Below are 57,671 nucleotides of genomic sequence, written 5' to 3' on the forward strand. Positions count from 1 at the left end.
GAAAATTTCTTTAACGTATTCCTTCTGGATATTTGAAGGTTTTAATGTTTTTCCCTTTGAACCGTTGCTTTTTAATACATATCCATAGGGAGTATGATAACTTACCCAGTTTTTGTTTTTAATACTTTGCACAAGACCTGATTTTACTCTTGAAGAAATGAGACTTGATTCAAGTTCAGCTATACTTCCTAAAATCAATTCAAATAGTTTACAGAGTCGTTCGTTTTCAGAAAGTAGATTTTCACCTTGCTTGGTATAGTGTATTTTAACACCACATTTTTCAAAGAAAAATCTTAATGCTACAAAGAGTTCAAAATTCCTGGCGAGCCTATCTCTGCTGAATATTATTAGGTGACTGAATTTCTTTAATTTAGCCATTTTCATGATTTCTTTAAGTTCAGGTCTATCTTTAAGAGAATCATATAAATTGCTTGAATAATCAAATTCTTCGATTTGTGTTTTTGAAGCTGATTTTGTTTCTTCAAAATATTTGATGATTTGGAGATTGTTTTCTTCACAATATTTATTAGCATATTCTCTTTGAACATCTATAGAATTTCCTTTATCTTTTTGTTTTTTAGTTGAAACTCTTAGATAACATACAGCAAGGTTATTTTTCTGTGTATATGGTTTCGATTGAGTAGCCATTTTTATTAGATTTATTGATCACCACCTTATGAACTAGATTTGATAATAGCTCATGTAGTTCTCTCCATCTTTCTATGAAAAATTTAATATCTTCGTCATCGATATTACTCATTTCAAATTTAAAAATATTTAGGTTTTCATATCTGTAAATGAGTTCTCTTAATAATCGACCTAACGTTGATATTTCTTTATTGCATGCAATTTTTTCGTCATTTAATTTTTTTAACTCATCATGTAAACCTTTATTATTAGGGTTATTTATTAGCAAATGAATTTTTTCTCTAATTTTAGCATTTGTATTTGCGATATTTTTCTTTTTATTATTTATTTCTTTTTCTAATCTTTTGATTTCAGCTTTAATTTTATTTTTTATATTTTCGTTATTGCAATCATGTATTAGTTTTGGTATTAACATTTTTAATATCTCATCTTGAGTAAGTTTTGTACAGCCTTTATTGCATGTATAATATTCGTTACCTATGAATTTTTTTAATCTTTTATTACAGATGCCACAATATAGGAGTTTTTTAAAAAGATATTCGGGGGCTTCTCTTTTGCCTTTTATTTCTTTAACTAATGTTTTTACAACTACTTTTTTCCAGAAATCTATATCAATTATTGCTTTATTTATGTTAGTACATTCTATTAAATCTTTTTCATTAAGATCATATTTATTTCTTTTTACATCATAATAAAACATATCCTTTAGTTTAATATTAGAATCTATTGGCAATTTTTTAGCATAAATTGGTCTTTTAATTATTGATTCTATAAATTTTTGAGTGATGTTTCTGTTATCTATTTTTATTTCTTCTTCTATTAATTTAACTAAACTATTTTTTGTAAATGTTTTTCCATTATTATCTTTTTTACCAATTCTATCTATATTTTCATAATAGATTTCAAATATTTTTTTTATGTTTTCTGCTTCAGCTTCGTTAATAATATAGGATTTATTTTCTTTGATGTATTTTAAGCCATAAGGTACATATTTGCCGTGAGAATATTCTCCTCTTTCTCTTTTTTTCTTTTTACCAGCTTTTGTTTTTTCTGATATATTATCAGGTTCAAAAGTACTGACTGACATTATTATATTTCGGATAAATTTTGACATATAGCTTTTATCAAAGATATTAAGCTCACTTTCATTTACATAAATTGTTCGTATATCATGTTTTTTAAATATACTTTGTATTCTTAGAAAATCATCTATCCTTCTTGATAATCTATCCATCCTAATGACTACTACAGTTTTAAACATTCCAGCATAAAGATCATTAAGTAGATTTACAAATTCTTTTCTTTCAAGATAACTTTTATTTCCAGATACTTCTTCCTGATAGACTTTATAGAGTATTAGATTTTCATCTTTAATCTTTTTACTACATACTTCAATTTGATATTCAAGGGAATAATTTGAGTTTTTAATAGATTTTCTTGCATATATAGCAGCATATCTATATGGATCGTATTTTTCATTTTCTTTATCCTTAATAGTAGCATTTTTGCAATTTAAATTTGCATTTGTCACTTATTATGTATCGCCTCCTTTCTTGCTGAATATTTCTTTTTCAAGGAAATATTCTACTAAAAAGTTAATGAATCTTACTTTAGCTTCTTTATCATCTTTATATTTAATTTTTATGTTAGTTATTTTCATTTTATCTTTCATAATTAGCTCCTCCTTAAATATACTAATATACGGTTGTATTTATAATTCATAGGAAATTATATTCCTTGTTAATATTGTAGATATTATGAATATAATTTCCATAATGAATTTCAACAAAATCATCCTTGATTTATTTAAATTGAAGATTTTGTTATATCTTTTTGTGTTAAATGGAAAGTGTTTTAATTTAAAAAATTACAAACAATTTTTTATTATACCGTTATAAGAAATGGTTAGAAGTTTAAAATGGCATTTGAGTCGTTTGGCTAAGATTTTGTATATTCTTACATTAAAAAACAGTATTCAACTTATTTTTACTTTTAAATTCTTCTAGGGAATTTAACACGATTAAATTATGATTTTTAGTGTCTTCACAGATTTTGTAATATTCACAATTAGAGTTGCAGTAGCTATTGGGAGTAGCTTTAAAATTAGTTTCAGTACATATATGGTCGCAAAGTTTGTATATAAACTCAGTAGCTTTTTCAATCAAATCATCAGTAAGGTCTTTCGTAATTTTTTTATTTTCATAAAGGTAGTATAAGCTAACTGACTTAGGGAAGTACCCAAGTTTTTCTTTGGCTAGAATTAAATATACTGGCAGTTGAATTTTATCTATTGGATATATTGTTTTCCCAGTTTTATAATCCAGAACTTCAACAATACCATCTTTTCTAATATATACTTTATCTAGCTTTCCACAGAGGATATAGTGGTCCATTTCCTTATAAATCATTTGTTCTATTATTAAATTCTTGCTGCCTATATCCTTTGGGTTTTTATAGTACTGAGTAAGAAGCTCTAATCCCATTTGACCATATTCTTTTTCCTCTTTAATTGAACTATATCCTTCTCTTATCCAGTTTTTTCTAAGTAGATCATGCAGTATATCTAAAGTTTTATATGACTCATCTGTAATCATGTTGTAGTCAGCAAGAGTCATATGCATACTGTTACCAAAGGATATATACTTATTTGAGATGGTTTTTCCTATATCAATTTTATCTAGGTACTTGTACTTAAATCTTTTTTTGCAAGATAAGTAAGTTTTAATACTTGTAGCACTTAGATATATCTTATTTGTTGCCATTTTGATACCTCCTTGAGATTAGAATGTGCAGAAAAACAGATATTATTCATTTTTATGAAAATAATTTCATTTTTGTAGAAAAGCAAAAAAATAAATAAAGCCTCTAAGTTGAGACTTTATTTTCAATAACATCTAGATCTTTAATAAAATTGAGTTCTTCTAGGATATGATTAGTGATATAATCAATTGCTTTTGTATTATAGTCATACTTTGACATTGTAGCTAAAAACAATATAAAAATTTCATTAAGTTTTTGATTTATGTAATCTATTTTTTCATTTGTTTTATTATTTTTATCTTTTAGTATTTTTTTTAGTTCTTCTTGAATACTTAAATCACGGATATCAATATAGTTTGATTGTAGCAGTTCTCCTAGCGAAACATTTAATTCTTTAGAAATTTTTAATAACAGTTCTAACTTAAAAACATCATGTCTTCCATTTTCAATATTATTAACAAGCCCTGTTGATATATTAAGTCGCTTCGCTAATTCAGGTGTGGATAGTTTTTTCTTTTTTCTATATTTTCTGATTTTTTCACCCAATTCCACATATATATTAGGCATGTCCGATACCCCCTTGGTAAGGAGTATTGACAGAAATGAGGATTATATACGGGTATTTGATTAAACATCTAAATGTTTGGTAAAATTTTCACTTTGTTAGAAGGAAATGTAAAATGCAATGTAGAATTAATCTGTAATTGTAAATTATACCCAAGAGATTTGAAGTTAAGAAGAGATACAGAAAGAATAATAGATGAATTAGTGATAAAAGGTATTTGCATTTTACCATAATGATTAAAGAAAAATTAAAGTTTTAGATAATAAATTGTTAAAAATGCAAACTAAAACATTCATAAAAATATATACAGCTATAGAGGAGTATTGTTTAAATTTACAATTTAGTTATTACAGCAACTTAAGTAGTATTATTAACATAATTATGCTGATAGTAAAATGATATTAATTATGCTTAATAAAAATAGGAGGAGTTTAGAACAACTAAAATGAACATGGGGGGAAATTTTTGTGAAAAAAATTGAGAACAGATTTTTAGTGGCGTTCCCGGATCCTATAATTGATATAGAGATGTTATCAGCTGCCGCTTTATTATATTTTCAGAAACCTATAGCCTTAACAATACCTCCTGTTGTAATTCTAGAAGAATCTTATGAGATACTATCTTTTATAAAAGTCCGTAATCCTAAATGGTCAACAAAATTTAATCAAGTATTTGATTTATGGATATATCAGCAAAAATGTTTTAATAAGGTGATGGAAATTCTTGAGCCTTTAAAAGGCAAATATTTAAAAAATATATGGACAGTATACCCTGCAAATAATGAAGCTATGGAAAAAACAACTGAATTAATAAAGTCAACTAATTTAACAATTGATTCAGTATTTAATATGATAAACCCAATTAATGCTTCTGGAGAACTAATTCGTCATATATTATTAGAAGCTTATTTAGAGCAAGGAAAAGAAATGAATGCTTTATATGAGTATTGTGAAGAACTTTTTACAAAACAGAAATTAGAGTATTTACTTGTAAAAAGTTATTTATTAAGGATGAATATTTTAAAAACTATGAGTGTTTCTACACCTGTTTTACTTACTAATGAAGCTATATGGAATAGTCTTTTTAATCAGGAGTTAAATACTGATACTAATTTAGATAGAGACATAATTTCGTGGGAGTTATTTAGACAATTGATATCGCCTAGATTAGATCCATTAGATAGAAAAAAGGTAAAAGTAATCAAAGAAATTCTTGAAGAAAGACAAGAAGAGATTGATAGGCTTAAGCTAAAATGCTACGCATTAACAGAAAAGATAAAGCCTGTAATAAAATATGAGCAGCTATCTTCAAAAGTTGCAAGTATAATTAGGTCAGAGGTTGAGAAAGAAATATCTGATTTACTTAAGCTTGATAAAACAGCTCTTGAGGATTTATTTTATGATGTATTTTCTGATGAAAAAACTTGGTTAGCTATTATATATTTCATAGATGGAGTAATAAATGGAAATGTCAATATAACTACAAAAGGAGCAATTTTAGCTTTATCTTTTATAGGTGCTAAATCTGTGAAGTCTATAGGAGAAAGAATGAAAAAACTTAGGCAAAGTGCATTTGGGCTTGTTTATACAATTTCCAGAAAAATAAAATAACTTTATTTCTAAGTATAAAAAAACAATCCGTAACATAGATTTTATAAGAGTGTACTGGGATAAGTGTTTAAGTACATGTATACCACATTTCTTCGTTGAGTGTGAAGCATAAGCTTATAATCGTTGTATGCTAAGTACAATAGACTGGACTACACCTTAATGTCCAATGATGTTGAAAGTGCAATACTGTTAGATGGTATTATTGAAATTATATAACAAGGAGGAGCTCAAAATTGATAAAAAAGGAACAGATACTTGAAAGGGAAAAATTATGCCTTGCTGAATATGCAGCTAAAAGTGATTCAGAATTTCTTATACAAAGGTTGACTAAAGAATGTGAAATGAATGAAGTTAGCAAGTGTGAAATAAGATTACCCTTTCAGAGAGATAGGGATAGAATTATACATTCTAGAGCTTTTCGTAGATTAATGCACAAGACACAGATTTTTAATGCAAATATGGGTGACCATTATCGCAATAGATTAACACACACTTTAGAAGTAAGTCAAATTGCAAGGTCAATTGGGAAAGTGTTGCGGTTAAATGATGAGTTGATTGAAGCGATTGCTTTAGGGCATGATTTAGGACATACACCTTTTGGACATATAGGAGAAAGGACACTACACTTAATTATTTCAGGTCAAATGTTTAAAAATGATAAAGAGATTAGCATACAGAATTGTGGTGGTTTTAAACATAATTATCAAAGTTTACAAATTATAGACAATTTAGAAAAAAGAACAGAAAAGCAAAAAGGCATGAACTTAACTTTAGCTGTTAGGGAAGGTATATTAAAACACACTAGTAGAAAAATTAAAATACCTGAAAAAAACTATGAAAAGAGGAGAATAGTACCAATTAAGCAGGAAGTTAAATATACTACTCTAGACTTAAGTAATATTAATATTGAGTTACCATCATTTACTCTTGAGGGTCAAGTTGTAGCTATAGCTGATGAAATAGCCCAATGTACTCATGACTTGGAAGATGGAATAAGAGCTAAAATCATAAAAATAGAAGATATAAGTAATGCTAAACTTGTAGAGAAAATATGTAAAGATGAAAACATTAAATTGAATCAATTAAAAGAAACAGTTGATGTGAGAAACGTTTTAATTAAATCTATGGTAGGTTATTTGATTAATGATGTTTGTAAAGCATCATATAATAGAATTCAAAAAGCGTATATTGATAAGGAATATCCAACTTTTAAAGATAAAAATGATGTGTTTAAAGAAAAATTAATAGTTTTTTCAGATGAAATTGATGAAATGCATTCAGAATTATCAAATATGATTTCTAAACTAGTTATAACTTCACAAAAAGTAAGTCAAGCGGATGCTAAAGGTGAATATATAATTTGTAAACTTTTTAAAGCGTATTATATACATCCACAGCAGTTACCAGATTATATTTTAAATAGATATTTTTCAAAAAAAGGAATGGAAGTTAATAGATTAAAAATTCAGGATATGATTTTTGAATTACAAGATGATTCGGAATTTTTGAGATTGATTTGTGATCATATTGCTAGTATGACAGACCAATACGCTGCACGCGAGTATATTAAGTTATATGAACCTGAATATTATTAAATGTTGTCTAATAGTGTGGCAAAGATACAGAAGTAGATATTTTTTTAGTTAATAATAAAAAAATTTTATACTCGAATGTTTTGATATATTGTTTTAATTTAGGAGGGGGATTATGGGATATATATATGTAATGAGAAATCCTGCGTATAAGGATGATATTTTGAAAATTGGAAAAACAAATGAACATCCAGATAAAAGGGCTTCTGAATTATATGATACAGGGGTACCCGTGCCATTTGAGGTTATTTTTAAAAAGAAAACAGATTATTATAATGAACTAGAAAATTTTTTACATTACAGATTGAAAGATAAAAGAATTAATCCTAGTCGCGAATTTTTTAGGACTTCATTAAAAGAAGTACATGAATTAATAAAAGAGTTTGAAAGTATTAAGAAAAAGCCAGTTATACAAACTAGAAGAAGAAAAAGTCAAAATAATATTCTAGTGAAAATTTTTCCACATAGTCGTAAAGAACAATTTTTTCCAACAAAACAAAGTATATATGATTTTTTCATGGACAAAATGAAGAAGAAAGAAGAAAGATATCTTCTAGGTAATAATAAGTCTATTGGGAATCTACCAAAAGGTACTATTGTATGGATAAAATATGAAAATGAAATAATAGGGGAATTTAAGATTAAAAGAGGAATTAAGGAAGTAAAAAAGGACAATCAAATCTATAAAGAAATATTGATAGATACAGAAACAATTAAACTTTATTCAGTGCCAATATCATATTTTGATTTTCTAGAATTTCAAGGTATAAATCCAAATCATAGAGCATATCATAAAGTCGATTATGAAGTTTACGAAACTTTAACAGAGATATTTAATAAATAAATGTAAATAATAGAATTAGTGCTTTAAGTATTTAATTATAAGTAAGCATATATATAATATTTAATATTATTATTTAATAACATATTGCTAGTTATAAATTTATAATAAGAAGTATAAATGTTAAATTTTTCAATAAAATATAACCAGTATATTACTTTTATGTTGGATTATAATATAGATAAAAGGAAGTATTTGTTATAATATGTAATTAAAATACTATACTTTTTACTGGTTTATTTAGTTAGATTTTCATATATTATTACAGTTTTTTTTAGAAATCTTTAATATTCTATTGATTTGTTGTGATTTTTCTACTTAAAATGTTTAGTAAGATTTAGTTTTTGCTATAAGCTATTATCCTCCACTAGTCCCCTATACTTTTGTATAGGGGTAGTATATTTTATTGTGGGGGATTTTTTAATTAATACTTTAGTCTACTTTTAGATTAACATAAACATTTTTTTAAGGGGATGAATGTTTTAAATAAGAAATGGGGATATTAACCTAAATATAAATTTATTTTATACTAAATGATAACTGAGAAGGTGATAAAAGTGATATACATAGTTATACCAATAGCAGTTATTTTTTTAATGCAAATATTGTTTACAATTATAACTAATTTTAAGTCGGAAGGGGAAATTGGTGAAGATATAGTAAAAACCGATTTAAGTGAGCTAAATGAAGAAGAATACAAAGTTATTAATAATGTTTTATTAAAAAGAAAAAATGGTAGGACATCACAAATTGACCATGTTGTTATCTCTCCGTATGGAATATTTGTTATAGAAACTAAAAATTATAAGGGAACTATAATAGGTACCGATGAAGACAGAGAATGGATACAAAAAATAGGCAAGTATAGGAATAAGTTTTATAATCCTGTGAAGCAGAATATAGGGCATATAAATGCATTAAAGGAATTATTGAAGGAATATGCTAATGTACTTTATGTTTCCATAGTAGTATTTACTACTAGTGCAGATCTTAGCGTATCAAGGTCGAATAATTTAAATAGTCATATTTGTTATTGTTATAAGGTTGTTGATATAATAAAGAAATATTCTAAAAAGATACTATCAGATACAGAAGTACTAGATATTTACAAAACTATAAAGGAGAATAATATTTCAAGTTATAAGCAAAGAAAAATTCATATTCAAAATGTAAAGAATTATGTAAAAGAAGTGGAAGTAAGAAGAAAAGAAAATTATCCTTGGTTTTAAATGAAGCTATATTATTTACCTTGTATATAGAAAAAGCTTTTAATTTAAGTAATAAAAAAATGAAACATAAAAAACATTTTCATAACCTCACAATTAATAGTGAGGTTATAATTATAAAGTAAAATAGATATTAGTTTTTAACTACTAAATATAAAAAATTATAGGTTTTACTATTTTATTTATATAACCGGTTTTCTATTTTTTTTTATAGTTTAATCACTTTTATCAGTTATATTTTTCTGCCTTTATGTAGATATAGCTTCTGCTATGTCATGTGTAACCATTATTGCAGTTTTTTCTTCTTTTTTGAGTATAGTTCCTATTTCATCTGCTATAGCAAGTCTGGTTTGATAATCAAGAGCAGAGAAAGGTTCATCTAAAAGGAGAATATCAGGTTTTACAGCCAATGTTCTAATTAAAGCAGCTCTTTGTCTCATACCTCCTGAAAGCTGACTTGGGTAATAGTGTTTAAAATCTCCTAGTCCATATGTATCAAGGAGCTTTTCTACATATTTTTTTGTTTCTTTGTTTACTTTTTTCTGTATTTCTAATCCAATTAAAGCATTACCTAAAATGGTTCTCCATTCAAACAAATGGTCTCTTTGAAACATATAGCCTATTTTTTTGTTTGTCTTTTCAACTTTTTTACCATTAATAACTACTTTGCCCTTAGAAGGTTTTAAAAGACCAGCTATTATAGATAAAAGAGTTGATTTTCCACACCCACTTGGACCAACTAAAACTACTATTTCTCCATGATATATATCTAAAGATAAATCTTTTATAGCTTCTGTTTCACCATCAAGGGTATGATATATCATATTGATATTTCTAATTTCTACAACTTTTCTTCTATTCATTTATATGCCTCCTTGAGGAGAAAATTAGCATAATTGCATATATTATTTTATTCAATCAATGAAGGGAATGTGAATGAAGATACTTTTGTTTAGTAAATTGACAGGGATAGGTATTATATATAGATGACTTCTGGTATAAGACAATAACATGCAATATTAAGATAAAATTTAAAGAAAATCAAAAGGAAATGGTCAAAAAATATAGAATTGGTAAAATATGATTTGACAGATTAGTGTTATACAGTAATTGATTATGAGAGGGTAGAATTTATTGTATTTACTGTTAACTTGTTAGAAAATTATGAAGGGGGTTAAAATATATGAATAAAATTGAGTATTATAAAATAATTACTATCATTGGCGTAGGTATTACAGTCAGCTCTATGATTAATGTCTTAAAATTCCCACAAATACTTACTTTTGCAATAGGAATAGGTTTAATGGCAGGAGGGCTGATGGCATATAAAGGTAATAGATAAAACTTATTATGGGAACTATTACTTTATTTTTTGTGAAATGATGTATAAAAATAAAAGGTTTTTAAAAGATCTAAATAATTGTATAATTTATATGTGCAAATATATATAGAAGGGAAGAGAGCTTATGCCACATATAAGAGTGAGAGGAATAGAATTAGAGCAGTTAAAAAAGGTGAGCAAGGAGATGATAGATGATTTACAAAGTATTATAGAATGCCCTAGGGATTATTTTACATTGGAATATATACATAGTACATTTATTTTTGATGGAGAAGTTTCAAAAGGATATCCTTTTATTGAAGTATTATGGTTTGATAGAGGACAGGAAATACAGGATAGAGCAGCAAGTGCAATAACTGATAGAGTAAAGAAATTTGGTTATGAAGATGTATGTGTGATATTTACTGATTTGCCGAAGCACAAATACTATGAAAATGGACAACATTTTTAAAAATTAATGAAAACATATGAGACAAAAAGTCGTCAACTTCCAATAATACAAAAAACTTGGGGATTGACGATTTTTTGTTTTTTTAAATCTGAATAGATGTAACATAGTATTTCCAACGGTTTAAAGTATATTTATAATCAAGGAATATATAGAGAAAAAATAAAAATCCAAAACCTGAAACAAAGTACGACAATAATAGAGATTTTTAGACAAAGGAAAATTAAAATTAGTAAAGAAGTGTTAATTATAAAATTTGTAGTTTGATAAAGAAATTTATAACTTCGAAACTTACATATTATTTTACTTTAAGATAGGAGGCTCTTTTAAATGAGTTGATTAATATTCTAAAAGTACTAAAATTCATAGTAATATAAAAATCATATTTTGAACTTGTAGACTTTAAGGGGGATATTATATGCGTGAAAAAAAGAATATTTATTTAATGTATTTAATTATATTCTTACAAGGATTTGTATTTTATGGACCTATTGCTACCATATATAGACGAGCAAGGGGGCTTTCTCTTTATGAAATATTTATACTTAGCTCTATATCCTTAATACTCATGATCGTCTTTGAAATACCATGGGGCTGGTTTGCAGATAGATATGGATATAAACGTACTTTGATATTTTCAAATTTTATGTTTTTTATATCGAAAATAGTATTTTATTTTGCTGATTCTTTTCTGCTATTTTTAGTAGAAACTTTATTAATGGCAATATCAATTTCAGGTATTTCAGGATGTGATATAGCATTGATATATTCTTCTATTAATAAAGAAGATGGAGAAAAAATAATCGGAAGATATAATGCTGCTGGTACTTCTGGATTTTTTATTGCCTCTTTTCTTTCAACAATAGTTATTGCAAAATCTATAGATTATGCAGCATTATTGACAATATTACCATATGGATTAGCAGCATTTTTGACTTTATTTATTGAGGATGTAAACGACTATTCGCAGGAAAAATTAACGCTGAAAAAAAGTTTTAAGAATGTATTAAACAAAAAGTGGATGTTAGTATTTGTTATAGCTATAGCATTTGTTCAAGAAGTACAGCATATGATAACCGTATTTTTGAATCAGCCTCAATATTTAAAAAGTGGCATTAATTTAAAATATTTTGGAATACTAATGGCTATTATGCAGACGATAAGTATGGTTTCAGTAAAAGCATATAAACTTACTCAAAAACTTGGGAGAGAAAAAAGTTTAAAAACGTTATTTTTAATTATTGGTATATGTAGCTTTATGTTGTCATATATTAATAGTCCTATTTTAAGTGTTTTACTTATTGCAACTGTTACTGGTAGTTTTGCTTTAATTCACCCTATAGCTGTAAATATAGAAAATCAATCAATAGTTACAAATGATAGAGCAACTATTTTGTCAATATATGCTATGATAAATAATGTTATAGCAGCTTTTATAAACATAATTGTTGGTAAGGCAACAGACGTTTCTATTGAATTTGCTTTTAAAATTTCTAGTATTATTGTGTTTCTGGGTTTTATAACGTTGATAGTATTTTTTTCAAACTATAATGTGATATCTTCAAGTAATGAAGATGCAAATGAAAAAGTATAAGGGGATTTTTCCCTTTATACTTTTTATTTAGAGAAGCCCATAATATTTCTGATTTAAGGAGGATTTATAATGAAAAAAATAGTTTTTTTCTTATTTTTATTATGATTAGTTCATTAGTCTTAAATATATATTATTACATGCAAATAAAAGAATTACGTTCAATTACTTATAATATGTTTACGAAAAGTCTTGATTTAACAAGTTCTTTTCTTAAGCCTGATAAAGTACCTTCTAAATTATGTTTGATTGTAATATCATATATAGATTTTTTGATGAGTAATGATAATACTTATAGTTTTATTAAAGAGTTACGTCCTGGACCCAACTGGAGATTAGTTGCTGAAAGTATATATGAATTTAATTTAAACCAAAAGAAAATGACAAATGTGGATGTTGACTATTTGAAAAAACAAAGCGAAATATTTGATGAATTACATAAACTTTTCATTAGAAACAATTATAAAACAATTAATAGAACTGAAACTAAGGAATTGTTTGAAAAAAATTGGTAGAAAATGCAAGTAAATATTTCAATAATAAAATGAACAACCATTAATTTCTAATAAACAAAATGATTCTTTTTCTTTATTACTACAATAATGTTAATTTTTCTATTAAAGGAGGTAAAAAAGTGCAACATAAAAGAATTAAGTTACTGTTAGTGTTATTTCTAATATTTATCTTAACTAGTTGCACAGTAAAAAATTTAGAAACGAATATTGGACAAATTAAGTTTAATGATATAAAATTTGTTGAAGATTATAATTATATAAAGAAAAGATTAAAACTAAGTGATAATGCTAAACTACAAAATTTATTTTTGACTCTGAATAATGATTATTATATAACTCTTTTACAGTATGAATTAATTGATTTTGATAATATAAATGACAAATATAAAATCTATCATATAAGTTTAATTAAAAAAGGTAATAAATATGAAATATATACTTCAGAAGGTAATCTTTGTTTGCAGTATGATCAATTAATAGATGCGAAAAAATTTTTTCATATCATTGAAAACATAGATATAACTAAAATAATAAATGACAATAGTTCATTATACTACGATATATATGCCACTGGGAAATATGATATTGATGCAACTCACTCAGATAAAATATATATTATTGAAAAAAATGAAGTGAGAAAAGCAGATTATAAGACTGATATTGAAGGATATTATATTGATGTAACTGATGATAAAAGTGTATATAGACGTAGATATTTCTTCGGCAAAACTTTAGAGGATAAAAAAATTAAATAAGACTCTTTAAATATTGTCCCTAAGACTTAAAAAAACAAGGCAGAAGGTGATGATAATATGAATAAATTAGAAAAGGCTAGAAACTATGTTAAAGAAAATAAGGACAAGATAAATAAAAAATATCGTATGACATATCATGTTATGGCTCCTGTTGGATGGATTAATGATCCAAATGGATTTTCATATTATAAAGGAGAGTACCATTTGTTTTATCAGTACCATCCCTATTCAAGCGAATGGGGACCTATGCATTGGGGGCATGTAAAAAGTAAGGATTTGATAAAATGGGAGGACTTACCGGTGGCTATAGCGCCTGATATGCCTTATGATGCAGATGGCTGTTTTTCTGGTAGTGCAATAGAGCATGATGAGAAATTGTATTTAATATATACAGGACATATAGATAAGACAAAAAAGCCGGAAGATATAAGACAAATACAGAATATAGCTGTTTCTGAGGATGGTATAAACTTTACGAAAATTAAAGAGAACCCAGTAATTGGAACAGATACATTACCGCAAGAAGCAAAATCACAAGATTTTCGTGACCCAAAGGTATGGAAAAAGGGAGATTTATTTTATGTAGTAGTTGGTTCACGTAACGTTGATGGATCAGGACAAATTTTGATGTATAAATCAAAGGATTTAATTAATTGGGAGTTTGTAAATATAATTGCTAAAAGTTCAAACAAAATAGGAAAGATGTGGGAATGTCCTGATTTCTTTGAAATAGATGGAAAAGATGTTTTAATAATATCTCCACAGTATTTGGAATCAAAAGGAGATCGTTTTAATAATATATATTCTTCTATATATATGATAGGTTCATTAAATTATGAAAAAGGTATTTTTGTACATGAAGACTATTATGAAATTGATCACGGTTTTGACTTTTATGCCCCACAAACATTAATTGATGATAAAGGTCGAAGGATTATGATAGCTTGGATGAATGTATGGGACCGAAAATGGCCTACCCATGAATTAAAACATGGATGGAATGGTGCTATGACATTACCACGTGTAATACAGTTAAAAGGTAATAAGATTACATTTAGTCCTGTTGAAGAAATAAAAAAATATCGAAATAACGAATATAGAGCAGTTGAAACAATAACTAATATTTCGAAAAGATTACCTTTTGATGGCTTTGCACTAGAAATAGAAGCATTGATTGATATTACCCATGCAGATAGAGCCGGGTTTAAATTGTGTAAAGGTGACAAAGAAGAAACTATATTATATTTTAATAAAAGAGAAAATAAAGTTACTTTAGATAGGAATAACTCAGGTATTGGTCCAGGTAGAGTAAGAAAAACTACTCCTAATGTTATAGAAAACAAAATTAAATTCCGTATTTTTGTTGATCGTTCAAGTATAGAAGTATTTATTAATGATGGAGAACAAACAATGACAGCATTAATTTATCCATCAGATGAATCAAATTATTATGAAATTTTTGCAGATGGAACAGCTCAATTTCTAATTACAAAGTGGGATATTAAGTTGTAAGAGGTGATTAGGTGTCTAAGTTAATTTCTATTGGAGAAGTATTGATAGATTTTATACCTATGCAAAAGGGAGTTAAGTTAAAAGATGTATTAGCTTTTGAACGTGTAGCAGGTGGTGCACCAGCTAATGTTGCAGCATGTGTTGCCAAACTTGGAAAGGAAAGTCTTATTATTTCCAAACTTGGAGAAGATGCTTTTGGGGATTATTTAATAGAAGTACTAAATAAAGCTGGAGTTGATACAAAAAATATAATACGCACTACAAAGGCAAATACAGCATTAGCTTTTGTATCACTTACAAGCGAAGGAGAACGTGATTTTTCATTCTACCGTAATCCAAGTGCGGATATGTTGTTAAGCCCAGATGAAATAGATGAGGCTTTATTTGAGAGGGGAGATGTGTTACATTTTTGTTCAGTAGATTTAATAGACGCTCCTGTAAAAAAGGCACATCTTAGGGCTATTGAATATGCAGAAAAAAATGGCACTATAATTAGCTTTGACCCAAATGTGCGTTTACCTTTATGGAATAATGCAGAAGAATGTAGAAAGACAATTAGAGAATTTATTCCTATTGCTGATATATTAAAAGTAAGTGATGATGAGTTGAAATTTATTACAGGTATTGAAGATGAAAAAGAAGCAATAGAATCATTATTTATTGGTAAAGTTAAGGTGATTTTATATACAAAAGGGAAACAAGGAGCAGAAGTTTTTACAAGATATAATAAAGTATATGAACCAGCATTTAAAATTGACGTAGTAGATACAACTGGCGCAGGAGATTCATTTATTGGTGCATTCATTTATCAATTATTATATAGAAATGAGCAAATTGAAACATTAGAAAGATTAACAGATAATATAGAAGAGTTAAAATCAATTCTTCGTTTTGCAAATGCAGCAGGTGCAATTGTAGCATCTAGAAAAGGAGCTTTATTATCGATGCCAACAGTAGATGAAGTAAAGGAGTTTATGATGAGACAGAAAAATTATATTGAATTTAAAAAATAGATATATCTTTAAAAGACTGATATTTTAAGATAGTTAAAAACTTTTAATAGCATTATTTACAAGATGATCCTCTTTGCTTCCATATTTGCAAAGAGGATTTTTTCTTCCGTAAGTTCCTATTTTATTTATTTTTTTATCATTATTAAATGCTGGTTTTTAAAAGATCCAGTAAGTTTAATAGGGTTTATCAAAAGATTTCTACATTTTATTTGTTAATTTATTGATTTGTTTTAGGGTGAAACTGGGTAAAATGCTTAGAAAGTTAATGTTATAAAGTTCAGAACTATCATAACAGATTATATTGATTAAAAATCATATTTAGACAAGAAAGAATAAATGATATAGGACTAAAATACTATTTTGGCAATAAATATCAAATAGACTCATAAAATTGAATTTTAGAAAAATATAGTATTAATGTGAAGGTAAATAAGTTTAATATGAAATCGATTTTTAAACGATATACTATCTATGTTTAAAACCTCCTAATAAATGCACTTACTTTATATGAAGGGGGTTGATTCCAATGTACATTAATGAATGACTTAAAGAGTATATTATATATTAAAAAGGAAGGAGTTTGAATGAAAGGTATGATCAGAAATAAAAAGATAGTTTCAATATTATTATTTATTCTTATGCTAATTTCAGTTACTAGTTATGGTTTTGCATTTAATGAAAAAAACAATGTTGAGAAACCAAAAGTAAAATTACAGCAAAAGGATATTGTTAGAATTTATGACTCTAACAAAGATAAATTATTTGAAAATTTATCTGAAAAAATGAATAAAACTGCAGATAACGAAGAAATTCCAGTTATAGTTGTATTCAAAGAAAAATTAAATTTTATGAAAAAAAATGATATAAAGAAACTAATAGGTAATTATATAACAAAACATGAATATAAAAATATACCTGCAATAGCTATGAAATTGAAAAAAAGCCAAATTAACAAATTGTCTAAGTTAGATATAGTTGCTCATATTGAATATGATGAACCTGTTAAAGCTTCTATGGATACAGCAAATTATTGGTTCGGTGCAGAGAAAGCGAGAAATGATTTTTATGTGAATGGAGATAGAGATGGAAATATAAACAACTATACTAAGAATGATGTCGTTGTTGCAGTGATTGATACTGGTATAGACGGAAATCATGTTGATTTAGATGGTGGAAAGATAATAGGATGGAAAGATTTTGTAAATAATCAGCCTTTACCTTATGATGACAATGGTCACGGTACTCATGTAGCTGGAATTATTGCTGGTGAAGGAGATGGAAATCCTAACTATACAGGTGTTGCAAAAGGTACAGCTTTAGTAGGGCTCAAGGTTTTAGACAGTCAAGGTAATGGCTCAATGAGTGATGTAACAGCAGCTATAGATTGGTGTATCACAAATAAAGATGTTTATGGTATAGATGTAATTAATTTAAGTTTGGGAACAAGTGGAAGTTCTGATGGTACAGATTCAACTTCATTAGCTGTAAATAATGCGGTTAATAATGGGATTGTTGTTGTAGTAGCAGCAGGAAATGATGGACCTAATAAATATACAATAGGTTCACCGGGTGCAGCTGAGAAAGCTATAACAGTAGCAGCAATGGCAGACGTTGGAGAAAATGGATTTAGTCTAGCTGATTTTTCAAGTAGAGGACCTACTGCTGATGAGAGGATAAAGCCAGATATTGCATCACCTGGATATAATATAACTGCTCCAAAAGCAAATACAACAAATGGTTATGTAACATATAGTGGAACAAGTATGGCAACACCTTTTACAGCAGGAATAGTAGCTTTGATGCTAGATGCAAATCCTAATTTGACACCTACTCAAATTAAAAATATCTTAACTTCTACAGCTCATGATTGGGGCCCATATGGCAAAGATATAGAATATGGAAATGGTAGACTTGATGGATATGAAGCTATAAAACAAGCAGGTAGTTATAGCGGTAATAACATACCTTTACCAGATTACATGTATGGGACAGAAAGTTTATCAGGATCTGGAGCATCTGATATTTGGGAGTTTACAGTAGATAATACAAACTACCCTATAGCTATAACTTTGATAATACCTAATTGGACATATTGGCTCTGGGGTGGAACACCTGATTTTGATGTTTACTTATATGATTCTAACGGAAACACTGTAGCTTCTTCAACTGGAACAAAAAGACAAGAGAATATTAATTTTGTACCTTCAAGTACAGGCATATATAGAATTGAAGTGTATTCATATTCAGGTAGTGGAAGTTATTTCTTTGATTTAAGTACAGGTGGATATAACTTAGTATTAAAACAAGATCAGTAGAATTAAATTAACTATTTTAATCAAAAAATCCTCTGATTAAAAATCAGAGGATTTTTTGATTAAAATGAAAAAAAGATTGCTTTTTGCACATACTAAGTGTATACTAGTTAAGTTAAGTAAATACGGAGTGAGGTAAAATATGATAAAAATAGGATTTAAAGATTTAATGCTATCAAATGAAATAGTAAAGGCAATTGAAGATATGGGCTTTGAAGAGCCTTCTCCAATTCAAGCCAAAGCTATACCTTTATTAATGGAAGGAAAGGATGTAATTGGGCAGGCTCAAACTGGTACAGGTAAAACAGCAGCTTTTGGAATTCCTGTTTTAGAGAAAATGCAGCCAGAAAATAAGAAATTACAAGCTTTAATTTTATGCCCAACAAGAGAGCTAGCTATTCAAGTTTCAGAAGAATTAAGAAGACTTTCAAAGTATAAAAGCAATATTAAAATATTACCTATTTATGGTGGTCAGCCTATAGAGCGACAAATAAAGGCTCTAAAAAAGGGCATACATATTGTAGTTGGTACTCCTGGTCGTATTATGGACCATATGCGTCGTCGTACTTTGAAAATGGATAATCTTAAGATGGTAATATTAGATGAAGCAGATGAAATGTTAGATATGGGATTTAGAGATGATATAGAAACAATACTAAAAGAAGTGCCTAAAGAAAGACAAACAGTAATGTTTTCGGCTACTATGCCTAAACCTATTCTTGAGCTAACAAGAAAATATCAAAAGAAACCACAATTAGTTAAGGTAGTGCACAAACAACTTACAGTTCCAAATATTGAACAAATATATTTTGAGGTAAAAGAAAAAACGAAATTAGAAGTTTTATCTCGTTTAATTGATATGTATAATCCTAAACTTTCTTTGGTTTTTTGTAATACGAAGAAGCGAGTGGATGAACTTGTTTCGCAGTTACAGGGAAGAGGTTATTTTGCAGATGGCCTTCATGGAGATATGAAACAATCTCAACGAGATAGAGTAATGTCAAAATTTAGAAATGGTACAATAGAGATTTTGGTAGCAACTGATGTAGCAGCTAGAGGTATTGATGTTGATGATGTTGAAGCTGTATTTAATTATGATTTACCAAGAGATGAAGAATATTATGTACACAGAATAGGAAGAACTGGACGTGCGGGTAAATCAGGCCGAGCTTTTAACTTTGTAGTAGGTAAAGAAATTTACAAACTAAAAGAAATACAGAAATATACAAAAACTAAGATTATGCGCCATGATATTCCTAGTATTAATGATGTAGAAGAAATTAGAACTAATTTATTCTTAGAAAAAGTAAAAGCTATTATGGAAGAAGGACATATGACTAGATATATTAAATATATTGAAAGATTACTAGAAGAAGACTATACTTCTATAGATATAGCAGCAGCTTTACTAAAAATGGCTATGGGAGAACAAAGTAAAGAAGAACTTGAACTTAATAATGAATTTGAGAATACAGGTGCAGAGCCAGGAATGGTAAGATTATTTATTAATGTTGGCAGAAAGCATAAAGTAAAGGCTAAGGATATTGTAGGTGCAATTGCTGGTGAAACAGGGCTTTCTGGTAAACTGATAGGAATAATCGATGTTTTCGATAGATACACTTTTGTAGAAGTACCAAAGGAATATGCAAAAGAAGTGCTAATGATTATGAAAAATAATAAAATAAAGGGAAATAAGATTAATATTGAACCTGCTAACTCAAGGTAAATAAATAAAAGAGCCTATATAAAGGCTCTTTTTGTAATAGAGAATTTATATGAATTAGTATTTTTACAGCTTACATGCAATACTAGATTTTAGTATCTGTAATAATTACATAAAATAATTACTAATAATAGGAAGAAGAATAACAATTCTGTACCTTGGCCATCCATTATTTGTGCAAATAAGCTTTTGCCTTCAGCCATTTAAACAACCTCCTTAACTAAAAATATTATGTTGTAAATACTTTCTAATATAAATTATGTTAATCAATTTTTTTTGTGAATAAAATAAATTTTGGACATGACATCTTTTTTATGTTATTATAGCAGTATATTTTAACGAAAAGGAGAGTTTATTAATGGAGCAAAATAAAGTTTTAGCAACTGTAAATGGCAAGCAGATAACAGAAAAGGATGTAGATTTACTTCTTAGAAAATTAGGTCCTCAAAGAGCAATGCAATTCTATTCAGAAGAAGGAAGAAAAAGACTATTAGATGAACTTATTAATCAAGAACTTATTTATTTAGATGCTTTGGAAAATGGGCTAGATAATAATGAAGACTTTTTAACAGAATTAGAATATATGAAACAGAACTTATTGAAACAGTTTGCAGTTAGAAAATTGCTAGATAATATATCTATTGATGAAGAAGAGCTTATTTCTTTCTATAATAGCAATAAGGAGAATTTTAAAAAGTTAGCGTCAGTTAGAGCTAGACATATACTTGTAGATACAGAAAGTGAAGCTAATGAAATAATAGAAGAAATAAAAAATGGATTAGGGTTTGAAGAGGCAGCAAAAAAATATTCTAAGTGTCCGTCAAAGGCTAATGGTGGAGATTTAGGATATTTTACAAGAGGTAAAATGGTTAAAGAATTTGAAAATGCTTCATTTGAATTAGAAAAAGGACAAATGAGTGAGCCAGTAAAAACTAGTTTTGGTTATCATATAATTGAAGTATTAGATAAAAAGGAAGAAGAAATTAGTCCTTTTGAAGAAGTAAAAGAGCAAATTAAAAACCAGTTAATTGCAGCTAAACAAAATGAAGTTTATTTCAAGAAAATTGAAGAGTTAAAAAATATATATGAAGTAAAAGTAAATCTTTAAAAAATATCTCTAGCATATGCTAGAGATATTTTTTAGCAAGAAAAATAGTGGGTAATAATATTATATATAAAAAGCTATTCATTGTTTTTTTTAGTCGATTATTGTAAAATAGAATTAAGTACATTATAATTAAAGGATGATTTGAATGAATAAAGTTGTAAATTTTGTTAATAGAGGAGATATAAAGTTATTTTATATTATAAATGATAAAATAAAGTGTAATTTTCTTGATAAAATCATACCTTTACTGACTAATTTAGGAGGCGCTATAACAACTATATTAACTTGTTTTATTTTAATATATTTTGGAAATGATGAAGTCAAAATAGTTGGTTATAAATCATTAGCTGCTCTTAGTACGAGTCATATTATGGTACATTTTTTGAAGAAAATATTTACTAGAGAGAGACCTTTTATTAAGTTAGAGAAAATTAATACCTTTAAAAATAAACTTTTTGATTATTCATTTCCTTCTGGACATACAACAGCAATATTTTCAATATGTGTAACTTTAGCATTAAATTTCTCAGTTTTTACAATGTTCTTTATAGCTATAGCATTTGTCGTAGGTTTATCTAGAGTTTATATGGGAGTACATTATCCATCTGATGTTCTGGTTGGAATGGTTATAGGTACAATTTTTGCGGTAACTAATAATGTATTTATAGACATGCTTATTTTTGCTTAATTATGTTGAAAAGTTAGATTTTAGCTAAAAGGGAGTAGCTGCGAAATATTCGCAAATAGAATCAACATACTGGTATTATACCTGGTTCTATTTACTTTAGAATTATCCTAAAGGAGCGAGACTTTTAGCTTAGTAAAATTTCCTTTTGGGAGTTGTACTAAGCTAATAGTTTCGCTTTTTTCATGGATAAAAAATATTAAATTTACAATTAATAAATATATGAGGAGGTAATGAACATGATAACAGAATTTATAAGGGCTTTATTTTTAATTTTTATGGCTGAGATGGGTGACAAAACACAAATCTTAGCAATGTCATTTGCTACACAGTTTAGTGTTGAAAGTGTGCTATTGGGCGTGTTCATAGGTTCATTTTTAAATCATGGTTTAGCTGTAATATTAGGCACATATTTATCTAGTATAATACCAGTAAATTTTATTCAAGTTCTAGCAGGGTTTTTATTTGTAGGATTCGCATTATGGACTTTATATGATGAAGATGAAGAAGATGAAAGTAGTAAAAAAAGCAGGTTTGGTCCAGTTTTGACTGTGGCTTTAGCATTTTTTATTGGTGAACTAGGAGACAAGACACAGCTCACAGCTATTACTTTATCGATAGATGCAAGATATCCATTTTTTATATTGTTAGGAACAGTAACTGGTATGGTTTTAACCAGTGTGTTAGGAATTTACGTTGGTAGTAAATTAGGGGATAAAATTCCAGAATTTACATTAAGAATAGTTTCAGCGGCTATTTTCATGTTTTTTGGGGTGTCAAAGTTATATTCAACATTACCTGAAAATTTCATAACTCTATCCAATGTTTTGATATTTTTATTATTAATAACAACTAGTACATATATGATTTTAAAAAAATCTTTAAGGAAAAGAAAAAATTGAGGGATATTTGTCCCTCAATAATCTAAATTTTTTTATCTTTTATTTAAAATACATCCGAAACCACGGAAGCAGAAAAAGAAAATGATAAATATGAAGAAGAAACCTCCTCCACCAAAGAAGAATTGGCTTTTAGGCTTGGAGCTATCTACTACAGAAATATTATTATCCATATATAAACCTCCCCATATCGGATATTTACTATCCTTTTCAATATATAATATGAGGAAATTCTGATTACGTTACTATTTCATTCCAATAATTAGTAAACATCTTTTTTCTAATAAATGATATAATATGTTTAATATACTAGAGTGGAACTTATTTTTTATTGGAGGGGGATGCATGAATAAATTACAATTTATTATAAAAAAGGTTTTATTATTTTTATTGATATTACATATAACATTTAGTTCATATATATCTTTTGCTACTTCAGAACTTAATGTAGATGTTAATATTGGCTTTAATGGATATATTAAAGCGGAAAAATCTGTTCCAATTAATATAACTATACAAAACAATTATAAAGATATAGATGGCAAGATACAGGTTTTAATTGATGAAATGCAAGGGCCTAAAAAACTGTATAAAGCTTATACAAAAGAGATTCAAATATTAAAAGGTCAAACTAAAACTGTTACAATAGGAGCATTGTTTGATTTTAACAGTTCAGATGTATTGGTTAGAATTGTAGATAATGATGAAAATATTATTTGGCAAGATACAGTATATACAACAGTTAAAAAACAATACTCTTTAACTATGGGGATCTTGAGTGAAAATGTTAAAAGTTTAGAGTATTTGAGTTTGGTTTATATTGAACAAAATGAAAAAACAAAATCATTTTTTGATGTTGTGGATATAGATGGTTATATTCCAAATGAAGATTATTTGTTAGAAACTTTTGATGTAATTGTAATAAATAATTTTGATATAGAAAAAATGACTTCTAAACAAATGTCTGTTATAGATAAATGGGTAAAAAAAGGAGGAGTATTATTAGTTGGTACTGGAGAAAACTTTAGTAAAACCCTTAAGGGTTTTAAAAGATTAGGCTTGGTTGATGTAGAAAATATAAGTGATATAGAAAATAATGCTAAGAATATTTATTTAGATAAAAATTTAGAAAAAAATAAAGAAAAACTTTTTGTAGTTAACAAAGAATACGGAAGAGGTCATATATATGTTATGCCTTTTAATTTAGGTGAAAGCCCGTTTGCTAATTGGAATCATAAGGTAGAGTTTATCAGCAAAACTTTAGAAGAACATTTTGGATTATTTGGTGAAAAAAAATTTATTGCTAGGCCGCCGATGTTTTTCATGTCAGGGGATATAGTTGAACGTATTCCAAAAAGTAGAGTACCTTCTGTTAAAGCTGTTTTTATTTTACTATTATTTTTTATTTTATTAGTTGGACCGATAAATTATATTCTACTTAAAAAGTACGATAAAAGAGAGTTAGGCTTTATAACAATACCTGTGATAGTTTTAGTTTTTTTAGTGTTAATTTATTCAATAGGTACAACTACGAGTTCTAAGAAACCCATAGTTAACAGCGTATCGATTATTGAGCTTATACCAAACACGGAATTGGCTGAAATTAATACTTTAATGGGTGTTATGAGTTTTAAAAATGAAGATGTAATGGTTAGTTTAGATAAAGATGTGAATTATAGTGATTCAAAAAATTCCTTTAGATATAATGCTGCTAATTATAAAAACGGAGAAATATTTGTTGAAAACTATATAGATAACCCAAAACATATAACCTTTTATAACAGAGGTATATGGGATGTAGAGATTTTCAATTTAAGAAAAGATATAAATTTAGATAAATTCATAAAAATTGATATTAATATGATTCAAAACCAAATAAAAGCAGAAGTTAGTAATCTATCTTCAAATGTTTTAGAAGATGCAGTCTTAGTTTATGGTACAAATAAATTTATTAAATTAGGCGATATAAAAGGTGGTCAAATTAAAACAGTTGACATTGATTTGAATAAATTTAATACTATTTATAAAAATGATATAGGTTATTATAAATTACTAGATTTACTGTTCCCAGCTAAGACAGTAGAAGAAGATGAAGATATATTAAATAATTATGTAAAAAGAAGTATTTTACAAGAATATTTTGAAAGGGAATATAATATTTCTGAAGAAAGTAAATTGCTTTTAATTGCATGGAGTAGAGAAAATATATATAAGAAGTTAAGTGTTAATGGGAAAAATACATATATAATAAGTAGAAACTTGATAGTTGCTCCAATAAAAATAAAGCTTCCCGATTTCTCATCAGAGGAGGGGAATAAATAATGTTAAAAATAGAGAATTTAACTAAAAAATTTGGTAAAACCAAAGCTGTTGACAGTATTTCTTTAGAAATAAAGAAGGGAGATATATTTGGATTTGTTGGACCTAACGGTGCTGGAAAAACTACTACCTTGAAAATGATAGCTACTTTACTAAAACCTACTTCAGGAGACATTCATATTGATGGAACAAGTATATATGAGAATGTAAGAGAAACAAGAAGTAAAATTGGATATATGCCAGATTTTTTTGGAGTGTATGATAATTTAAAAGTTGTAGAATATCTTGAATTTTATAGTGATGTAGCTGGAATACAAAAATCAGAAATTAACAAAAGAATAGATGAAATGCTAGAACTTGTGGATTTAACTGATAAGAAAGATGAATATGTTGATAATTTATCTAGGGGTATGAAACAGAGATTATGTCTAGCAAGAAGTCTTATTCATAATCCTAAGCTTTTAATATTAGATGAGCCCGCTTCAGGGTTAGATCCTAGGGCTAGAGTTCATATGAAAGAAATTTTAAAAGAATTGAAGAATAGAGGAAAGACAATAATAATTAGTTCACATATACTACCTGAATTATCAGAGTTATGTACAAGTCTTTGTGTTATGGAACAGGGGAAAATAGTTATTAGTGGTACTTTTGATGAAATAATGAATAGGGTAGAGGGAAGAAAAACTATTAAGATAAAGGTTTTAGAATCTGTAGATGAAGCAATCACTTTCTTAAGTGAAGAAACTTTAGTTTCTTCAATAAAAAATTCAGGAAATGAAATAGAATTTGCTTTTAACGGTAATGAGAAAGATATGGCTAATATTTTGAAAAAGCTCGTGACTAGACATATACCTGTTGTTTATTTTAAGCAGGAAGAATTGAACTTAGAAGAAGTGTTTATGAAGGTCACAAAAGGGGGAGAACTATGATTAATCCTGTTTTGAAAAAAGAAATTAAAACTAAAATGCGAACTTGGAAGACACCAGCTTTGATAACACTATATTTAATGATTTTAAGTTTTTTTATGTTTTTCGCTTTTATCGAAGCTGTTAACGGAAATATATATAGAGGTTTTAGACCTCAATTTTTAAAAGAAACTTATATAATTATTACGATTATACAATTAATATTAATAACCTTTATAGTGCCTGCTACAACAGCAAGCAGTATATCAGGAGAAAAACAGAGAAAGACATTTGATATTTTATTATGTACTAGATTATCAAGTTTATCTATCGTTGTAGGTAAGTTGGCTGCTTCATTAGTTCAATTATTTTTATTATTGTTAGTTTCACTTCCTGTATTAAGTATACTATTTTTATTTGGCGGAATTTCCCCGGGAAATATTTTAGCCCTTTTTGGATTTTTTGTCGTAACATCTATTTTATTCGGAAGTATAGGTTTGTTTACTTCTGCATATTTTAGAAAAGTAGCTACATCTACTATAGTAAGCTACTTAATTGCTTTATTCTTAGTATTAGGAACTATAATTCTGACAGTATTCTTTTATGAAGTATTTGACGTAAATTATAATTCTGAAACTATTTTCAATATATTGTTATATTCGAATCCATTTTCAGGGCTAAGTTCAATATTATCTTATCAATTAGGAAATAAAATGCTTATGTTAGGTAGCCTATTAGGTAATCCCACTAAGTCGGTTTTAATGCCATTATATATTAATATAGTTTTTGATATTGTAATTTCTGTTTTGTTGATTATGTTTACTTCATTAAAGATAAATCCATTGAGCAGGATTAATAAATAACTTGTCGAATAGAAAAAATGTAATTGTTATGGAAAAAGGGGGAGGGGAAGGATGTATAGTTATAATTATTTAAAGAAATTATGTAAATTTCCACATCGTGGTAGTTGCTCTGACAATGAGAGTAAAGCAGGAGAATGTATTTATGAAGAAATGAGTAGGCTGGGGCTTAAAAATGTTGTTTTACAAAGATTTAAGTCACCAAAGGATTGTATGTATACATTTCCTATACAGTTTGGAATTCTTATAGTTTTAGCAGGGATAATGTTATTATTACAAGTTAATCCATTGTATTTATCTATATTTTTAATCCTTCCTATACTTATGATTTATTTAGAAGTTACAGGTTCATTAAGAGAAATTAATTTCTTTCCTAAATATGATTCTCAGAATATAATTGTTTTTGATGAGTTTAAGAAAGGAAATTCGACTATAGTCATATCAGGTCATTATGATACACAAAAAGGAAGTTTATTGTTTGCTCCTAGTTTTCAAAAATATATACAGACATATTTCAATTTTTCATATTTAAGTTTTGCACTTATAATAGTTTCTGTTATTTTTAGTAATTTCATAGTAAGTCCAACTATTTATATTTTAGATACAATAGGGATTGTCCTATCTTTACTATCTATCACTTTTCTCATATATTCAAATGTGACTGGTAGATACATAAATGGAGCAAATGATAACGGAACTGGAACAGCTTTAACTATGGCTTTAGCCAAGCATTATAAAAATGGAGAGTTTAATGATTATAAAGATGTTAATTTTATATTCTTATTGACTGGTTGCGAAGAAGTGGGTTCAAAGGGTATGAAAGCTTTCTTAAGAGAATATAAAGACAAATTAGATAAAGATAATACATATTTTATTGTTATAGACAATATAGGGAGTGGGAAAATTACTTATCTAGAAGGGGAAGGGATGATAGTATTTAAGGAGTATAATAAGCAGTTAAAATATATAGCGAATGAATTAAAAGATATATATGATATACAGAAATTTAAAAATCTGTTATTGCCTACTGATTCTCTTCCTGTACTGAACCAAGGGTTTAATACTATTAGTTTCTTAGGCAAAGATGAGTATGGTAATATGGAAAATTATCATTGGCATACAGATACTATTGATAAAATTGAAAAAGAACAGATGGATTATTGTGAAAAGTTTTTTATTGACTATATCAATTTAATACTTAAAAAAATCACAGGGTAAGATTGTTTTTCTTACCCTTAGCTTTTCGATAAGGTTATATTACTTAATGAATTGAAAAAAATAACGTTCATAGACAAATCTTTAGAGAAAACTAAGATTCATAATTTCGAAAAATCCTAACGCACCTAATCAAGACGTCCTATCTTGTAGGATGCTGGCTTAACGTCCTGTTAAGCCTACGGATTTTTCTGAAATTCTTCATCAAGTTTTCTTTGCTAAAGCTTTGTAATTATTCACTTTTATTTTTTTCAATCATTATAGTTTTATTTTGTTTACAGTTCATTATAATCCTATTTATAAGCTTCCAATAATTCCTTTACTTCATTATATGATGGATATCTTCCTTCTAATTTTATTTCACTATTTATCATTATGGCAGGTAGCTGAGTAACTCCTAACATGACTATTTGAGTTAAATTACTGATAATTTCTATCTTACAGTCAATATCTAATTCTTTTAATGCCGCATCAACGATGGGCGCAAGCTTACTCATGCTTGTGCTTCAGCATAAAGATTCTAATATCTTTATTTCCATAAAATACCTCCCTTGATTATTATAAAAGGACAAGAATTCCTTGTCCTCTAGTGCTAAAAATTTTCTATACTCTTAAGTACTTCAACTACTTCATCAACAGTTGGAATTTTGCCTTCAATTTTAATTTCACCATTAATCATTAATGTAGGAAGGTTAGTAATACCAGATTTAGCTATTTCAGGTAGATTGCTTATTAAATCAAAATCATAATCAAGATTTAGCTTATCCAATGCCGCATCAACGATGGGCCCTAATTTACTGCCACCTCAACAAACCATTTCAAATATCTTAATATCCATTTTCATTCCTCCTATAAATATTTTTGAATAAAGTCTTTAATTTCATTTTTAGATGGTACTCTACCAGAAACTACAACTTTGTTGTTTATTACAAGTCCTGGAGTTTTCATAATTCCATAGCTTAAGATATCTTTAAATTCAGTAACCTTTTTTATTTCAGCCTCTATACCTAATTCATTTACTACTTCATTAGTCAAATTATATAGCTTTTCACAATTTTTACAGCCAGCACCTAATATTTTGATAACCATATCTTCACCTCCTGTTCCCTATTTACTGTTCACTATCCTCTGTTCTCTGATTCTAGCACCCAGTACCCAGTACCAAGTACCCAGTACCTATAATATTATATTAAACAAATAACCTACTAATATTATAGAAATTCCTGTGATAGCCACAAAAATAGCAATTAATTTAGTTTTTATAACTTTTTTTAATAGTATCATTTCTGGTAAAGATAATGCAACTACAGACATCATAAAGGATAGAGCTGTACCTACTCCAACTCCTTTATTTATAAGTGCTTCAACGATAGGAATGGTACCAACAGCACTTGAATAAAGAGGTATTCCTAGAACTACGGCTACAAATACAGCAAATGGATTATTAGGTCCTGCATATCTAACCAAATAGTTAGAAGGTGCATAGCCGTGTATAGCAGCTCCTATACCAATACCTATTAATATAAAAATCCAAACTCTTTTAACAATATCCTTTACAGCATTTAATGAGAAAATTATTCGTGATTTAAAATTCATTTCTTCAACTTCAGATTCACCCATATGAATTTGATAAACATATTCTTCTACTAAATGCTCTAAATGTAATTTTTCGATAATTATACCGGCCATTATACCTATAATCATACCTGCTACGGTATAAAGGATAGCTATTTTAATGCCAAAAGAGATAAATAAAAATCCTAGTGCTATTTCATTAACAATAGGTGAAGTTACTAAAAAAGTAAAAGTAACACCTAGTGGAATGCCCGATTCCACAAATCCGATAAAAATCGGAACCGTACTGCAACTTCAGAATGGAGATAATACCCCTAATACAGAAGCCACAATGTGTGCCCAAACACCATTAAATTTTGATAAAACTTTTTTTACTTTTTCTGGTGGGAAGAAACTTCTAATAAAAGATATAATAAATATCATGAAGCTTAATAAAATTATAATTTTCAAGCTATCATATATAAAAAAGTTTACTGCATCAGCAAAAGAATCACCAGCTCTTAAAGACATACTTAATTTGCTTAGTAGCCAGTTAGTGAAGTTTACCAAATAAGGTGTAATAATGTCTGCTATAAATTTTAGCAACTATATTCCTCCCTTCTTTAGGTGTTCCTGTGTTTCATTAAGTTGTCTTATTAATATTGCTCGGACTTTATTTATAATATCAAAGACTTCTGTATCTTTAACTTTATACATTATATTTGTACCTTCTCTTCTACTTATTAAAATACCCTGATCTTTTAAAATTCTTAGATGTTGTGAAACATTTGATTGTTCTAAATCCAAAGCTTCAAAAATTTTACATACACATAATTCATCTTCTCTTAGAATTTCAAGTATTTTTAGTCTTGTAGGATGAGAGAGTGCCTTCAAATAAGAGGCTGTAAGCTTAAATACAATTTCATTCATATTGTCACTACCTTTCTTGAAACTTTTAACAAATTATAATATTATAAAATTCTAATATACTCAATTAAATTATATATTTTTGTTAGTTAAAATGCAATAGTTATTATTGTTTAATAGAATATTAATAATACTTCATGGTTAATATATAGAAAAAAGTGAGAGGGAGAGACTATGGATATTATAATTGTAACAGCTGGTATAATAATAAAAGGAGAAGAAATACTTATAGCTCAAAGGAGGGATTTAGGTAAAGAGAAATTCAAATGGGAGTTTCCTGGTGGTAAATTAGAAAATGATGAAATGCCACAAGAGGGGCTTAAAAGGGAGATAAAAGAAGAATTAGATATAACTATTGAAGTTGATGATATTTTTGAGGTTGTTTATCATAAAGATGATGAGAAAAAAATTTTACTACTATGCTATTTAGCAAGATATATTACAGGCACACCAAAAACATTAGAATGTAATAATTTCAGATGGGTTAAAATGAAAAATTTAAAGAAATATGACTTCTCGGAAGCTGATAAAAAAGTATTAGAAAAATTATTACTAAAGGGCTTACCTATTCAAAGGTAAGTTTTTTTCATTGATTAAAGCAGGAAAAGAGGTACCTTTTGGCGAATATACGTTCTATTATGGAGGTGGATTTTTTGAAAATAAGATGCATACACACAGGTGATCTACATATAGGAATGGAATTTAAAAATGCTAGTTTTGATAAAGAATATGCACAGAAGCGAAGAATGGAAATATGGGAAACATTTAATAAGATAATAGATAGAGCGAAAGAAACTGAAACAGATATATTACTAATTGCTGGGGACTTGTTTGAAGAAGATTACTGCAGTCTAGGAGACATTAAGAGAATAAATTTAAGATTTAAAGACATTAAGAATACTAAAGTTGTAATTTCATCAGGAAACCACGATATTTTAGGGAAAAGGTCATTATATAAATTGATTGAATGGTCAGATAATGTATATATTTTTGATACAGGAAAAATTAATAAAATTGAATTTAGAGATCTAAATACAGTAGTATGGGGGCTAAGTTGGGATGAAAAAGAGATAAGAGAAAACATATTGAAAGATTTTAGTGTTGATAATAGAGAGCTAATAAATATTTTGCTAGTTCATGGCGATGTTTTTAATAAAAACTCTGAATACTTACCTTTGGATAAAGAATCTTTAATAAAGTCAAGATTTGATTATATAGCATTAGGACATATACACAAGCCACAGATTATAGATAATAAGATTTATTATTGCGGAAGTCCAGAGCCTTTAGATTTTGGTGAAACCGGAGAACATGGAATAATTGAGGGGTTTATTTCAAAAGAAAATGTAGATATGAAGTTTATTCCATTTAGTAAAAGAAGTTTTAAAATAAAAACTTTAGAGATTAAAGAGACTATGGGCTTGACTGAAATAATGGATAAGATAATAGATGTAGATGATAAAGAGAGTAGAAAAAAGAATATGTATAGAGTAATATTAAAAGGTGTAAGAGATAGACATATTAATATTGATTTATATGAAATAAAGGAGAACCTAAAAAATGAATTCTTTTATTTGGAAATGATAGATAAAACAAATCCAGATTATGATATTGATAGAATATACAAAGAAAATAAGGATAATATTATTGGTTATTTTATTGAAAGTATGAAAAGAGAAGGATTAGAAAATAAAGTAGTTAAAGAGGCACTATATGTAGGACTTGAAGCATTACTTGATGAGAAGGTGAAGATTTAATGATTATTCGTGAGCTTATACTAAATTCATTTGGAAAGTTTAAAAATAAAAGTATAAATTTTACTGAAGGTATAAATATAGTATTTGGTAAAAATGAATCTGGTAAGACAACTATTCATAAATTTATTGAAGGTATGTTTTATGGTTTCTTTAAGCCATATACAAAGAGAAAAAATTATACAGAAGACTATAATAAGTATTTCCCTTGGAATGATAGTGAGTTTTATGGAATTTTGAAATATTCATGTGATGGAGTGCTTTATCGAGTAGAAAGGAATTTTTTAAAAGGCAAAGAAGAGGTAAAAATCTTTGATGACGAAACAGGCGAGGACTTGACTTATCTATTTGAGTATGATAATGCAAAAAGGCTCCATATTCCTGCATCATTACATATTGGACTAAACAATGTTGTCTACAACAATACTATAAGTATTAAACAAATGCAGAATAAAACAGACAAGCATTTAGCTAAAGAAATAAAGGATTCTCTTATAAATCTAGGTGGAAGTCTTGATGAAGATATTTCAGTAAAAAAAGTAATTGATAAATTAGATAAAAAAATAAATGATATAGGAACTAAAGCAAGAGTAAAAACATCACCTTATGGTAAGCTTATAGAAGAATTAGATAGATTATATAAAGAAAGAAGAAAAGCAGCAAATGTTTTAGAAGAAATAAGAGAGTATCAAATTCAGTTAAATTCCATTAAAGAAGAGATTGAAAAACTTATATCAAATAAAGAAGAGCTTGAAAATGATATTGAAAAAGTAAAAACATATAAAGCAAGAGAAAGATACAATGATGCAGTTAAGCTAATTGAACAAATAAATAGGTTAAATGAAGAAATAAAAAGATTAAAAGATTACAGTATAATAAATCCTGATGATTTTACGGAAGCAGTTAAGCTAAAAAATAGTATAGAGGAAATAAATATTAGTTTAAATAAATTAGATAATAAAAAGAAAAAGCTAATAGAAGTTATCAATGATATAAGCGATAAAAGTGATAAATTTAGTAATTTTGAATCAGTAAAAGACATAGATGAAATTGATAATATTTTAAGTGATTTTTTCGTTTTACAAGGCAAGCGTGAAAAATTAATAGAGATTAATAATAAAATATTAGATGTCTCAAATATGAAAGAAACAGTAGAAGCTACTAATATCGATGAAATGGAAGAAGATTTGTATAGAGTTGAGGAATTAGAAGATGAAAAAAACAGTATTAAATACAATAGTGAATATAGCAAACTTGGATTTCTTAGATTAAGATTAGAGGAAAAAGAAAAGCAATTAAATAAATTAAAAACTTACAAAGTTTTTTCGATAATAGGTATTTTACTATCTTTACCTTTAGGTTTTTATATAAAACCGATATTTTTTATAGCATTGTTAATACCTTTAATGTTCCTTATATTTACGTTAATTAAACATAAAGAGCTAAACAGTTATTTAAATAGTATTAAAGCTAATATAGTTGATATAGAAAAGAGGGAGCAAGAGAGAGAATACGGCATTAATATAATTGATAAGGAAATAAAAGATATATTAAATAAATATAACTTAAGCAATAAATTTGATTTAAAGAAGTTAATATCAAATAGTACAAAGGGAGCAGTATCAATTAAGGACAAAGAAAATTTACTTAAAGAACTTAAGTCACAAAAGTTAATTTTAGAATCAGAAATTGATAAATTGAGAAGCACTATAGAAAGATACCTTGCTCAAATTGGTTTTGCTTATGAAATAAATCTTGATAATATCAAAAAGTTGAAAAAAGAGTTTCTAGATTATCTTGAATATAAGAAACATTCTCTTTTAGTAAATGAGGATATAAAAATAGTGAATAAGGAGATAAATGAATTAAAAAATAGAATTAAAGAATTTAGCTTACAGTTAAATGAAAAATTTGAAAAAAATAAAGTTAAAGATATAGAAGAATTTAAGGTTGCATTAGAAAAGAAAGCGGAATTTGAAAAAATTACGCAGGAATTAGAAAGTAAAAAGAGTCTATTAAATAGCGTTTTAGGAGATAATAACTTGCAATATTTAAAGAAAAAGGCAGAACTTGATTTAAATTTTGATATTTCAAAAATAGAAAATAAAGATATTAAAAAGTTAGAGGGAGATGTAAAAATAATTACACAACAAATAGCAGCTAAAAAGGAACAAGTTGCTAGATTAGAAGAAAAAATAAAAGGATTAACATTGTCAGTAAGACCAATGGTCGATATAGATGAAGAGATAGATAGAAAAACGAAGCTTAAAAAACATTATGAAGAAAAACTTGAAGCTTTAGAGCTGGCTAGAAATACTATAGAAAGGATATCTAGGGAAATACATAAAGATTTTGCACCTAAATTAAATAAAAAAGTAGGAGAAATAATATCAAATGTAACTCAAGGCAGATATAGAGATGTTAAAGTAACTGAAGAACTTAATATAATAGTAGTTGACCCAATAAGTAAAAGATTAGTCGATATTGAAAACTTAAGTGGGGGAACTATAGATCAGTTATTTTTTGCTACAAGGTTTGGTATAATAGACATTATTAAAGGAGATAAAAGATTACCTTTAATATTAGATGATTGTTTTATACAATATGATAATGACAGGCTTAAAAATATTTTGAAATTTTTAGCTAAAGAGAGTTTAAACAGACAGATTATATTATTTACTTGTCATACAAGAGAAAAAGATATTTTTGATGAATTAAAAGCTAACTATAATTATATTGATATTAATTAATGTTAAGCATTTAAAGTACAACTTTAACCTTTATAAAACTGAGAAATTCAACGCTTATAACTTAAAGTTAAAGTTTAATATTAACTAGTTGAGGTGAATATCGTGAGTATATATGGAATATCAGATTTGCATTTAGACTTTTCTGGCGAAAAACCAATGGACATTTTTGGAGATAATTGGATAGATCATGAAGTGAAAATATTTCAAAACTGGAAGCAAATTGTTAATGAAGAGGATTTGGTATTAGTACCTGGCGATGTTAGTTGGGCTATGAAGCTTGATGATGCATATACAGATTTATTAAAAATTGATCAATTGCCTGGTATTAAAGTTATAACTAAGGGAAATCATGACTATTGGTGGGGTACAAAATCTAAATTGAAAGCACTAAAGTTTAACACAATTCATTTTTTGCAAAATGATTATTTTTTATATAAAAATATAGCAATCTGTGGGACTAGAGGATGGATTAGTAAAGATAATGATGAGTTTGGAGAAAAAGATGAAAAGATATTTAACAGGGAGTTAAATCGACTTAAGCTTTCATTAGAATCTATTAAAGAAGATGTAAAAGAGATTATTGTAATGCTTCACTATCCACCTTTTAATATTGATGGAAGTCCTAATGAATTTGTTGAAATAATGAGTAAGTATAATGTATCTACTTGTGTGTATGGACATCTACATGGAGAAGGGCATAAGTTTTCCGTTGAGGGTGAGATAGATAGTATAAAATTTCATTGCATCTCCTGTGATTTTATAGATTTTAGGCCAAAGAGATTATTGTAGCTTTTGAGGGGGACAAGTATGTTTTTATCTTATATAGCTTTGCTTGGGAGAGTTTTACTATTATCACTTGAGAGAATAGTTGTAAGGTTATTAGGTAATAACCAAAAAAATATTTATTCAAATGTAAGTGCAACATTTTTATTTTTTTTCATAGGTGCTTTGAGCTTATTACCTTTTAGTTTTTTTATAAATATAAACGATTTTGATTTTCTAATACCTTGCTATATAAGCAGTATACTTTATACAATAGGTGCTGTAGCTTATGTTACCTCATTATCTGTTGGAGAAGTATCTTTAGTTACACCAATTAATAGTCTAAATTCTTTATTTTTAATGATATTATCTTTTGTTTTTTTAAATGAGCAAATTACAATCGAAAAATTTGTAGGTATAGTTATTATAGTAACTGGACTTTCAATTTTAAAAAAGGAAGGAAATCCATTAAAATCGTTAAAGTATATAATTAACAATACAGCATGTAGGTTAATGTTTTTATATGTTTTTTTACAGTCAATGGGTAGAATATTAGACAAATATTTTTATGTTACAGTACATCCAGTTACTTATGCAACTGTATTGTACTTTTTTATATCTATAAATCTTCTTGTTTTTCTGTTAATTACAAAGAAAACAAAATATATAAAAGATGTGTTTAATGCTAAGAGAGGTATATCAATAATCAGTGGATGTATTAATGGTTTTTCTTATTTGTTTTTGTTAGTTGCTTTAAAGAATATAGAACTTAGTATAGCAGAGCCTATAACTCAAGTTTCTATGATTTTAACATTAATATTTACGTATATATTTTTTAAAGAAAATATTAAGGAGAAAATACCTGGTTCTATATTAATACTTATTGGTGGTTGGATTCTTTTAAGCAATATGAGTTAGCATATGCTTATTTAGAATATAAAGTTTGAAAGGGTTGATTGATATGGCTAAAGAATTGGAAGTAAAGGTACTCGATATAGATAAAGATGAAATTGAAGAAAGGTTAAAAGAAATAGGAGCAGAACTTATAAGTAGAGAATATCAAATTAATACAATTTTTGATACGGAAGATAGAGTTATAAAGAATAAGCAAAATGGATATCTTAGAATCAGAGAAAAAAGAGATTTAGACAAAGGTTTGGTTAGCTATATATTTACGTTAAAGAGAAATATTTCAAAAGATGGTGTTAGAGAAAATCTAGAAATAGAAACTAAAGTCGAAAAAAAAGAAGCACTTACAAAGATATTAGAGTCATTAAATTTAAAAATTGTACATGAGGGAACTAAGGAAAGAATTAAATATAAGTATGAGGATATTATTTTTGATATAGATACTTGGGATAAAGAAACATATCCATATACATATCTTGAGATAGAAGTTAAGCAAAAAGAAGATTTACAAAGAGCAATTAAACTACTTAACTTAGATGAAAATAAAGTTACAATAAAATCTTTAGCTGAGCTTAGAATGGAATTAGGGCTAAGCGATTTATAAGTGGCAAAGGGACGTTTTGATTGCCACTACCAACTAAAATAGAGAATATTAGTTTGATGAATAAAAATTGAAAGGTGGCTAACGCTACCTTCTTTTTTTGCAATTTAAAAAAAGTTGTTAAATTTCAAACAAAAATAGATATATTTGGAGGAATTTACTATTAAATGTAGAATATAAAAATACTATATGCATATAAAGGGAAGGATTGAAAAATTTGATTCTTAAAAGGTGATTTTATGAAAAAAAGTTATATTGTAATGGTAATTTTAATATTTATAATTATTTCTTCAATAGCATTTACTTTTAATAAAGATAAAAAAGATATTATAAAAATTGATGAACTAAGCTTTGAAAGCTTTGATTTAGGAAAGGTGTTAGCTTCAGTTGAAGGTAATGATGTTGATAAATCTAAGTATTGGATTGGAAACTTTACTATGCTTTTATCAAAGGATAAAACTATTAGAAGCATGAATATTACTGTATTTAAAAAAACAGTTTTTGGAGACAGAAAACTTATTATGCATTTAAATGAAAGAGAACAGAAATTGATTGTATGGGATAAGTTAATAAGAGGTGCAGAAAAAAATAAAGTGAGAAAAAGTAATTATTTTACTTTAGATGAGTTTGTACAATTAATATCTGTAATAAAAAAGCCAATCATAAATGATTTACAGAATAAAGATAGTTCATATTTACATGTGATACCAAGGTCATTTCTTGATATTGATAAAACTCAAAATGGTTATTTAGTAGATATAGTTGATAAAAAAATTATAGATGTGAAAGAAATGGTTGATGGTAAAAAGATAAAAGTAATAAAATCGAATAATGAAATAAAAGGGTATAGAATAAATGGTTTAAAAACAATTAGCGTATTTAGTTTGCCAGATGGGCACAAGATTTATTGTTTGGATGAAGTTGAAGGGGGATTTTAAATGTTAATTATTTTATTTTTAATTATTTTAATCTCTTTCTTACTTAACATAGCTATTCTTTCAAGAGTTAATTTATTTGACAAAATATGGAAAAGAGCTTAATTATTTCAAATGAAATAATGGGAAAACTTTTAAGGTTGAGAAAGGTAGGAATTTTAACTTCTTATGAATTAGAGTATTTAGTTTATAAAATTATTAAACAAATGGGAAATAAAAATTATGAAAAAGACAAAAAAATATTAGAGGATTTAAAAAATATGGGTTTATTATCACTTGAAGAATATGAACAGAAGTTAAAAGTATTAGAGGATATTTATAAAGCTAATTAAATCAAGTAAGTAAAGGATATTATATATAAATTTATTAAGTTTTATATTTAAATTATGAGGGAGTGGTTATAGTGCTTAAATATACAGAAATAAGCAAATCATTTGGGGAACTTGTAGCTGTTAATAAGCTAAATTTAAATATTGAAACAGGAACAATATTAGGTTTTTTAGGACCGAATGGAGCTGGTAAAACTACAACTATTAAAATGAGTTGTGGGTTAGTAAAACCGACTAATGGTGAGATAGAAGCTTTTGGAGTATCTATTAATAGAAACAGAAGAGAATACATAAAAAATATTGGTGCAGTATTAGAAGGGAACAGAAATATTTATTGGAGATTAACACCAATTGAAAATATGGAATATTTTGCAGGATTAAGAGGTATAAGCTGTAAAAAAATTAGAGAGAAAATGGATGAATACTTAGAAATATTTAATCTGAAGGAAAAGCGAAATGTTGAATGTGGTAAGCTTTCAAGAGGTATGCAGCAAAAGGTAGCAATATGTTGTGCGATAATTCATGAACCTAGAATTTTATTTTTAGATGAACCTACATTAGGATTAGATGTCGAATCAGTTGATTCGATGGAAGAGATTATCAAAAAGATTATTTCAAAAGACCGAATTATTATTATAACCTCTCATAATTTAAAATTTGTAAGTGATTTATGTAATCGAATAACTATTATTCATAAAGGCATTCTTGTATTAGACAAGGATATAAGTTTCCTTGATAGTTATTCGGATAATATTACATATTTAATAGAAACTCAGATATTACAACAAGAGATTAAAAACGATATTTATGAAAATTTTACAGCTTATATGGAAGAAAGTGACAACAAAACTCAAATAAGAATTACTTTAAAAGAAGATAATGAAATATTAGAAATCCTAAATTATTTAAATAGTCTTTCTGTAAAGCTATTTAATATCAAAAAAGTTAACTTTGAGCTTAAAGATGTATTTATGGATATTATAAAAGGGGATGATGGGAAATATGCAAGAAGCAATATTAATATTTAAAAGTGAATTGAGAAAAAGTATTATACTTAAAAAAAGATACATGCTAAGTTTTCTTACTGATATAGTAGTCTACTATATTTTATTTATGGGGCTTTATTTCTTTATAGTGAACAATATGGGCAAAATGCCTAAAGAAGAAATTGAAAAAATAATATCAATGCAAATAGTTGGTTATATGTCCTGGTTTTTCTTTACATTTACAATAAGCTTTATGAGCAATGGTATTTATAGAGAATTATCAGAAGGTACTTTTGAACAATTATGTCTTACTCATAACAATATAATAAAAATTTACTTTATCAAACTGATTGTGTATTCTTTAATAAATGTTTTGATAATTTTTCCATTGGGCTTATTATTGATTTTATCTACTGGAGTATCTTTGATGATAAATAAAGATTTAATAATTATTTTCTTGATTATGTTAATTGGAACAATTGGGTTTTCATATCTATTAGGAGGTATAACAATTCGATATAAGCGAACAGGACAGCTTGCATTTATTATAAGTATTTTTTTCTTAGGGACTAGCATTATTGACTTTTCAAATATTCCAAAGGGTTTAAGAAATGTTTTTTATGCTTTACCTTTTACGAAAGGAACAGATTTAATGAAAAGTACAATTATTAACGGAAATTTTGTTGGATTAAAAGATATAGTATTTCTATCGATAAATTCTTTGATTTATTTAATCGTAGGGCTAATTATATTTAGGTTAGCTTTTAATAGAGCAACTTCTGAAGGGTCAACATCAAGATTTTAATTTTAAAATATAGAAAAAGGTTAAATGAGGGGGTGTAAAATCTAAAAAACTTATTATAATAAGTTTTTTAGATTAGGAAAATGAAGCCTTATAGAGTTAGTAGATTTATTTTACTAATTGTAATATTTAGTTTAATTACTAGTATTATAGTAGGCTGTACAAATATAAATAATAAATTTAATACAGAAACAGTATCTGATGATAAAGCACTTTCGATAAACAGTTTTCTAGAGAAAAACAGCTCTAGTGTAGATTTAAAAGATGGTTCTTTGACTGGTTTAAGTATTTTCGATAATGATATTGATAAATATGATGTGTTTTTAGCAGGTGAAAGTCATGCAATAGCTAAAAATTATGATATTCAGTTAGCCTTATTAAAATATTTTAATCAAAAAGCTGATGTAAGATATCTTTTGGGTGAAATGGGATATAGCAAATCTGCTTTTATAAATGAATATATGGAAACAGGGAACGAAGAGTTATTGGAATTAATATACAGGAATTTAAAAGGCACTGCATCATGGAATAAAGAATCTTATGAGTTTTGGAAAAAACTTCGCAAATACAATATGACACTTCCAGAAAATAAAAAGATTAAAGTAATAGGTATAGATATAGAACATCAGGTTAAAACTGCTCTTATTTACCTATATTCAATAATACCTAACAGAGAAATTCCTGAATCGATTAAACCGACAATTGAGAGATTTAAGAACTCAAAAAATAATATTAAAAATAAAGATGAATTAAGAAAATTAATTCATTTATTACGAGACGATATGAAAAACAACGAAATAATTTATAAGGAATATTTTGGAGACAAATTTTTCGATTTTAGCATCGTAGTAGATAATATAGAAAATAGCATTAATGCATATGAAGCAGATTTTGACATAATTAGAGAACAGAGTATATATGATAATTTTAAAAGAGTTTATAACCAACTTCCTAAAGGAAAATATTTTGGGCAATGGGGATTGGAGCATGTATACCAAAGACTTTGCCATTCATATATGGACGAAAAGGACAGATTTGCTATGTATTTAAATAGAGATGATTCACCGGTGAAAGATAAAGTACTGTCGATTGCTTATGGTTATATTAACTGTTTCCGAATGACATGGGGTAAAAAATATGGTGTAAAAAGAAATGTTTCAGCGATAAAGGATATTGGTATTCTTAATAGATTTGCTAAGACTGATATAACTATATTTAGATTAATAGGAACTGATTCACCTTTTAATAAGAAACTATATTTTGTTAAAAAGCCTATTGGAGGAGTCACTACTGATTATTTTCAATATGTTATATTAATAAAGGATTCAAAGGGTACGACTCCATTTGACGAATAGTTTTCTATTTAAATAGATTTAATATGTTAATTGATACGGATATTGTATGTTAAAATTAACTCAAAAGAGATTAATAACATGTGAGAGGAAGATGCTAATGAATAAAAAAGATTATGCAATATCGTGTTTTAATAAAGGTTTTAATTGTTCACAGGCAGTACTTTCAATGTTCAGCAAAGAATTAGGATTAAGTTCTGAAATAGCATTAAAGATTTCATGTGGTTTTGGTGGAGGAATGAAACAGGGGGAAACATGTGGAGCAGTAACTGGAGCCTTGATGGTAATAGGGCTTAAATATGGACCGAAAGATCCAGAAGATAAATTGGCAAAAGAAAAGACATACACACTTATAGAAGAATTCTTAAAAAAATTCAGATTACGTAATGGGAGTGTTATATGTAAAGAATTATTAGAGTGTGATATAAGTACTGAAGAAGGAATGAGAATTGCAGAAGAGAAAGAACTTTTTGTAACGCAGTGTCCAAAGTTTGTTGTTGATGCAATTGAAATTATTGAAGAGATATGTAATTTATGATAGCAGTAGATAATGAGACAGTTTTTATAGTATTGTAAACGTTTAAGAAAGTAGTTTATATCAATTAGATTAGGCTTTTAAATATGTATAGGAGATGTAAAAACATGGTTCGTTGGAAACAAGTTTTAATAATAGTGTTAGCTGGATTAGCTTTGTTTGTGTTTCCTATTTTTAGAACAAGGCATAAAGTTGAGCAAAACTTGCCTATAGAAACAGAAGAGTCAGCAACTAAAAAAATAAATGATAAAACTGATATAGTGAAGGAAATAAAACAACCGTTAGAAATTAAGTATATCATAATGGTTGATGAGAGGTTAGGTTTTGCTTTTGAAGAGAATAATATTTTGCGGACTATTGATGGAGGGAAAACATGGAGTGAAGTAACTCCACCTAACTTTTCAATTGGAAATTTACCAGATGGTATTGTATATGACTTTATTAATTATAACACGGGCTGGATTGCAATAGGCAATACAGATGAACGCAAGGCAATAATCCTTAAGACAGCTGATGAAGGTCAAACTTGGAATGTTAAAGAACTTAATGGTATAAAGAATGTTGCTGCATTAGATTTTATAGACCAGAATAATGGATGGCTTATGGCAAATGCTGACGGTGCTTTAGGAAGTGAAGTTGTAGAAATTTTTTTCACTAGAGATGGTGGGAATAACTGGATAAAAATAATGACAAATCAACCAGATAAAAAAACATCTGGTGCATTGCCGTTTGCTGGGCATAAATTTGGAATAAGTTTTAATGATATACAGACTGGTTGGACAGTAGTAGATTATGGATCGCTAGATGAAAGATGGTTTTATGTTACAAAAGACGGTGGTTACACATGGCATGCAGAAAAACTTCCAATTCCTAAAGAAATCGAATTGCTTAATGTTAACCCACATATATCACTGCCAAAATTCTTTTCAGATAGAGAGGGTGTATTTTGGGAAGTATTTCCTGGAGATATAAAAGATGAAAGTAAGATAGTTTTCTTTCAAACGAAAGATGGAGGAGTCAGTTGGAAGCCATCTACACCTATAACTATTTCTGGTAAATTTGCGATAGATTTTATTAATTTACAAGAAGGATGGATTATTAATGATCAGTATATTTATAAAACAAAAAATGGAGCACAACATTGGGATAGAATTACAATAGATATAAATCTTAAAGGGAATGTAAAGTTTACATTGGTTAATAGTAATGTTGGCTGGATTATCAGACAAGATACTTCAAAATGGGGAGCTTGGCACTTATACAAGACTAATGATGGTGGATATATATGGTCAGAAATTGAAATTAAAAAGTAGTTTTCTATAATCCATAGGAAATTATATTCAATATAAATAAAGAGGTGTTGAAATGAAAAGAATATTAATTCTTGGGTCAGCAGGCTCAGGAAAATCGACTTTAGCCAAAAGATTAGGAGAAATAACAGGTATAGATGTTTTGCATTTAGATACAATCCATTGGAAACCAGGATGGATAGAAGCGCCAAGAGAAGAGTTTTTAAGTAAGTTAAAAGCATTTTTAGAAAAAGATTCATGGATAATAGATGGTAATTATAGAAATACATTAGATATGAGGCTGGAGTTAGCTGATACAGTTATTTTTATTGATATGTCAAGATTATTTTGTATATATAGAGCAATAAAAAGAAGATTCATGTATAGAAGAAAATCAAGACCTGATATAACTCAAGGATGTGATGAAAAAATTGATTGGGAATTTTTAAAGTGGATATGGCAATATCCAGTTAAGAATAAGCCAGAAATATTAGCTAAGCTAGAAAACTGCTTAACAGAAAAAGAAATATATATTTTGAAAGGCAAAAAAGAGATAGAACGCTTTATTGGAAATGTGAAAAATATACATGCTATTGGCTGATAACTTTTTTCACCTTTATTCTATATTTGCATAAAATATATTAGAAATGACTAGACATGCCAAAAAGAATAGAGGTGAAATCTAAGTATGTATAATAAACTACTTAATAATGAAAGTCAAAATACTAAGAGTCTATTTGGTTCGATTGGAATAATAATACCTTTATTCCTTTTATTTGGAGTTAAAAATTTAAATATTGATTTAGGAAATATTAATGTTAAAGATAGAATTGAGATGATGAAGAATATAAAACCTTACTTTTATGAAAAAGACCAAAGAATTTTAAGTAAAATACAAGATGTATTAGAAATAATTTATAAGATTAACAGGCTTGTAGATGGTGATTATTCAAAAGAAGTTGTGAATACATTATCAGGCATGGACAGGATACAGAGAAAAGAAAGAATATTAAAAGAGATATCAAAATATGTGAATGAGAAAGATAAAAAAATAATTAGTATGGCTGTAGATTCTAAAGAAAGAATATATCAAGCAAAAGCTAATATAACAGGATACAAGAATAAGTCTATTCAATCTAATGTAAATAAGGTTGAATCTATGGTGAATTTTATAAAATGTTTTAAACCTGTTTTGGATGATAAAACCAATAAGCAAATTAAGAAAATAGAAAAAATAATGGAAATAATTAAATCTGATAATATATATTAGTTAAGTTTTGTAACCAAAAACTCCCTTCTAGAATAGTATATATTAGGCGAAACCTATAACATATTTGGGGAGGGAGTTTGAGTGGCTGAAGGATTGTTCTATAATGATCAAAGTTTATTATTTTTCTTTCTATTGCTAGTTTTATTCTTTAATAAGTGTGATTGGTGTGGAGATGGTGACGATAGCTTATTGTTCTTCTTCTTATTGTTAGTAATACTATTTGGCTGCTATTGCTAAAACAATACCTACTTCAGGCAGAGGTATTAAAAACCTCTGCTAAAATTTTGCTTTGTAAAAGTTAATTGTTGACAATAGTTGGATTCATTGATAGATTTTTATTAACAGAGAATATTTTGATGGGGGAGTATTTAACTATGATTAGTCTTAGAAAAGCAACAGAAAAAGACAAGGAATCAATATTAGGCATCTCAAAGACTATATGGGATGGGGATGACTATATTCCATTAGTTGTAGACGATTGGATAGCTGATAAAGAAGGAGAATTTACAGTAGCAGAAATTGATGGGAAAGTAAAAGGTTTTGCTAAATTTACAGTATTAAGACCTGGAGAATATTGGCTTGAAGGGATAAGGGTTGATAGCAAATCTAGAGGAATGGGGATAGGAAAAGAAATAACCAAGTATTATATTGATAAGGCTAAGAAAAAAGGATATAAATCTTTGGCTTTATCTACTTATATAGAGAACTATGAAAGCATAAAAATTATTGAAAAGTTTGGCTTCAAAAAAACTACTGCATTTAGATTTTTTTATAAATCTGGTGAGATTGATTTAAACTTATCAAATGTAAAGCATTTTGAGAAGGCAACTGAAGTTGAAGAAGTCAAATATATTTTAAATAGTAATGAAATAAAAGCTAGCAATGGATATTTATCATTTGATTGGACATTCATGAAAGCAACAGAAGAGTTACTTGAAGAATTGATAAATGAAGGTTCAATATATGTATTAAAAGAAGGCCAAAATATTAATTCTACAATTATACTAAGCAATAAAAAGGCAAAGGGGAAAGGTCTTTCAATATCATATTTAGGTGGAAAAGGGTATTATCTAGATGGTATCAATTTTGCCTTTTCAAAATATTTAGAAGGTGGATATGATTGGCTTTCATTTATGTGTCCAGATATACAAGAAATAAAAGAATCTGCTTATAAAGCTGGTTTTGAAACTTTTGAAAATTATCAGGTAGATGTGTTTGTGTATGAATATGTTTAATTATTGGACAAGGAGGGAATTAAAATGTTAAGTAAATCAGTAATAGAAGATGTTTTGCTTGAGGCTCTATCTACGGGTGGAGATTTTGCAGAAATATTTGTTGAAGACAAATTTAATAATAGTCTTTTAATGATAGGTGGGAAGATTGAGAAAGCAGTATCAGGACGAGATTTTGGAATAGGAATAAGGATATTTAATAAAACAAATAGTGTATATGCATATACAAACAATTCCTCAAGGGAAAATCTTTTGAAAGTAGCAAAAGAGGCAGCTTTGGCTTTAAATGGAGCAAAAGGCGATATTACTTTAAATTTGATGAAAAGCGATGTAAAAAGCATACATAACATAGTATTATTACCAAGTACCATAGAGAAATCTAAAAAAATTGATTTGATGAAAAGAGCATATTTTGCAGCAAAAAATTATGATGAAGTTATAACTCAAGTTACTATTAGATATTTAGATGAAGAGCAAAATGTTTTGATTGCTAATACTGAAGGTCTTTATGTAGAGGATAAAAGAGTAAGAACGAGAACAGCTATTCAAACTGTAGCTTCAAGAAATGGAGAAATGCAATCGGGATTTTATGCTCCTGGTGCTCATATGGGGTTTGAGTTTTATGAGAAAATAAATATTGAAGAATATGCAAAAGAAGCAGCAAGGATTGCTAAAACTATGATATATGCAGATTATTGCCCAAGTGGTAAAATGCCAGTAATTATTGATAATGATTTTGGTGGTGTAATATTCCATGAAGCTTGTGGGCATGGACTTGAAGCTACTTCTGTAGCAAAAGGAACGTCAATATTTGCAGGGAAAATAGGAGAAAAAGTTGCATCAGAACTTGTTACTGCAATAGATGATGGTACAATACCAAATGCATGGGGGTCACAAAATATAGATGATGAAGGTACTCCGACTCAGAAGAATATACTTATTGAAAATGGAATACTAAAAGGCTATATGGTTGATAAGTTGAACGGTAGAAGAATGGGAGTAAAATCAACAGGTTCTGGCAGAAGACAATCTTACAAATATGCTCCGACTTCAAGGATGACAAATACCTATATTGCTAATGGTAAATCAACTAAGGAAGAGATAATAGCTAATACAGAATATGGTTTATATGCAAAATATATGGGTGGAGGTTCAGTAAATACATCAACTGGTGATTTTAATTTTGCTGTTATGGAAGGTTATTTGATTAGAAATGGAAAAATAGAGAAACCTGTTAGAGGAGCTACATTAATCGGCAATGGTTTAGAAGTTTTGAAAAAAATAGATATGGTAGGTAATAATTTAGGATTTGGCCAGGGAATGTGCGGCTCAGTTAGTGGTAGTATTCCAGCTAATGTAGGGCAACCTACCATTAGAGTTCAATCTATGACAGTAGGCGGAAGAAAGGGTGAATAGAAGTGGATAAAAGAGTCTTAATAAATAAAATATTTGAAGAAGGTAGAAAAGTAGGTTTAGAAGATATGGAAGTTTATATCCAAGGAAGTAATAATTTTAACTTAAGAGTATTTAAAGGCGAAATAGATGAGTTTAGTATTTCAAAAGAAGAAGGTCTTTCATTCAGATGTTTGTATAATGGTAAAATGGGATATTCTTACACGGAAAAAATAGACGAAACTTCTATAGATATGCTGATTAACGAGGCCATAGAAAATGCGAAGGTAATAGACAGTGAGGATATTGAAGAAATATTTGTGGGTTCAAATACTTATAGAGAAGTTAATAGTTTTAATGATGAATTAGAAAATATTAGTGCTAAAGATGAAATAGAATTTATAAAGTTATTGGAAAAGGAAGCTCTAAAGCTTGATAGTAGAGTTGTATCTGTACCTCATTGTATTTTTGGTAAGCAGTCTTTATACACAATGCTTGTCAATACAAAAGGACTAGATTTAGAGAATAAGTCTAATATTGCTTATGCTTATGTGAATGTAATGGTAAAAGAAAACGATGATGTTAAGACTAGCAGCAAATATGTAATTTCAAATGATTTTTCTGAATTTGATTATAAAGCATTAGCTAAGCAAGCTGTAGATGAAGCAAATTCAATGTTAGGTGCAGAGAGTATTAAATCTGATGCTTATCCAATAATATTGAGAAATGATGTTGCAGCTAATATTTTAGAGGCTTTTTCGCCTATTTTTTCAGCTGAGAATGTTCAAAAAGATTTATCTTTACTTAAAGGTAAATTAAATAAAAAGATAGCAAATGAAATTATAACAATAGTGGATGATCCATTTATGCAAGGTGGAATCGCTTCTTGCAGTTTTGATAGTGAAGGAGTCGCTACAAAATATAAAAAGGTTATAGATAAAGGTGTACTTACAACATACTTGCATAATACAAAGACTGCTAAAAAAGATGGAGTACAGTCGACAGGGAATGGCTTTAAATCTTCATTTAAATCACCTGTTTCTATATCACCAACAAATATGTATATTGAAAAAGGAAATAAAAGTCTTGATGAAATGATAAAAAGTATTAAAAAGGGTATACTTATAACCAATGTGGAAGGGCTACATTCGGGCTTAAATACTGTTTCTGGAGATTTTTCACTTGCATCATCAGGTTATGAAATAGTAGATGGAAGAATAAATAGACCTGTAAATCAGATAACAATAGCTGGTAATTTTTATGATTTATTAAATAATGTATTAGAAGTAGGCAATGATTTGAAGTTTGCATTACCTATGGGGAATGGTTTTATTGGTTCACCATCTTTAAAGATAAAGGAGCTTTCAGTTTCTGGTATATAAGTAGTAGGGAGGGCAGTTAATATGGATAAAAAAAGAAAAATTATTAAACAATACTATTTTACGCTTGTTATAATGCTTATTGCATATTTTTTAATATTTTTAGCTCTTAAGTATTTTGATATTTTTAATATAGGTGAAAACAAATTATTATTTGTATTTGCTACATTTGTATATTATATTGTTGTTAAAAATACTTTATCAAATTATTTCAAGAAAAAAATATTTGAAATTGATCCTAAATTAAAACAAAAAGAACAGAAAGATAACGATAAAGTTAAACAAGTAAAACAGGTATTTTTAAGTTCTGAAACTAAATGGTATAAAAATGTTAATTTAATATATATATTGGCTATGATAGTTATTGCTTTGTTGTTTACGATATTTAGCAAATAAGATCGGTATATAGAATCTTGCAATCCAACCTCAATTGGTTGGATTTTTTGTATATAGGGTATAATTATAATTAATACAGAAGGAGGGTTTTTATGGAGCGAACATTAGTTATTATAAAACCAGACGGTGTTAAAAGGGGGCTGATAGGCGAGATAATAAGTAGATATGAAAGAAAAGGTTTTAAAATCTTAGATGCAAAGCTAATAAGAGCTGATAGAAAGATTTTAGAGCAGCATTATGCAGAGCATAAGGGTAAAGATTTTTTTGAAAAACTAGTTGCCTATATGATGGAAGGGCCTGTAATGGTAATGATTATAGAAGGTGAAGATGCAATAGAAATAATAAGAAATATGAATGGGCATAAAGACCCTAAGAAGGCATTACCTGGAACTATTAGAGGAGATTATGCAAATAGTGTAACTAAAAATATAGTACATGCATCTGATAGTATAGAAGCTGCAATAAGAGAGATAAATATATGGTTTAAGTAATAGAATGGGGAGTGAGTAAATTGGACAGATTTAAAATAGGGTTATGTCAATTATTAGTTAGTGAAGATAAGAAACAGAATATAAAAAAAGCAAAAGAAATGATAAATAGAGCAGTTGACATGGGAGCTGAACTCGTTGTATTACCTGAGATGTTTAACTGCCCTTATAATAATAGTTATTTTCCTAAATATGCAGAAAAATATCCAGATGGGGAAACTATCAAAATGTTATCAGAGGTTTCTAAAAAAAGAGGTATTTACTTAATAGGAGGTTCTATACCAGAAAAAGACGATAAAGGTAATATATATAATACGAGCTTTGTTTTTGATAAAAAAGGTAACATTATCGGCAAACATAGAAAAATACATCTATTTGATGTAGATGTTGAAGGCGGAATTAGTTTTAGAGAATCAGATGTATTGAGCAGAGGGGATAGTTTAACTATTGTAGATACGGAATATGGGAAAATAGGTGTGGCAATTTGCTATGATATTAGATTTCCTGAATTGTTTAGATTGATGGCTCTAAAAGGTGTCAAAGTTATAATTGTGCCAGCTGCATTTAATATGACAACTGGACCTGCTCATTGGGAATTGTTGTTTAGAATGCGAGCATTAGATAATCAGGTTTATATGATAGCTGTAGCACCAGCTAGAAATGAAAGTGCATCGTATGTATCGTATGGGAATTCAATTGTAACTGACCCTTGGGGAGGTATAGTAGGTAAATTAGATGAAAAAGAAGGAATTTTAATTAAGGAAATAGATTTAAAAAGAGTAGAAAAGATTAGAAAACAATTACCTATACTGAAACATTTGAGGAAAGATTTATATCAGATAAATTTGCAAAAATAGGGGGCAAAATGCTCCTTTTTTTAATACATACAAAATTAAAAACGTTTTAAAAAAGTATAACACATATAATGAAATGTGATATAATATATATAGAGTTATTATTAAGGAGGTGCTTTTAATGAAAGCATACAAATATATAAAATGGTTTAGAGAAGTGGGTAAAAAGGATTTATCTATAGTTGGCGGTAAAGGAGCAAACCTTGGAGAATTAACTAGAAACGGAATTAATGTTCCACCAGGTTTTTGCATAATTTCAGATGCATATAATCATTTTATTGAGTATTATAGTCTTAAACAAAAAATAAAAGATTTAATAAATGACTTAGATATAGAAAATTCTTCTGAATTATATGAAAGAAGTTCTAAAATAAGAGAATATATTGAAAGATATGGTATACCTGAAAATATTAAAACTGAAATAGTAGATGCATACAATGAGATTATTGATAAGCTTAAGATAAAAGATTTGCATGTTGCTATTCGGAGTTCCGCTACTGCTGAAGATTTGCCTGAAGCTTCATTTGCAGGCCAACAGGACACTTATTTAGAAATAAAAGGAATAGAAGAAATATTAACTCACATTAAAAAATGCTGGTCTTCACTTTGGACTGCACGTGCTATTTATTATAGAGAAAAACAAGGATTTGATCATTTTGAAGTTGCATTAAGTGTAGTTGTGCAAAAAATGGTAAATAGTATAAAATCCGGAGTTTTATTTACTGCAAATCCTGTAACTAATGATATTAATGAAATAATGATAAATGCAAGCTGGGGGCTTGGTGAGGCTGTAGTTTCTGGAATAGTTACACCAGATGAATATATTATTGATAAAAATACATTACAGATTAAAGATAAGAATATTGCAGAGAAAAACGTTATGATAGTTAGAAAAGACAATGGAGTTGGTACAGTAGAGATTGGCGTCAAAGATTTTTTAGGTTATGATAAAGCTATTTCGCAATGCTTAAGTGATGATGAGATAAAATTATTAAGTGAAAAAGGAATTATGATTGAAAAGTTATATAATTCACCACAAGATATAGAATGGGCTTTTGATAATGATACTAAAGAATTATATATATTACAAGCTAGACCAATTACAACTTTAAAAGATAGTAAAGATACGACTGAAGTCAAGACCAATCTGAATGTTTTAGTTAAAGGTTTATCTGCATCACCAGGTATAAGTAGTGGAAAAGTTATAAAGATAAAAGATATTAATGAGATTTCTAGAGTTAGAGAAGGAGATATATTAGTTACTGTAATGACTAACCCAGATATGGTACCAGCAATGAGGAAAGCTGCCGCTGTTGTTACAGATGAAGGTGGAAGAACTTGCCATGCTGCTATTGTATCAAGAGAATTAGGAATTCCATGTATTGTTGGTGCAAAAAAAGCAACAGAAGTACTAGAAGAAGGTATGATAGTTACTGTAGATGCAACAAGAGGAGTTGTTTATGAAGGTAAAGTATTGGGCACCGATGATGAGAATAAAAACAAAAAAACGGAAGGTATTAGTTTAAGTGAAGAAATACTATATAAATTAGCACCTATTACAGGTACTAAAATATATATGAACTTGGGGGAACCATCAATCATAAGTAAGTATAAAAACTTACCTTTTGATGGAATTGGGCTTATGAGGACGGAATTTATCTTTTCAAATTTAGTAGGAGCTCATCCTATGTATTTATTAAAAAATGGGATGGAAGATTATTTCATCGAGAAAATGGCAGAGGGAATAACTTTAGTAGCTCAAGAAGTATATCCAAAACCAATAGTAGTAAGGCTAAGTGATTTTAGAACTAATGAATTCCGTGGTTTGAAGGGTGGAGAAGAAGTAGAACCAATTGAAAACAACCCTATGATTGGTTGGAGAGGAGTTTCAAGATATATATCCTCTGAATATGAGAAAGGTTTTAGATTAGAATGTAAGGCATTAAGAAAAGTTAGAGAAGAATATGGATTAATAAATGTATGGGCTATGCTTCCTTTTGTAAGAACAACATGGGAATTACAGAAAGTAATGGAAATAATGGCTTCAGAAGGTTTAGAAAGAACAAATAACTTTAAAATTTGGATAATGGCAGAAGTTCCTTCTGTAATATTTGAAGCTGAAGAATTTGCTAAACTTGTTGATGGATTTAGTATAGGGAGCAACGATTTGACACAACTTATATTAGGTGCAGATAGAGATTCAGGAATTTTGAATAGTATGGGATATTTTGATGAAAGAAATCCAGCAGTTAAGAAGGCAATAAAGACATTAATAGAAGCAGCGCATAAATATGGTAAGACTGTGTCTATATGCGGTCAAGCTCCTTCACTATATCCTGAATTTGCTGAATTTCTAGTTAAGGAAGGAATTGACAGTATAAGTGTCAATCCAGATGTAGTTGATTATACAAGAAGATTAGTTGCACATGTTGAACAGAAAATTATTTTAAATAAAATTAGAAAGCTATAATATAGTTGCCAGTTACCAGGGAACAGTTAACAGTTTCAATTTTAAATTTTTATCCTGTCTACTGTTCCCTGTTCCCTGCCCTCTATTCTTTTATTCCAGTACCTAGTACCAAGTACCAAGTACCTATATTATCGCTGCTAATAGCAGCAGTTCTTCATTATCGGCGTATATTTTATTAAATTGAGATATAGGAAGTGGATTTTTTCCTTTTCCGACTTCTATTGTATATCCTGGTCTCCGATATTCTTTTATAAACCAATCTTTATATCCTGCATAGCTGGCAATACCATAAGCTTCGGCTAATGAATAGCCACTTACTTGAGACAGTTTTTTTCCTATTTTTAATGCTTCATCTGTGGCTAGATTCTTATAGTTCCAGTAGATTATTTCTCCTTGACTGTGATATGCTAAAACGAGCCTGAAATCATGTTTTCTAGTAAAATCTGCAACTGATTTGGATTCTGGTTCGGACTCTGGATAAGGACCAGAGTATCTTGTAGGACCAGGACCATAGATTCCATATAAAGGTTCAGCTTTTTTGGACTCTTCCCACGAAGCATTATAATTATGATTTAAGTCTACACCGTGTATATTAGCTTGCCATGTTTTAGAAAAATCCATACTTCCATTATTCCATCTAATTAAATCATCGTAATAAGGATTATTATTATCTAATCCATTCAGTACTAAATCTATTCCATCAGGATTTACCATAGGAACTATATAAATACTGCTTTTTTCAAATATTTCTCGAATATTATAACCTTTAATAGATTTATTTTGGATATATGCTTTACAAAAATTCTCAATAAATTTCATTAGTAGTGGAGTGGTTATCCATTCTAATGAGTGGTGAGCACCATTATAAAACACTTCATTACTACCTTTACCTAATTTTAAATAATAAAGCTTTCTACCAAGTACACTTTTACCAATACTACCTGATTGTAAGAAAGGATACCTAACTAAAAGGCCTTTTATATCATCTGTTAAAATATCATAGGTGTAATTTATATTAGTATCAACAATATCAATATTATAAGGAACTACTATTTTTTCACCAATATTTAAGTTATAAGGTATTAAGTTTGGATTAGTTGTAATGATTTTATCAACAGTTGTATCATATTTTTCAGCAATATCAAATAGTGTATCTCCTTTTTGTATAATATAGTAATCATAACCTAAAATTAATCTTTTAATTTGGTAGTAAGTAGCTTTATCAATTTCTCCTGTGATAGGGAGATTTCTGTTTTTTTGGAAATTTTTTATTGATAATTTAGTATTAATGTTGAAAATACCATCTATAGGTCCAGAGTAATAGCCAGTTTTTTTTAAAACTGCTTGTATCTTCATTATTTCAGTTCCAGTTGTGCCAAATCTTATTATCTTCATAACCACACCTCTTCATTAATATCGTTGTTGGCTATTCGCCATTTGTTATTTATTAAATTAGAATACAGGAAATTAGGGGTAAATTTGATATTATCGATTGGATAGATAAAAAATCTTTTAATATAAATTTATGATTAAATTAAATTTTGATGAATGTATTAAGTGAAAAAGTTATTGAAATGTAAAAAATGAAGTGTCAATAGAAAGAAAAATTAATTGACAAAAAAATCTAATTTAAATATAATGTAATTGGCTGATACAATTCCATAGATTTCAGGGTGTTCCTTTACGGAACTTAAAAGGGAAAGAGGTGAAAATCCTCTGCAGCCCCCGCTACTGTGAGTAGGGATGAAATCTTCCATTAACCACTGGGTAACCGGGAAGGGGAAGAGAGTAAGATGAACTACGAGCCAGGAGACCTGCCTTGAAAGCCGTAGACTTGTACTTCGGAGGGAAGTATGTAGTTCTTTTCATAGACGCATAGTTAACCTCTATGTGTTTTTTTTATTTCTTCCCACAACTACAATTTCCCTTATTTGACTATATATGTAAGGAGTTGATTGATTGGCTAAAAAAATTATGCTGCAAGGGACAGGTTCTTCTGTGGGTAAAAGTATTATTACAGCAGCGTTTTGTAGAATTTTTAAAGAAGACGGTTATTCGGTTGCACCTTTCAAATCACAGAATATGTCATTAAATTCTTTTGTAACAAAAGATGGTTTAGAAATGGGTAGAGCTCAAGTTGTACAAGCAGAAGCAGCAAAGATTGAGCCTATTGTTGATATGAATCCTATTTTACTAAAACCAACTAGTCAAGTGGGTAGCCAGATTATAGTTAGAGGTAAGGTTTATAAAAACATGAAAGCAGAAGATTATTACAGAGAAAAGCATAAATTGATGGAAATAATTAAAAAGTCTTTTTATAAGCTTGATAAGTTATTTGAAATAGTAGTTATAGAAGGTGCTGGGAGTCCAGCTGAAATCAATTTAAAAGAAAATGACATTGTAAATATGGGATTAGCAGAAATGGTTGATGCGCCAGTTATTTTAGTTGGGGATATTGACAAAGGTGGAGTATTTGCTTCAATTTATGGAACAATTATGCTTTTAGAAAAAAGTGAGAGAGATAGAATTAAGGGGTTTATTATAAATAAATTTAGAGGAGATATAAAAATACTTGAGCCAGGTATCAAAATGTTAGAAGGAAAGATTGGCAAGCCGTGTTTAGGGGTTATACCTTATATGGAGTTATATATAGATGACGAAGATAGTGAAACTTCAAGATTTAAGCAGAAAAATACAGGTGGTATTAATATTGGAGTGATTAAAACTCCTCATATTTCTAATTTTAGCGATTTTACGCCGTTTGATTTTGAAAAAGATGTAAATATTAGATATATAGTACAAAAGAAGGACTTTGATGATATTGATATGATTATATTGCCGGGCAGCAAAAATACTATAGCCGATATGAAGTACATATTTAAAAAAGGCTTTGATAGAGAAATTTATAAAAAACATAAAGATGGCATACCAATTATGGGCATATGTGGTGGGTATCAAATGCTTGGTTTAGAAATTGTTGACCTTTATTCAGTAGAGTCAACATTAAAAAGAATAAATGGACTATCTTTATTAGAAATAAGGACTACTATGAAAAAAACTAAGTGTACAAAACAGGTTATTGGAAAAATAATTACAGATAATTGTTTTTTAGAGCAAAATATTGATTCTAAAATAGAAGGTTATGAAATTCATATGGGTGAAACAGAACTTATTGGAGATTCAAAGCCATTTATCAAATTGGATGAAGGAAGATATGACGGGGCAATAAGTGCAGATGGCAGGGTATTTGGAACTTATTTACATGGGATATTTGAAAATGATAATTTTAGAGAAAAACTTGTTAATTGGCTGAAACAAAAGAAAGGTATAGAAATATCTTATTGCAATATGAGTTATAAGGGGATTAAAGAAAAAGAATATACTAAATTAGCTGAAATAGTTAGAAAACATATTGACTTAGATGGTATAAAGAAAATTATGGGGTTGAAATAATGAAAATATATATTTTAATAATAGCAGTTATTTTAGATTGCATTATCGGTGATCCGCATAATTGGCCACATCCTATTAAGTATATAGGTAAATTAATAGCAAAATATGAAAAGCTCATTAGAAAAAGTAATATATTATCTAAAAGAAAAGGTGGATTTATTTTAACTTTTGCAACTTTAATAACAGTTTTGGTTATAATTTATTTTTTAATAAAATTTGCATATATTATACATTTTGAATTAGGTTTTATACTTACAGTTTATTTAATATATGCTTCCATAGCAGCTAGGTGTCTTGAGAAAGAAACAATGAAAGTCTATTATGCATTAAAAGAAAAGAATATTAACAAAGCTAGGAAACTGCTTTCTTATTTAGTTGGAAGAGAAACAAGTCAACTTCAAGAGAAGGAGATAATTAGAGCAACAGTTGAAACTATTGCTGAGAATACAATAGATGGAGTAATTGCACCATTGATGTTTGTAGGAGTTGGACTAGCACTAGGTATACCAATAGAAATGGCTTATTTTTACAAAACTGTTAATACACTAGATTCAATGGTAGGTTATATGCACGAACCATATAGAGAAATAGGTTATGCTTCTGCAAAATTAGATGATATAGTGAATTACATACCTGCTAGAATAGGAAGCTTACTTATGCTCATTTGTGGGCTTTTACTTGGGTACGATTTTAAAAATGGCTATATGATTTTAAAACGTGACAAAAGGAATCATAAAAGTCCTAATAGTGGGTATTCTGAAGCTGTGGTTGCTGGGCTATTAAATATTCAATTAGGTGGAACAAATAT

At 27.9% G+C, this 57,671-nt stretch carries 57 protein-coding genes, 1 pseudogene and 1 riboswitch (2 of these 59 running past the window's edge); of the genes and pseudogenes, 45 read left to right on the forward strand and 13 right to left on the reverse strand.

The window, feature by feature from the left end:
* The 5 genes from TR13x_RS03875 to TR13x_RS03890 form a co-directional block, all read right to left on the reverse strand.
* A protein-coding gene (locus TR13x_RS03875; RefSeq protein WP_054870587.1) for a recombinase family protein crosses the window boundary here: on the reverse strand, positions 1–648 show its 5' portion. The gene continues 984 nt to the left of window position 1, outside the view; 648 of the gene's 1,632 nt are visible here — the first part of the coding sequence; it begins with the start codon at positions 646–648; the stop codon falls past the left edge of the window.
* Positions 611–2,179, reverse strand: a complete 1,569-nt coding sequence (locus TR13x_RS03880; RefSeq protein ID WP_054870588.1) for a recombinase family protein — start codon at positions 2,177–2,179, stop codon at positions 611–613. The genes TR13x_RS03875 and TR13x_RS03880 overlap by 38 nt, the downstream gene beginning before the upstream one ends.
* Before the next feature lie 3 nt (positions 2,180–2,182).
* Entirely contained in the window at positions 2,183–2,320 is a 138-nt protein-coding gene (locus TR13x_RS11120) for a hypothetical protein (protein WP_161802924.1), read from the reverse strand.
* Positions 2,321–2,609: 289 nt separating this feature from the next.
* Positions 2,610–3,410 (reverse strand): PD-(D/E)XK nuclease family protein, encoded by an 801-nt coding sequence (locus TR13x_RS03885; protein ID WP_054870589.1) that lies wholly within the window; start codon positions 3,408–3,410, stop codon positions 2,610–2,612.
* Positions 3,411–3,513: 103 nt separating this feature from the next.
* On the reverse strand, positions 3,514–3,975 hold the full coding sequence (locus tag TR13x_RS03890; RefSeq protein WP_054870590.1) for a helix-turn-helix domain-containing protein: 462 nt from the start codon (positions 3,973–3,975) through the stop codon (positions 3,514–3,516).
* Between the two features lie 465 nt (positions 3,976–4,440).
* On the opposite strand from TR13x_RS03890, the gene TR13x_RS03895 reads away from it, so the two are divergent.
* From TR13x_RS03895 to TR13x_RS03910, 4 genes are all read left to right on the forward strand, one after another.
* The gene (locus tag TR13x_RS03895; protein ID WP_054870591.1) at positions 4,441–5,583 is read left to right on the forward strand and encodes a hypothetical protein; all 1,143 of its coding nucleotides are present in this window, start codon (positions 4,441–4,443) and stop codon (positions 5,581–5,583) included.
* 341 nt (positions 5,584–5,924) lie between these two features.
* Positions 5,925–7,178, forward strand: coding sequence for a deoxyguanosinetriphosphate triphosphohydrolase family protein (locus tag TR13x_RS03900; RefSeq protein ID WP_407060169.1), 1,254 nt, complete (start codon positions 5,925–5,927; stop codon positions 7,176–7,178).
* A 112-nt stretch (positions 7,179–7,290) separates the two neighbouring features.
* Positions 7,291–8,019 carry a GIY-YIG nuclease family protein gene (locus TR13x_RS03905; RefSeq protein ID WP_054870593.1) on the forward strand — a complete coding sequence of 243 codons (729 nt, stop codon included), beginning with the start codon at positions 7,291–7,293 and terminating at the stop codon, positions 8,017–8,019.
* A 554-nt stretch (positions 8,020–8,573) separates the two neighbouring features.
* Entirely contained in the window at positions 8,574–9,245 is a 672-nt protein-coding gene (locus TR13x_RS03910; RefSeq protein WP_054870594.1) for a nuclease-related domain-containing protein, read from the forward strand.
* Positions 9,246–9,490: 245 nt separating this feature from the next.
* Here the strand turns inward: TR13x_RS03910 and TR13x_RS03915 are convergent, their stop codons facing one another.
* A complete protein-coding gene (locus tag TR13x_RS03915; RefSeq protein ID WP_054870595.1) occupies positions 9,491–10,105 on the reverse strand; it encodes an ABC transporter ATP-binding protein in 615 nt (204 codons plus the stop codon).
* Positions 10,106–10,425: 320 nt separating this feature from the next.
* Here TR13x_RS03915 and TR13x_RS11125 point away from each other — a divergent pair, with 320 nt between their 5' ends.
* The 12 genes from TR13x_RS11125 (at position 10,426) to TR13x_RS03970 (ending at position 23,148) form a co-directional block, all read left to right on the forward strand.
* Complete coding sequence (locus TR13x_RS11125) at positions 10,426–10,584, forward strand: hypothetical protein (protein ID WP_161802925.1); 159 nt, start codon at positions 10,426–10,428, stop codon at positions 10,582–10,584.
* Positions 10,585–10,708: 124 nt separating this feature from the next.
* A complete protein-coding gene (locus TR13x_RS03920) occupies positions 10,709–11,035 on the forward strand; it encodes a DUF1904 domain-containing protein (RefSeq protein ID WP_054870596.1) in 327 nt (108 codons plus the stop codon).
* Positions 11,036–11,450: 415 nt separating this feature from the next.
* Complete coding sequence (locus TR13x_RS03925; RefSeq protein ID WP_054870597.1) at positions 11,451–12,626, forward strand: MFS transporter; 1,176 nt, start codon at positions 11,451–11,453, stop codon at positions 12,624–12,626.
* Between the two features lie 137 nt (positions 12,627–12,763).
* Complete coding sequence (locus tag TR13x_RS03930) at positions 12,764–13,138, forward strand: hypothetical protein (protein WP_054870598.1); 375 nt, start codon at positions 12,764–12,766, stop codon at positions 13,136–13,138.
* 119 nt (positions 13,139–13,257) lie between these two features.
* Positions 13,258–13,893 (forward strand): hypothetical protein, encoded by a 636-nt coding sequence (locus TR13x_RS03935; protein WP_054870599.1) that lies wholly within the window; start codon positions 13,258–13,260, stop codon positions 13,891–13,893.
* A 57-nt stretch (positions 13,894–13,950) separates the two neighbouring features.
* Entirely contained in the window at positions 13,951–15,405 is a 1,455-nt protein-coding gene (locus TR13x_RS03940) for a sucrose-6-phosphate hydrolase (protein WP_054870600.1), read from the forward strand.
* An 11-nt stretch (positions 15,406–15,416) separates the two neighbouring features.
* Positions 15,417–16,418 carry a carbohydrate kinase gene (locus tag TR13x_RS03945; RefSeq protein WP_054870601.1) on the forward strand — a complete coding sequence of 334 codons (1,002 nt, stop codon included), beginning with the start codon at positions 15,417–15,419 and terminating at the stop codon, positions 16,416–16,418.
* A 584-nt stretch (positions 16,419–17,002) separates the two neighbouring features.
* On the forward strand, positions 17,003–18,733 hold the full coding sequence (locus TR13x_RS03950; RefSeq protein WP_152912110.1) for a S8 family serine peptidase: 1,731 nt from the start codon (positions 17,003–17,005) through the stop codon (positions 18,731–18,733).
* Between the two features lie 139 nt (positions 18,734–18,872).
* The gene (locus tag TR13x_RS03955) at positions 18,873–20,456 is read left to right on the forward strand and encodes a DEAD/DEAH box helicase (RefSeq protein ID WP_054870602.1); all 1,584 of its coding nucleotides are present in this window, start codon (positions 18,873–18,875) and stop codon (positions 20,454–20,456) included.
* A gap of 355 nt (positions 20,457–20,811) precedes the next feature.
* Complete coding sequence (locus TR13x_RS03960; RefSeq protein ID WP_054870603.1) at positions 20,812–21,561, forward strand: peptidylprolyl isomerase; 750 nt, start codon at positions 20,812–20,814, stop codon at positions 21,559–21,561.
* Positions 21,562–21,706: 145 nt separating this feature from the next.
* Entirely contained in the window at positions 21,707–22,249 is a 543-nt protein-coding gene (locus TR13x_RS03965) for a phosphatase PAP2 family protein (protein WP_054870604.1), read from the forward strand.
* Between the two features lie 236 nt (positions 22,250–22,485).
* Entirely contained in the window at positions 22,486–23,148 is a 663-nt protein-coding gene (locus TR13x_RS03970; RefSeq protein ID WP_054870605.1) for a TMEM165/GDT1 family protein, read from the forward strand.
* A gap of 32 nt (positions 23,149–23,180) precedes the next feature.
* Here TR13x_RS03970 and TR13x_RS11130 read toward each other — a convergent pair whose 3' ends face one another.
* Positions 23,181–23,318, reverse strand: a complete 138-nt coding sequence (locus tag TR13x_RS11130; RefSeq protein ID WP_161802926.1) for a hypothetical protein — start codon at positions 23,316–23,318, stop codon at positions 23,181–23,183.
* Positions 23,319–23,490: 172 nt separating this feature from the next.
* On the opposite strand from TR13x_RS11130, the gene TR13x_RS03975 reads away from it, so the two are divergent.
* The 4 genes from TR13x_RS03975 to TR13x_RS03990 are packed head-to-tail and all read left to right on the forward strand — an operon-like array spanning position 23,491 to position 28,447.
* Positions 23,491–25,467: a hypothetical protein gene (locus tag TR13x_RS03975; RefSeq protein ID WP_054870606.1), complete on the forward strand. Its 1,977-nt coding sequence runs from the start codon at positions 23,491–23,493 to the stop codon at positions 25,465–25,467.
* Entirely contained in the window at positions 25,467–26,393 is a 927-nt protein-coding gene (locus TR13x_RS03980) for an ABC transporter ATP-binding protein (protein WP_054870607.1), read from the forward strand. The genes TR13x_RS03975 and TR13x_RS03980 overlap by 1 nt, the downstream gene beginning before the upstream one ends.
* Positions 26,390–27,232: an ABC transporter permease gene (locus TR13x_RS03985; RefSeq protein ID WP_054870608.1), complete on the forward strand. Its 843-nt coding sequence runs from the start codon at positions 26,390–26,392 to the stop codon at positions 27,230–27,232. Before TR13x_RS03980 ends, TR13x_RS03985 begins: the two co-directional genes overlap by 4 nt.
* Positions 27,233–27,283: 51 nt before the next feature.
* Entirely contained in the window at positions 27,284–28,447 is a 1,164-nt protein-coding gene (locus TR13x_RS03990) for a M28 family metallopeptidase (RefSeq protein WP_054870609.1), read from the forward strand.
* Between the two features lie 290 nt (positions 28,448–28,737).
* Here the strand turns inward: TR13x_RS03990 and TR13x_RS03995 are convergent, their stop codons facing one another.
* From TR13x_RS03995 to TR13x_RS04010, 5 genes and pseudogenes are all read right to left on the reverse strand, one after another.
* Positions 28,738–28,941 carry a thioredoxin family protein gene (locus TR13x_RS03995; RefSeq protein ID WP_054870610.1) on the reverse strand — a complete coding sequence of 68 codons (204 nt, stop codon included), beginning with the start codon at positions 28,939–28,941 and terminating at the stop codon, positions 28,738–28,740.
* A 95-nt stretch (positions 28,942–29,036) separates the two neighbouring features.
* Positions 29,037–29,228 carry a thioredoxin family protein gene (locus tag TR13x_RS10910; protein ID WP_082394778.1) on the reverse strand — a complete coding sequence of 64 codons (192 nt, stop codon included), beginning with the start codon at positions 29,226–29,228 and terminating at the stop codon, positions 29,037–29,039.
* A 65-nt stretch (positions 29,229–29,293) separates the two neighbouring features.
* Complete coding sequence (locus TR13x_RS04000) at positions 29,294–29,533, reverse strand: thioredoxin family protein (RefSeq protein ID WP_054870611.1); 240 nt, start codon at positions 29,531–29,533, stop codon at positions 29,294–29,296.
* Positions 29,534–29,620: 87 nt separating this feature from the next.
* A pseudogene (locus tag TR13x_RS04005) lies at positions 29,621–30,529 on the reverse strand (permease).
* A gap of 75 nt (positions 30,530–30,604) precedes the next feature.
* Positions 30,605–30,928, reverse strand: a complete 324-nt coding sequence (locus TR13x_RS04010) for a metalloregulator ArsR/SmtB family transcription factor (protein ID WP_054870612.1) — start codon at positions 30,926–30,928, stop codon at positions 30,605–30,607.
* Positions 30,929–31,099: 171 nt separating this feature from the next.
* On the opposite strand from TR13x_RS04010, the gene TR13x_RS04015 reads away from it, so the two are divergent.
* The 23 genes from TR13x_RS04015 (at position 31,100) to ppsA (ending at position 53,410) form a co-directional block, all read left to right on the forward strand.
* On the forward strand, positions 31,100–31,504 hold the full coding sequence (locus TR13x_RS04015) for a (deoxy)nucleoside triphosphate pyrophosphohydrolase (RefSeq protein ID WP_054870613.1): 405 nt from the start codon (positions 31,100–31,102) through the stop codon (positions 31,502–31,504).
* A 74-nt stretch (positions 31,505–31,578) separates the two neighbouring features.
* Positions 31,579–32,682: a DNA repair exonuclease gene (locus TR13x_RS04020; protein WP_054870614.1), complete on the forward strand. Its 1,104-nt coding sequence runs from the start codon at positions 31,579–31,581 to the stop codon at positions 32,680–32,682.
* Entirely contained in the window at positions 32,682–35,429 is a 2,748-nt protein-coding gene (locus TR13x_RS04025) for an AAA family ATPase (RefSeq protein WP_054870615.1), read from the forward strand. Before TR13x_RS04020 ends, TR13x_RS04025 begins: the two co-directional genes overlap by 1 nt.
* 102 nt (positions 35,430–35,531) lie before the next feature.
* A complete protein-coding gene (locus TR13x_RS04030; protein ID WP_082394779.1) occupies positions 35,532–36,218 on the forward strand; it encodes a metallophosphoesterase in 687 nt (228 codons plus the stop codon).
* Between the two features lie 18 nt (positions 36,219–36,236).
* Positions 36,237–37,109: a DMT family transporter gene (locus tag TR13x_RS04035; RefSeq protein ID WP_054870616.1), complete on the forward strand. Its 873-nt coding sequence runs from the start codon at positions 36,237–36,239 to the stop codon at positions 37,107–37,109.
* A 43-nt stretch (positions 37,110–37,152) separates the two neighbouring features.
* Positions 37,153–37,704 (forward strand): class IV adenylate cyclase, encoded by a 552-nt coding sequence (locus TR13x_RS04040; protein ID WP_054870617.1) that lies wholly within the window; start codon positions 37,153–37,155, stop codon positions 37,702–37,704.
* A 236-nt stretch (positions 37,705–37,940) separates the two neighbouring features.
* Complete coding sequence (locus tag TR13x_RS04045) at positions 37,941–38,639, forward strand: hypothetical protein (protein WP_054870618.1); 699 nt, start codon at positions 37,941–37,943, stop codon at positions 38,637–38,639.
* 86 nt (positions 38,640–38,725) lie between these two features.
* Positions 38,726–38,968, forward strand: a complete 243-nt coding sequence (locus TR13x_RS04050) for a hypothetical protein (protein ID WP_054870619.1) — start codon at positions 38,726–38,728, stop codon at positions 38,966–38,968.
* Positions 38,969–39,039: 71 nt separating this feature from the next.
* Entirely contained in the window at positions 39,040–39,993 is a 954-nt protein-coding gene (locus TR13x_RS04055; protein WP_054870620.1) for an ABC transporter ATP-binding protein, read from the forward strand.
* A complete protein-coding gene (locus TR13x_RS04060; RefSeq protein WP_054870621.1) occupies positions 39,968–40,756 on the forward strand; it encodes an ABC transporter permease in 789 nt (262 codons plus the stop codon). The genes TR13x_RS04055 and TR13x_RS04060 overlap by 26 nt, the downstream gene beginning before the upstream one ends.
* Positions 40,757–40,836: 80 nt before the next feature.
* Positions 40,837–42,108 (forward strand): erythromycin esterase family protein, encoded by a 1,272-nt coding sequence (locus TR13x_RS04065; protein ID WP_054870622.1) that lies wholly within the window; start codon positions 40,837–40,839, stop codon positions 42,106–42,108.
* A gap of 97 nt (positions 42,109–42,205) precedes the next feature.
* A complete protein-coding gene (locus tag TR13x_RS04070; protein WP_054870623.1) occupies positions 42,206–42,643 on the forward strand; it encodes a C-GCAxxG-C-C family protein in 438 nt (145 codons plus the stop codon).
* A gap of 104 nt (positions 42,644–42,747) precedes the next feature.
* The gene (locus TR13x_RS04075) at positions 42,748–43,953 is read left to right on the forward strand and encodes a YCF48-related protein (RefSeq protein WP_054870624.1); all 1,206 of its coding nucleotides are present in this window, start codon (positions 42,748–42,750) and stop codon (positions 43,951–43,953) included.
* A 52-nt stretch (positions 43,954–44,005) separates the two neighbouring features.
* Positions 44,006–44,530 carry a DNA topology modulation protein gene (locus TR13x_RS04080; RefSeq protein WP_054870625.1) on the forward strand — a complete coding sequence of 175 codons (525 nt, stop codon included), beginning with the start codon at positions 44,006–44,008 and terminating at the stop codon, positions 44,528–44,530.
* Positions 44,531–44,617: 87 nt separating this feature from the next.
* Positions 44,618–45,199, forward strand: coding sequence for a hypothetical protein (locus TR13x_RS04085; RefSeq protein ID WP_054870626.1), 582 nt, complete (start codon positions 44,618–44,620; stop codon positions 45,197–45,199).
* A gap of 81 nt (positions 45,200–45,280) precedes the next feature.
* A complete protein-coding gene (locus tag TR13x_RS11235) occupies positions 45,281–45,436 on the forward strand; it encodes a hypothetical protein (RefSeq protein WP_200905815.1) in 156 nt (51 codons plus the stop codon).
* 137 nt (positions 45,437–45,573) lie between these two features.
* Positions 45,574–46,434 carry a GNAT family N-acetyltransferase gene (locus TR13x_RS04090; protein WP_054870627.1) on the forward strand — a complete coding sequence of 287 codons (861 nt, stop codon included), beginning with the start codon at positions 45,574–45,576 and terminating at the stop codon, positions 46,432–46,434.
* A 24-nt stretch (positions 46,435–46,458) separates the two neighbouring features.
* Positions 46,459–47,847, forward strand: coding sequence for a TldD/PmbA family protein (locus TR13x_RS04095; protein ID WP_054870628.1), 1,389 nt, complete (start codon positions 46,459–46,461; stop codon positions 47,845–47,847).
* A 2-nt stretch (positions 47,848–47,849) separates the two neighbouring features.
* The gene (locus tag TR13x_RS04100) at positions 47,850–49,205 is read left to right on the forward strand and encodes a TldD/PmbA family protein (protein ID WP_054870629.1); all 1,356 of its coding nucleotides are present in this window, start codon (positions 47,850–47,852) and stop codon (positions 49,203–49,205) included.
* 21 nt (positions 49,206–49,226) lie between these two features.
* Positions 49,227–49,598, forward strand: coding sequence for a hypothetical protein (locus TR13x_RS04105; protein WP_054870630.1), 372 nt, complete (start codon positions 49,227–49,229; stop codon positions 49,596–49,598).
* Between the two features lie 92 nt (positions 49,599–49,690).
* Positions 49,691–50,089, forward strand: coding sequence for a nucleoside-diphosphate kinase (gene ndk / locus TR13x_RS04110; RefSeq protein ID WP_054870631.1), 399 nt, complete (start codon positions 49,691–49,693; stop codon positions 50,087–50,089).
* Between the two features lie 20 nt (positions 50,090–50,109).
* Positions 50,110–50,943, forward strand: a complete 834-nt coding sequence (locus TR13x_RS04115; protein WP_054870632.1) for a carbon-nitrogen hydrolase family protein — start codon at positions 50,110–50,112, stop codon at positions 50,941–50,943.
* Positions 50,944–51,061: 118 nt separating this feature from the next.
* On the forward strand, positions 51,062–53,410 hold the full coding sequence (gene ppsA / locus TR13x_RS04120) for a phosphoenolpyruvate synthase (protein WP_054870633.1): 2,349 nt from the start codon (positions 51,062–51,064) through the stop codon (positions 53,408–53,410).
* A 123-nt stretch (positions 53,411–53,533) separates the two neighbouring features.
* Here ppsA and TR13x_RS04125 read toward each other — a convergent pair whose 3' ends face one another.
* Positions 53,534–54,805: a M14 family metallopeptidase gene (locus TR13x_RS04125; RefSeq protein ID WP_054870634.1), complete on the reverse strand. Its 1,272-nt coding sequence runs from the start codon at positions 54,803–54,805 to the stop codon at positions 53,534–53,536.
* A 259-nt stretch (positions 54,806–55,064) separates the two neighbouring features.
* Positions 55,065–55,247: riboswitch (cobalamin riboswitch) on the forward strand.
* 122 nt (positions 55,248–55,369) lie between these two features.
* Between TR13x_RS04125 and TR13x_RS04130 the strand changes: the two genes are divergently transcribed.
* Positions 55,370–56,863, forward strand: a complete 1,494-nt coding sequence (locus TR13x_RS04130; RefSeq protein WP_054870635.1) for a cobyric acid synthase — start codon at positions 55,370–55,372, stop codon at positions 56,861–56,863.
* Positions 56,863–57,671, forward strand: partial view of an adenosylcobinamide-phosphate synthase CbiB gene (gene cbiB / locus TR13x_RS04135; protein ID WP_054870636.1) — the 5' portion only. Its footprint extends 142 nt past the window's final position; only the first 809 of its 951 coding nucleotides appear in the window; it begins with the start codon at positions 56,863–56,865; its stop codon lies off the right edge, out of view. The genes TR13x_RS04130 and cbiB overlap by 1 nt, the downstream gene beginning before the upstream one ends.

Origin of the sequence: Caloranaerobacter sp. TR13, assembly GCF_001316435.1 — a bacterium.
In the GTDB taxonomy this organism is placed as follows: Bacteria; Bacillota; Clostridia; order Tissierellales; family Thermohalobacteraceae; genus Caloranaerobacter.

Excerpts from the sequence above, each read along its gene's own strand:
- TR13x_RS03915 (WP_054870595.1), bottom strand. The coding sequence starts at position 10,105 with ATGAATAGAAGAAAAGTTGTAGAAATTAGAAATATCAATATGATATAT.
- TR13x_RS03960 (WP_054870603.1), top strand. The coding sequence starts at position 20,812 with ATGGAGCAAAATAAAGTTTTAGCAACTGTAAATGGCAAGCAGATAACA.
- TR13x_RS03930 (WP_054870598.1), top strand. The coding sequence starts at position 12,764 with ATGCAAATAAAAGAATTACGTTCAATTACTTATAATATGTTTACGAAA.
- TR13x_RS03885 (WP_054870589.1), bottom strand. The coding sequence starts at position 3,410 with ATGGCAACAAATAAGATATATCTAAGTGCTACAAGTATTAAAACTTAC.
- ppsA (WP_054870633.1), top strand. The coding sequence starts at position 51,062 with ATGAAAGCATACAAATATATAAAATGGTTTAGAGAAGTGGGTAAAAAG.
- TR13x_RS04025 (WP_054870615.1), top strand. The coding sequence starts at position 32,682 with ATGATTATTCGTGAGCTTATACTAAATTCATTTGGAAAGTTTAAAAAT.
- TR13x_RS11120 (WP_161802924.1), bottom strand. The coding sequence starts at position 2,320 with ATGAAAGATAAAATGAAAATAACTAACATAAAAATTAAATATAAAGAT.
- TR13x_RS03980 (WP_054870607.1), top strand. The coding sequence starts at position 25,467 with ATGTTAAAAATAGAGAATTTAACTAAAAAATTTGGTAAAACCAAAGCT.
- TR13x_RS04065 (WP_054870622.1), top strand. The coding sequence starts at position 40,837 with ATGAAGCCTTATAGAGTTAGTAGATTTATTTTACTAATTGTAATATTT.
- TR13x_RS04040 (WP_054870617.1), top strand. The coding sequence starts at position 37,153 with ATGGCTAAAGAATTGGAAGTAAAGGTACTCGATATAGATAAAGATGAA.
- TR13x_RS04035 (WP_054870616.1), top strand. The coding sequence starts at position 36,237 with ATGTTTTTATCTTATATAGCTTTGCTTGGGAGAGTTTTACTATTATCA.
- TR13x_RS04095 (WP_054870628.1), top strand. The coding sequence starts at position 46,459 with ATGTTAAGTAAATCAGTAATAGAAGATGTTTTGCTTGAGGCTCTATCT.
- TR13x_RS04015 (WP_054870613.1), top strand. The coding sequence starts at position 31,100 with ATGGATATTATAATTGTAACAGCTGGTATAATAATAAAAGGAGAAGAA.
- TR13x_RS04010 (WP_054870612.1), bottom strand. The coding sequence starts at position 30,928 with ATGAATGAAATTGTATTTAAGCTTACAGCCTCTTATTTGAAGGCACTC.
- TR13x_RS03970 (WP_054870605.1), top strand. The coding sequence starts at position 22,486 with ATGATAACAGAATTTATAAGGGCTTTATTTTTAATTTTTATGGCTGAG.
- TR13x_RS04060 (WP_054870621.1), top strand. The coding sequence starts at position 39,968 with ATGCAAGAAGCAATATTAATATTTAAAAGTGAATTGAGAAAAAGTATT.
- TR13x_RS03995 (WP_054870610.1), bottom strand. The coding sequence starts at position 28,941 with ATGAGTAAGCTTGCGCCCATCGTTGATGCGGCATTAAAAGAATTAGAT.
- TR13x_RS11130 (WP_161802926.1), bottom strand. The coding sequence starts at position 23,318 with ATGGATAATAATATTTCTGTAGTAGATAGCTCCAAGCCTAAAAGCCAA.
- TR13x_RS04000 (WP_054870611.1), bottom strand. The coding sequence starts at position 29,533 with ATGGTTATCAAAATATTAGGTGCTGGCTGTAAAAATTGTGAAAAGCTA.
- TR13x_RS03890 (WP_054870590.1), bottom strand. The coding sequence starts at position 3,975 with ATGCCTAATATATATGTGGAATTGGGTGAAAAAATCAGAAAATATAGA.
- TR13x_RS03985 (WP_054870608.1), top strand. The coding sequence starts at position 26,390 with ATGATTAATCCTGTTTTGAAAAAAGAAATTAAAACTAAAATGCGAACT.
- TR13x_RS04085 (WP_054870626.1), top strand. The coding sequence starts at position 44,618 with ATGTATAATAAACTACTTAATAATGAAAGTCAAAATACTAAGAGTCTA.
- TR13x_RS03955 (WP_054870602.1), top strand. The coding sequence starts at position 18,873 with ATGATAAAAATAGGATTTAAAGATTTAATGCTATCAAATGAAATAGTA.
- TR13x_RS03965 (WP_054870604.1), top strand. The coding sequence starts at position 21,707 with ATGAATAAAGTTGTAAATTTTGTTAATAGAGGAGATATAAAGTTATTT.
- TR13x_RS03950 (WP_152912110.1), top strand. The coding sequence starts at position 17,003 with ATGAAAGGTATGATCAGAAATAAAAAGATAGTTTCAATATTATTATTT.
- ndk (WP_054870631.1), top strand. The coding sequence starts at position 49,691 with ATGGAGCGAACATTAGTTATTATAAAACCAGACGGTGTTAAAAGGGGG.
- TR13x_RS03940 (WP_054870600.1), top strand. The coding sequence starts at position 13,951 with ATGAATAAATTAGAAAAGGCTAGAAACTATGTTAAAGAAAATAAGGAC.
- TR13x_RS03925 (WP_054870597.1), top strand. The coding sequence starts at position 11,451 with ATGCGTGAAAAAAAGAATATTTATTTAATGTATTTAATTATATTCTTA.
- TR13x_RS04090 (WP_054870627.1), top strand. The coding sequence starts at position 45,574 with ATGATTAGTCTTAGAAAAGCAACAGAAAAAGACAAGGAATCAATATTA.
- TR13x_RS04070 (WP_054870623.1), top strand. The coding sequence starts at position 42,206 with ATGAATAAAAAAGATTATGCAATATCGTGTTTTAATAAAGGTTTTAAT.
- TR13x_RS03900 (WP_407060169.1), top strand. The coding sequence starts at position 5,925 with ATGAATGAAGTTAGCAAGTGTGAAATAAGATTACCCTTTCAGAGAGAT.
- TR13x_RS04050 (WP_054870619.1), top strand. The coding sequence starts at position 38,726 with ATGGAAAAGAGCTTAATTATTTCAAATGAAATAATGGGAAAACTTTTA.
- TR13x_RS04075 (WP_054870624.1), top strand. The coding sequence starts at position 42,748 with ATGGTTCGTTGGAAACAAGTTTTAATAATAGTGTTAGCTGGATTAGCT.
- TR13x_RS04105 (WP_054870630.1), top strand. The coding sequence starts at position 49,227 with ATGGATAAAAAAAGAAAAATTATTAAACAATACTATTTTACGCTTGTT.
- TR13x_RS03905 (WP_054870593.1), top strand. The coding sequence starts at position 7,291 with ATGGGATATATATATGTAATGAGAAATCCTGCGTATAAGGATGATATT.
- TR13x_RS04080 (WP_054870625.1), top strand. The coding sequence starts at position 44,006 with ATGAAAAGAATATTAATTCTTGGGTCAGCAGGCTCAGGAAAATCGACT.
- TR13x_RS03990 (WP_054870609.1), top strand. The coding sequence starts at position 27,284 with ATGTATAGTTATAATTATTTAAAGAAATTATGTAAATTTCCACATCGT.
- TR13x_RS03975 (WP_054870606.1), top strand. The coding sequence starts at position 23,491 with ATGAATAAATTACAATTTATTATAAAAAAGGTTTTATTATTTTTATTG.
- TR13x_RS04045 (WP_054870618.1), top strand. The coding sequence starts at position 37,941 with ATGAAAAAAAGTTATATTGTAATGGTAATTTTAATATTTATAATTATT.
- TR13x_RS04125 (WP_054870634.1), bottom strand. The coding sequence starts at position 54,805 with ATGAAGATAATAAGATTTGGCACAACTGGAACTGAAATAATGAAGATA.
- TR13x_RS11125 (WP_161802925.1), top strand. The coding sequence starts at position 10,426 with ATGAATAAAATTGAGTATTATAAAATAATTACTATCATTGGCGTAGGT.
- TR13x_RS03920 (WP_054870596.1), top strand. The coding sequence starts at position 10,709 with ATGCCACATATAAGAGTGAGAGGAATAGAATTAGAGCAGTTAAAAAAG.